Origin of the sequence: Sphaerospermopsis kisseleviana CS-549, assembly GCF_028329225.1 — a bacterium.
Taxonomy (GTDB): Bacteria; Cyanobacteriota; Cyanobacteriia; order Cyanobacteriales; family Nostocaceae; genus Sphaerospermopsis; species Sphaerospermopsis kisseleviana.
In genome coordinates this window covers 1-57,671 of sequence record NZ_JAQMTI010000325.1, presented here as the reverse complement: position 1 = coordinate 57,671, position 57,671 = coordinate 1, and the positions used below count along the sequence as shown (strand labels likewise).

The 57,671-nt window shown below is 35.8% G+C and carries 55 protein-coding genes, 1 other RNA gene and 1 CRISPR repeat array; of the genes, 27 read left to right on the top strand and 29 right to left on the bottom strand.

Going from position 1 to position 57,671, the window contains the following annotated elements; all coding sequences use genetic code 11:
- Positions 1–128: 128 nt before the first annotated feature.
- Positions 129–1,175, bottom strand: coding sequence for a DUF1611 domain-containing protein (locus PN497_RS25385; RefSeq protein ID WP_096569846.1), 1,047 nt, complete (start codon positions 1,173–1,175; stop codon positions 129–131).
- The gene (locus tag PN497_RS25380; RefSeq protein WP_096569844.1) at positions 1,159–2,211 is read right to left on the bottom strand and encodes a dipeptide epimerase; all 1,053 of its coding nucleotides are present in this window, start codon (positions 2,209–2,211) and stop codon (positions 1,159–1,161) included. The genes PN497_RS25385 and PN497_RS25380 overlap by 17 nt, the downstream gene beginning before the upstream one ends.
- Before the next feature lie 246 nt (positions 2,212–2,457).
- Here PN497_RS25380 and PN497_RS25375 point away from each other — a divergent pair, with 246 nt between their 5' ends.
- Positions 2,458–2,652: a hypothetical protein gene (locus PN497_RS25375; protein WP_096569842.1), complete on the top strand. Its 195-nt coding sequence runs from the start codon at positions 2,458–2,460 to the stop codon at positions 2,650–2,652.
- 19 nt (positions 2,653–2,671) lie between these two features.
- Here PN497_RS25375 and cas2 read toward each other — a convergent pair whose 3' ends face one another.
- The 3 genes from cas2 to csx18 form a co-directional block, all read right to left on the bottom strand.
- Positions 2,672–2,950 (bottom strand): CRISPR-associated endonuclease Cas2, encoded by a 279-nt coding sequence (gene cas2 / locus PN497_RS25370; protein WP_096569840.1) that lies wholly within the window; start codon positions 2,948–2,950, stop codon positions 2,672–2,674.
- 7 nt (positions 2,951–2,957) lie between these two features.
- A complete protein-coding gene (gene cas1, locus PN497_RS25365) occupies positions 2,958–3,950 on the bottom strand; it encodes a CRISPR-associated endonuclease Cas1 (RefSeq protein WP_096569838.1) in 993 nt (330 codons plus the stop codon).
- A 73-nt stretch (positions 3,951–4,023) separates the two neighbouring features.
- Positions 4,024–4,281 carry a CRISPR-associated protein Csx18 gene (gene csx18 / locus PN497_RS25360; protein WP_096569836.1) on the bottom strand — a complete coding sequence of 86 codons (258 nt, stop codon included), beginning with the start codon at positions 4,279–4,281 and terminating at the stop codon, positions 4,024–4,026.
- A gap of 284 nt (positions 4,282–4,565) precedes the next feature.
- Positions 4,566–5,210: a CRISPR direct-repeat array (repeat unit 36 nt; unit sequence ACCGCTTCCTTAACAAGAAGTGGAATTAATGGAAAC).
- Positions 5,211–5,370: 160 nt separating this feature from the next.
- On the opposite strand from csx18, the gene PN497_RS25355 reads away from it, so the two are divergent.
- Together PN497_RS25355 and yidD are read left to right on the top strand one after the other, a co-directional pair.
- A complete protein-coding gene (locus PN497_RS25355; protein WP_096569834.1) occupies positions 5,371–5,736 on the top strand; it encodes a hypothetical protein in 366 nt (121 codons plus the stop codon).
- A gap of 245 nt (positions 5,737–5,981) precedes the next feature.
- Complete coding sequence (yidD, locus tag PN497_RS25350) at positions 5,982–6,518, top strand: membrane protein insertion efficiency factor YidD (RefSeq protein WP_199291168.1); 537 nt, start codon at positions 5,982–5,984, stop codon at positions 6,516–6,518.
- Between the two features lie 522 nt (positions 6,519–7,040).
- On the opposite strand, the gene PN497_RS25345 is transcribed toward yidD, so the two are convergent.
- The gene (locus tag PN497_RS25345; protein WP_096569828.1) at positions 7,041–9,110 is read right to left on the bottom strand and encodes a WYL domain-containing protein; all 2,070 of its coding nucleotides are present in this window, start codon (positions 9,108–9,110) and stop codon (positions 7,041–7,043) included.
- A 342-nt stretch (positions 9,111–9,452) separates the two neighbouring features.
- On the opposite strand from PN497_RS25345, the gene PN497_RS25340 reads away from it, so the two are divergent.
- The 8 genes from PN497_RS25340 (at position 9,453) to PN497_RS25305 (ending at position 17,848) form a co-directional block, all read left to right on the top strand.
- The gene (locus PN497_RS25340; RefSeq protein ID WP_096569826.1) at positions 9,453–11,078 is read left to right on the top strand and encodes a Cas10/Cmr2 second palm domain-containing protein; all 1,626 of its coding nucleotides are present in this window, start codon (positions 9,453–9,455) and stop codon (positions 11,076–11,078) included.
- Positions 11,063–12,067, top strand: coding sequence for a CRISPR-associated protein (locus PN497_RS25335; protein WP_096569824.1), 1,005 nt, complete (start codon positions 11,063–11,065; stop codon positions 12,065–12,067). The genes PN497_RS25340 and PN497_RS25335 overlap by 16 nt, the downstream gene beginning before the upstream one ends.
- 1 nt (position 12,068) lies before the next feature.
- On the top strand, positions 12,069–12,908 hold the full coding sequence (cmr4, locus tag PN497_RS25330; protein WP_096569822.1) for a type III-B CRISPR module RAMP protein Cmr4: 840 nt from the start codon (positions 12,069–12,071) through the stop codon (positions 12,906–12,908).
- A 3-nt stretch (positions 12,909–12,911) separates the two neighbouring features.
- A complete protein-coding gene (locus PN497_RS25325) occupies positions 12,912–13,328 on the top strand; it encodes a hypothetical protein (protein ID WP_096569820.1) in 417 nt (138 codons plus the stop codon).
- Complete coding sequence (locus PN497_RS25320) at positions 13,315–14,928, top strand: hypothetical protein (protein ID WP_096569818.1); 1,614 nt, start codon at positions 13,315–13,317, stop codon at positions 14,926–14,928. Before PN497_RS25325 ends, PN497_RS25320 begins: the two co-directional genes overlap by 14 nt.
- Before the next feature lie 121 nt (positions 14,929–15,049).
- A complete protein-coding gene (locus PN497_RS25315) occupies positions 15,050–16,480 on the top strand; it encodes a hypothetical protein (protein WP_096569816.1) in 1,431 nt (476 codons plus the stop codon).
- Between the two features lie 313 nt (positions 16,481–16,793).
- On the top strand, positions 16,794–17,210 hold the full coding sequence (locus tag PN497_RS25310) for a thermonuclease family protein (protein ID WP_096569814.1): 417 nt from the start codon (positions 16,794–16,796) through the stop codon (positions 17,208–17,210).
- A gap of 206 nt (positions 17,211–17,416) precedes the next feature.
- Positions 17,417–17,848: a nucleoside deaminase gene (locus PN497_RS25305; RefSeq protein WP_096569812.1), complete on the top strand. Its 432-nt coding sequence runs from the start codon at positions 17,417–17,419 to the stop codon at positions 17,846–17,848.
- A gap of 183 nt (positions 17,849–18,031) precedes the next feature.
- On the opposite strand, the gene rbsK is transcribed toward PN497_RS25305, so the two are convergent.
- The 3 genes from rbsK to PN497_RS25290 all read right to left on the bottom strand — a co-directional run bounded on the left by rbsK (position 18,032) and on the right by PN497_RS25290 (position 21,376).
- Positions 18,032–18,952 carry a ribokinase gene (gene rbsK, locus PN497_RS25300; RefSeq protein WP_096569810.1) on the bottom strand — a complete coding sequence of 307 codons (921 nt, stop codon included), beginning with the start codon at positions 18,950–18,952 and terminating at the stop codon, positions 18,032–18,034.
- 122 nt (positions 18,953–19,074) lie between these two features.
- Complete coding sequence (locus PN497_RS25295; RefSeq protein WP_096569808.1) at positions 19,075–20,139, bottom strand: aromatic ring-hydroxylating oxygenase subunit alpha; 1,065 nt, start codon at positions 20,137–20,139, stop codon at positions 19,075–19,077.
- A 325-nt stretch (positions 20,140–20,464) separates the two neighbouring features.
- Positions 20,465–21,376 (bottom strand): hypothetical protein, encoded by a 912-nt coding sequence (locus PN497_RS25290; RefSeq protein ID WP_096569806.1) that lies wholly within the window; start codon positions 21,374–21,376, stop codon positions 20,465–20,467.
- A gap of 1,880 nt (positions 21,377–23,256) precedes the next feature.
- On the opposite strand from PN497_RS25290, the gene PN497_RS25285 reads away from it, so the two are divergent.
- The 5 genes from PN497_RS25285 to ilvA all read left to right on the top strand — a co-directional run bounded on the left by PN497_RS25285 (position 23,257) and on the right by ilvA (position 28,199).
- On the top strand, positions 23,257–24,294 hold the full coding sequence (locus PN497_RS25285; RefSeq protein ID WP_096569803.1) for an agmatinase family protein: 1,038 nt from the start codon (positions 23,257–23,259) through the stop codon (positions 24,292–24,294).
- A 55-nt stretch (positions 24,295–24,349) separates the two neighbouring features.
- The gene (locus PN497_RS25280) at positions 24,350–24,736 is read left to right on the top strand and encodes a Uma2 family endonuclease (protein ID WP_096569801.1); all 387 of its coding nucleotides are present in this window, start codon (positions 24,350–24,352) and stop codon (positions 24,734–24,736) included.
- Positions 24,737–24,967: 231 nt separating this feature from the next.
- Positions 24,968–26,110: a DUF262 domain-containing protein gene (locus PN497_RS25275; RefSeq protein WP_199301781.1), complete on the top strand. Its 1,143-nt coding sequence runs from the start codon at positions 24,968–24,970 to the stop codon at positions 26,108–26,110.
- A 6-nt stretch (positions 26,111–26,116) separates the two neighbouring features.
- Complete coding sequence (locus PN497_RS25270) at positions 26,117–26,620, top strand: HEPN domain-containing protein (RefSeq protein WP_272111043.1); 504 nt, start codon at positions 26,117–26,119, stop codon at positions 26,618–26,620.
- A gap of 67 nt (positions 26,621–26,687) precedes the next feature.
- A complete protein-coding gene (ilvA, locus tag PN497_RS25265; protein WP_096569797.1) occupies positions 26,688–28,199 on the top strand; it encodes a threonine ammonia-lyase, biosynthetic in 1,512 nt (503 codons plus the stop codon).
- Between the two features lie 764 nt (positions 28,200–28,963).
- Here ilvA and murD read toward each other — a convergent pair.
- From murD to PN497_RS25245, 4 genes are all read right to left on the bottom strand, one after another.
- Positions 28,964–30,418, bottom strand: coding sequence for a UDP-N-acetylmuramoyl-L-alanine--D-glutamate ligase (gene murD, locus PN497_RS25260; protein ID WP_096569795.1), 1,455 nt, complete (start codon positions 30,416–30,418; stop codon positions 28,964–28,966).
- 83 nt (positions 30,419–30,501) lie between these two features.
- A complete protein-coding gene (glyS, locus tag PN497_RS25255) occupies positions 30,502–32,649 on the bottom strand; it encodes a glycine--tRNA ligase subunit beta (RefSeq protein WP_096569793.1) in 2,148 nt (715 codons plus the stop codon).
- Between the two features lie 216 nt (positions 32,650–32,865).
- Entirely contained in the window at positions 32,866–33,618 is a 753-nt protein-coding gene (locus PN497_RS25250; RefSeq protein ID WP_096569791.1) for a glycoside hydrolase family protein, read from the bottom strand.
- A gap of 122 nt (positions 33,619–33,740) precedes the next feature.
- Positions 33,741–34,280, bottom strand: a complete 540-nt coding sequence (locus PN497_RS25245; protein WP_096569789.1) for a 2'-5' RNA ligase family protein — start codon at positions 34,278–34,280, stop codon at positions 33,741–33,743.
- Between the two features lie 156 nt (positions 34,281–34,436).
- Between PN497_RS25245 and PN497_RS25240 the strand changes: the two genes are divergently transcribed.
- From PN497_RS25240 to queF, 5 genes are all read left to right on the top strand, one after another.
- Positions 34,437–34,703, top strand: a complete 267-nt coding sequence (locus PN497_RS25240; protein ID WP_096569787.1) for a YciI family protein — start codon at positions 34,437–34,439, stop codon at positions 34,701–34,703.
- 37 nt (positions 34,704–34,740) lie between these two features.
- An RNA gene (ffs, locus tag PN497_RS25235) (signal recognition particle sRNA small type) lies at positions 34,741–34,837 on the top strand.
- Between the two features lie 25 nt (positions 34,838–34,862).
- On the top strand, positions 34,863–35,246 hold the full coding sequence (locus tag PN497_RS25230; protein ID WP_096569785.1) for a phasin family protein: 384 nt from the start codon (positions 34,863–34,865) through the stop codon (positions 35,244–35,246).
- A 165-nt stretch (positions 35,247–35,411) separates the two neighbouring features.
- Entirely contained in the window at positions 35,412–35,819 is a 408-nt protein-coding gene (locus PN497_RS25225) for a hypothetical protein (RefSeq protein ID WP_096569783.1), read from the top strand.
- An 86-nt stretch (positions 35,820–35,905) separates the two neighbouring features.
- Positions 35,906–36,322, top strand: coding sequence for a preQ(1) synthase (queF, locus tag PN497_RS25220; protein WP_096569781.1), 417 nt, complete (start codon positions 35,906–35,908; stop codon positions 36,320–36,322).
- Between the two features lie 72 nt (positions 36,323–36,394).
- Here queF and PN497_RS25215 read toward each other — a convergent pair whose 3' ends face one another.
- From PN497_RS25215 to PN497_RS25185, 7 genes are all read right to left on the bottom strand, one after another.
- Positions 36,395–36,616 carry a type II toxin-antitoxin system HicB family antitoxin gene (locus tag PN497_RS25215; RefSeq protein ID WP_096572740.1) on the bottom strand — a complete coding sequence of 74 codons (222 nt, stop codon included), beginning with the start codon at positions 36,614–36,616 and terminating at the stop codon, positions 36,395–36,397.
- 7 nt (positions 36,617–36,623) lie between these two features.
- Positions 36,624–36,839: a type II toxin-antitoxin system HicA family toxin gene (locus PN497_RS25210; RefSeq protein WP_096569779.1), complete on the bottom strand. Its 216-nt coding sequence runs from the start codon at positions 36,837–36,839 to the stop codon at positions 36,624–36,626.
- 11 nt (positions 36,840–36,850) lie between these two features.
- Positions 36,851–37,552, bottom strand: a complete 702-nt coding sequence (locus PN497_RS25205) for a serine/threonine-protein kinase (protein ID WP_096569777.1) — start codon at positions 37,550–37,552, stop codon at positions 36,851–36,853.
- 80 nt (positions 37,553–37,632) lie between these two features.
- On the bottom strand, positions 37,633–39,006 hold the full coding sequence (locus PN497_RS25200; protein ID WP_096569775.1) for a cytochrome c biogenesis protein: 1,374 nt from the start codon (positions 39,004–39,006) through the stop codon (positions 37,633–37,635).
- 67 nt (positions 39,007–39,073) lie between these two features.
- A complete protein-coding gene (locus PN497_RS25195; RefSeq protein WP_096569773.1) occupies positions 39,074–39,814 on the bottom strand; it encodes a cytochrome c biogenesis protein CcdA in 741 nt (246 codons plus the stop codon).
- 525 nt (positions 39,815–40,339) lie between these two features.
- Positions 40,340–40,738, bottom strand: coding sequence for a type II toxin-antitoxin system VapC family toxin (locus PN497_RS25190; protein WP_096569771.1), 399 nt, complete (start codon positions 40,736–40,738; stop codon positions 40,340–40,342).
- Between the two features lie 11 nt (positions 40,739–40,749).
- The gene (locus PN497_RS25185; RefSeq protein WP_096569769.1) at positions 40,750–41,046 is read right to left on the bottom strand and encodes a hypothetical protein; all 297 of its coding nucleotides are present in this window, start codon (positions 41,044–41,046) and stop codon (positions 40,750–40,752) included.
- Positions 41,047–41,555: 509 nt separating this feature from the next.
- Between PN497_RS25185 and nifJ the strand changes: the two genes are divergently transcribed.
- The gene (gene nifJ, locus PN497_RS25180) at positions 41,556–45,134 is read left to right on the top strand and encodes a pyruvate:ferredoxin (flavodoxin) oxidoreductase (RefSeq protein ID WP_096569767.1); all 3,579 of its coding nucleotides are present in this window, start codon (positions 41,556–41,558) and stop codon (positions 45,132–45,134) included.
- Positions 45,135–45,201: 67 nt separating this feature from the next.
- Here nifJ and PN497_RS25175 read toward each other — a convergent pair whose 3' ends face one another.
- The 7 genes from PN497_RS25175 to PN497_RS25145 all read right to left on the bottom strand — a co-directional run bounded on the left by PN497_RS25175 (position 45,202) and on the right by PN497_RS25145 (position 50,255).
- A complete protein-coding gene (locus PN497_RS25175) occupies positions 45,202–45,621 on the bottom strand; it encodes a PIN domain-containing protein (RefSeq protein WP_096569765.1) in 420 nt (139 codons plus the stop codon).
- 17 nt (positions 45,622–45,638) lie between these two features.
- Entirely contained in the window at positions 45,639–45,854 is a 216-nt protein-coding gene (locus PN497_RS25170; protein WP_096569763.1) for a hypothetical protein, read from the bottom strand.
- A 259-nt stretch (positions 45,855–46,113) separates the two neighbouring features.
- Positions 46,114–48,108: a hypothetical protein gene (locus tag PN497_RS25165; protein WP_272111036.1), complete on the bottom strand. Its 1,995-nt coding sequence runs from the start codon at positions 48,106–48,108 to the stop codon at positions 46,114–46,116.
- Positions 48,109–48,388: 280 nt separating this feature from the next.
- Complete coding sequence (locus tag PN497_RS25160; RefSeq protein ID WP_096569759.1) at positions 48,389–48,796, bottom strand: hypothetical protein; 408 nt, start codon at positions 48,794–48,796, stop codon at positions 48,389–48,391.
- Between the two features lie 82 nt (positions 48,797–48,878).
- Positions 48,879–49,529 carry a methyltransferase family protein gene (locus tag PN497_RS25155; protein ID WP_096569757.1) on the bottom strand — a complete coding sequence of 217 codons (651 nt, stop codon included), beginning with the start codon at positions 49,527–49,529 and terminating at the stop codon, positions 48,879–48,881.
- 80 nt (positions 49,530–49,609) lie between these two features.
- On the bottom strand, positions 49,610–49,774 hold the full coding sequence (locus tag PN497_RS25150; RefSeq protein WP_096572739.1) for a YqaE/Pmp3 family membrane protein: 165 nt from the start codon (positions 49,772–49,774) through the stop codon (positions 49,610–49,612).
- 136 nt (positions 49,775–49,910) lie between these two features.
- The gene (locus PN497_RS25145) at positions 49,911–50,255 is read right to left on the bottom strand and encodes a translation initiation factor (protein ID WP_096569755.1); all 345 of its coding nucleotides are present in this window, start codon (positions 50,253–50,255) and stop codon (positions 49,911–49,913) included.
- Positions 50,256–50,852: 597 nt separating this feature from the next.
- Here PN497_RS25145 and PN497_RS25140 point away from each other — a divergent pair.
- Together PN497_RS25140 and PN497_RS25135 are read left to right on the top strand one after the other, a co-directional pair.
- On the top strand, positions 50,853–51,068 hold the full coding sequence (locus PN497_RS25140) for a HupE/UreJ family protein (RefSeq protein WP_409349346.1): 216 nt from the start codon (positions 50,853–50,855) through the stop codon (positions 51,066–51,068).
- A gap of 32 nt (positions 51,069–51,100) precedes the next feature.
- Positions 51,101–51,415, top strand: coding sequence for a hypothetical protein (locus tag PN497_RS25135; RefSeq protein ID WP_096572738.1), 315 nt, complete (start codon positions 51,101–51,103; stop codon positions 51,413–51,415).
- A gap of 45 nt (positions 51,416–51,460) precedes the next feature.
- On the opposite strand, the gene surE is transcribed toward PN497_RS25135, so the two are convergent.
- A complete protein-coding gene (gene surE, locus PN497_RS25130; protein WP_096569753.1) occupies positions 51,461–52,141 on the bottom strand; it encodes a 5'/3'-nucleotidase SurE in 681 nt (226 codons plus the stop codon).
- A gap of 196 nt (positions 52,142–52,337) precedes the next feature.
- Between surE and psb32 the strand changes: the two genes are divergently transcribed.
- Together psb32 and PN497_RS25120 are read left to right on the top strand one after the other, a co-directional pair.
- Positions 52,338–53,075 (top strand): photosystem II repair protein Psb32, encoded by a 738-nt coding sequence (gene psb32 / locus PN497_RS25125; protein ID WP_096569750.1) that lies wholly within the window; start codon positions 52,338–52,340, stop codon positions 53,073–53,075.
- 155 nt (positions 53,076–53,230) lie between these two features.
- Positions 53,231–54,481, top strand: coding sequence for a glycosyltransferase family 4 protein (locus PN497_RS25120; protein WP_096569748.1), 1,251 nt, complete (start codon positions 53,231–53,233; stop codon positions 54,479–54,481).
- A gap of 617 nt (positions 54,482–55,098) precedes the next feature.
- On the opposite strand, the gene PN497_RS25115 is transcribed toward PN497_RS25120, so the two are convergent.
- Positions 55,099–56,538, bottom strand: a complete 1,440-nt coding sequence (locus tag PN497_RS25115) for a TIGR03985 family CRISPR-associated protein (RefSeq protein ID WP_272111031.1) — start codon at positions 56,536–56,538, stop codon at positions 55,099–55,101.
- Between the two features lie 578 nt (positions 56,539–57,116).
- Here PN497_RS25115 and PN497_RS25110 point away from each other — a divergent pair.
- Positions 57,117–57,356: a hypothetical protein gene (locus tag PN497_RS25110; RefSeq protein WP_096569744.1), complete on the top strand. Its 240-nt coding sequence runs from the start codon at positions 57,117–57,119 to the stop codon at positions 57,354–57,356.
- Positions 57,357–57,671 lie beyond the last annotated feature (315 nt).

The following is a 57,671-nucleotide window of genomic DNA, read 5'->3' as shown; positions in this document are numbered from 1 at the left end:
TCCTTAAATCCTGTACTTCGACTTCGCTCAGTAACCAGACATCCTGATTCAGAAAAATATTTAGATCCCTAACTTATTGACTTATTCAAGAAGTCGGGGATCTAAATCATCTCATAATTATCTCTCAACTAACTTCCCATCACTGCATCTAATAACAACTCACCACCAAATCGCACCGGATCTGTACAAGGTAAACCTGTTTGATCTGTAACTTGGGCGATCGCATTTTTAGCAGCAACTTCATCTAAATCTCTAGTATTTAAAGCTATCCCCGCTACCGGAACTTTAGCAAACGCACCCGCACCACTAGCAACAATTTCATACATTTTAATTACCTCCGGTAAAGGAGGAATCGGAACATGAGGATTATTATGATTGTGAGTTTGTCCGGCTCGATGCACTAAAATTAAATGTGTAGGTTGAGAACCCCGAATTAAAGGTAAAGTTGCAGTTGAACCAGGATGTAATAAAGAACCTTGTCCTTCTATTTGCAGAATATCGTAATTTTTACCAAACCGCATCACCAACTGTTCCACCGCACCCGCAGCAAAGTCTACCCGCACTGCATCTAACGCTACTCCATCCCCTTCTAACATTAACCCAGTTTGACCAGTAGCTAAAAATTTCGACTTCCAACCCCGTAATTTTGCAGAACGATGTAATTCTAAACTGGTGGACATTTTACCAATAGCCATATCTGTTCCCACCGTCAACACCCGACGACAGGGAAGAGTCCGCGCTAACCCGGAAGCTATTTCTAAGTTAGGCGGTTCTTTTCGCACATCCCAAATTAACTGACCTGGTTTGAGGAGTGCATTTAATTCTGGTATATTCCCTAAAGGTGTGTGTAGACCATTAACCAAAGACATTCCCCCTTTCAAAGCATCTTTGATATCCGGCCAATAATGATCAGGAATTATCCCACCTTTGGGAGCAATACCAATAACTAAAACTTCTGGTTGATATTGCAAAGCCGCACTCACTGAACCCACAACAGGAACATCACGTTTTATTCCTGTTAACTCTGATACAGATTTACCAACACATTCCCGATCTATCACTGCAACTATCGGTGATTCACTATAGCGTAAAATGGATAAACCGGTTTTTCCCTGAGTTCCACTCAGTCCTTCATGCAATAAAATTGCTATCTTTTTATTAAGTGGCAAACGCACTGTATTGTACTCCTAAACCTGGTAAATTATTAGGTAAAATTCGTCCTTTTTCCACAGATGCACCCACAAAAGGATCATCTATTAAATTTAAATGACTATCTAAATCTAAATAATCTGCTAATGGTGCAAGTTGGGAAGCTGCTGTATTGGCTAATGAACTATCAGAATAACAGCCAAACATCACTTGTAAATTATGTGCTTTGGCTGTATTTACCATTCTCCAAGCTTCACTTAAACCCCCAGATTTCATGAGTTTAATATTAATTCCATCTACATAATCTGCTAAGGGGGGAATATCCACACTGGTAAAGCAACTTTCATCCACAAAGATGGGTAAAGGTGAATGTTCTTTCAGGGTGGCTAATTTATTTTCTTCACCTCTTGGTAATGGCTGTTCTATATATTTTATCCCTAAATCTGCTAACCACAGAGACATAGAAATTGCATCTGCTAAACTCCAACCTCCGTTAGCATCTACAAATAAATCTATTTTTGGTGCTGTTTCTTTCACTGCTAACAACATTTTTCTGTCTGCTTCTATTCCCTCTTTTGCTCCTAATTTCACTTTTAATAATTTCACATCCATATATTCTAACCAGTCTTTGGTTCTGGTTGCTGCACCTTCTGGGGAGTTAATACCTATGGTTACGGATGTGGGTACTATTTTATTGAGATTTAGTCCCCACATTTTCCACAATGGTAAATTTACACTTTTCCCCATCCAATCATACAACGCCATATCTATAGCTGCCTTGGCTGCGGAAGGGATTTGATACTGTGTTAAAATTGTTTCAATTTCCTGTCTTTGCCAAGGATTGTATAATTCTAACACAGGGGTGATTTTTTGCAAGGCATCTGTGATCATTTCGGTGGTTTGACGGTGATTTCCCACACCAAAGGGTGATGCTTCTCCCCATCCTTCAATGTCGTTTTCGATGATTTTGATGCTGATATTTGTTGTTTGTGTTGTTGTTCCTCTACTTATTGTTAAGGGGAATCTTTTGTTAACTGTAAATTGACTGACTTGTATTTTCATTTTAGCAACTTATACTTATCAACTATTTATCAGCCATAATACACTAAATAAACAAGATTATAATTTTATGACTTACGCAAGATGTGACTGAAAACCTTATTCCTGCGTAGGGGTAATTCATGAATTACCCTTACTTTCTTTCCCTTTTGCATAAATCCTGAATTTATTAGCTTCTGCATTGTTTGAAGAAATCCGGTATCCAATACTTTTCGGTTAAACCCAAAAAATAAAATTCTGTAGGTTGGGTTGAGGAACGAAACCCAACATTTATCAGCTTTTGTTGGGTTGCGCTATCGCTTAACCCAACCTACAAAAACTCTTAACCAAACAGTATTGATCCCGTATCTGAATATTATCTATATTTTATTTATCAAGAAATTTAAAGAATTTAAAGAATTTAAAGAATTTAAAGAATTTAAAGAATTTAAAGAATTTAAATAATTTAAATAATTTAAATAATTTAAATAATAATAGAACCTGGAATTTCTGTTACGGGTGGTTCTCCCCAAGTTTCAATTTGGTTAAATGTATGTTTACTTAATGGATAAAATCTGATACTGTCTTCCAGGGAATTGATTTCTTTACCTAATCGTTGTTTTAATTCTGTATATTTCTGTGAATTGAGCAGACATTCAAAAACTGAATATTGAACTCTTTGACCATATCCTTCTAATAATTCTGAGATTTTTTGGCGACGTTTATCGTCAGGAATATCATAAACTATTACATAAAATAACATTTAAAAATTAACGAATTTGATAAGGTTGATAAACTTGACTAGGTTGATAGACAAATTCTTTAAAAATTTTAATTTGTTGAGTCATTAAATCCCATCGGGGTTGATTTTCACCTTTTTGATTTTGTACATCTTCCTCTAATTTCTGGAGAAAGTATTTTATATATTTTTCCCTACCATGATTATTGAGATAACAACCACCATCATGATAGACAAAATCTTGAGTATCATCCATAATTTTACTGTTGATTAACCACAACACCAAAGAATCAATAATTGGAGCGCGAAATTCTTCTATTAAATCAGAAGCTAATGCTGCATGACGTTCTGTTCCTTGATGCAAACAAGCATAATAGGGATCTAATCCTTGGATTTCTATTAATGTTAAAATATGATTCCACAGAATTTGATAACCAAAACTCAACATAGCATTAACGGGGTTTCCTGGGGGGCGACGACTACGGGCTAAAAATATGAAATTAGGATGATTTAAGCATTCTCCAAAAGCAGAAAAATATTGAGCCGCACCAGCACCTTCTAATCCCATTAATCGTTCTGTTGTTTCTGCTTCCCGTGCTTTTTGAATTAATACAGCTAAACTTTTAATAGCCATTTCTGTAGTTGTTGAGGGATTGCGTCGTTGTTGACGTTGTAGAAAAGTCCGGCTATTTTTTAATTTACCTGCGACTATATTTTGAGCTACTATTAATTTATCCGTTGTTGTTAATTGTTGTTGATAACGGGAAAGTTGACGATATCCTCTAGCGATGGGCATTAATCGCCCATAACAATATCCCATTCTCGACAAATAAGCAATAGGAATATCTCGCCATAAACAGCTACGAATTGCTTCAGTAGTCATTTGTGATTTACCGAAAATTAATATTTGTTCTAATAGCGGTAATTGAATTTCTCCATGTATTGTTTCTCCTTGTTTGACTATTAAGGTTTCTGCTTTGAGAGAGATATAACAACCTTGACGGGAAATATATAATGTTCGCATAGTCGGTTAAGGGTAAGATTATTGATTACAAAAATTGATCTTTAGTTTGAGTACAAATTTTTCTCTAATGTTGTTAAGAATGATTAATTATTTTTGATTGTTGAGAAATGATTTCTGCTATCATATTTTTGATGTGAGTTGGTTGTAAAAAAACCACAATTTTATCAGATGCTGTAGCATTTATAAAACTAGCTAAGGTAACTAATAATGTATTGACAATAACTGCTGCTAATCCTAATGGGGCAATTAATAGGATTATGAGTGTAATTGACCCATTAAATATAGCGACTCCTAAATTTCTGACTAAAGCCGCACGATGAGAAATGTACATATTTTTTGTGAGTTGATGACTTTTTTAAAATAGACCTAATTGCCAGGTAATGTAAGGGGGTTTCATGCGAATAAGGAATTTTCTTTGTTAGTAATGGTTTTTTTGCGGCCGGGTAGGGGAGGGGGTGCAAATGTTGATTCTTTCGTTGACCCTGCCGATCCCTTGCTGGGTAAGGGTTTCAGGTGTTTTAACATCATGGTTTATGGTGCTGGTTGACTTTTTTTTAGACCCGGCCGAAAATTGCCTCTAGACAGTAGGCAGGGTAAGGGTTTATAATGGTGGCTACCGCTTCCTTAACAAGAAGTGGAATTAATGGAAACCTGAAATTCTCCGGGATTGTCTTCATAACAATCCCAACCGCTTCCTTAACAAGAAGTGGAATTAATGGAAACACAGTGCCCTTGAAGTTGAAGTTGACACTGAAAAACACCTGGACCGCTTCCTTAACAAGAAGTGGAATTAATGGAAACGCACTCTTCCTGGTCGCAGTAGCACGCGACCAGCTTGTAACCGCTTCCTTAACAAGAAGTGGAATTAATGGAAACAATATGAATCTCCCCAGCAGGGATATGTGGCAGAGCAATCCTCACCGCTTCCTTAACAAGAAGTGGAATTAATGGAAACCTGCCAGGCACTTCATGTACTCTGTAACGCCGGTCATGACCGCTTCCTTAACAAGAAGTGGAATTAATGGAAACCGTTTTTCCTCTTGTGTGTCCAGGTACGATATTATTCCAGCGCAAACCGCTTCCTTAACAAGAAGTGGAATTAATGGAAACTTTCTTTATAGGACTTTATGCCTATAAGGAGGCAAAACCATGACCGCTTCCTTAACAAGAAGTGGAATTAATGGAAACCCAAAACTCCCGTTCACGCTTTTTCTCGTCGTTCTGACCGCTTCCTTAACAAGAAGTGGAATTAATGGAAACCCACTATCAGATCCCGGACTTCTCAAAGAAGTCCGGGATCTACTGCTTAAATGAAGATTTTCCTCATTCGCATGAGAAGCATTGAATCACGAGAAAATTGCGAGTATGTTGTTACAGGAGATGTAAACAAAACTACCGCCAGGGTGAAGGAATATCTGTTATGGGAGAAAATAATGACAATAAAAAACTGTTGCGTCAATCTTTAGATGCAATTAATGAACAAGAAGAACGGAAAAAAGCAGATAAAATTGTGCGGCTTTCTCGTTTAAATATAACCATTGCAGTTTTATTATCTTTATTGATTCCCCTTGCTGGATATTGTTACACACGACGTTGGAAAGCACTGTTGTGGCTGGGTTTGAGTCTTGGTGTAACAGGTGCAATAATTGGATTATCTTCCTCTACAGAAGAAGAAGCAATGGAAAGAGGTTTTGCTATTGGTTCTATTGCTAGTTTAATTGCGCCTATTGATAATGGTTTAGCTATTTCCCGTGCTAAAAAGCAGATCGAAGATATTAATAATTAGGATTTGCTAAAAAAGTATTCTCATGGGAATTGGGAATTGGGAATAGATGAAAGAGTTTAGCAGAGAAAAATGTCCTAATTAGGGTGTCTTGATAACTACATCAATAATCTAGATTAATACATGAATAATTTAGATTATTAATTTAGATTATTAATTTAGATTATTAATTTAGATTATTAATTTAGATTATTAATTTAGATTATTAATATTGATGTCTTCTTTTATTTATTGAGTTAGTCATGGAAATGTTTAATAAATTAATCCGTAAAATATCGGTTTTTGGTATTAACTTTTATCAAAAACATCTCTCACCTTACAAGGGTTATTGTTGCGCTCATCGAATTTTGCATGGTGGTGATTCTTGTTCTGAATATGTCAAAAAAGCTTTTTTAGAACAGGATTTAAATACAGCAATTCAACTTTCCCGTCAACGATTTACAGAGTGTGGACAAGCTGCGGAAAATTTAGCATCTCAAAAACCACGTCAACAGGAAAATTTAAATGTAAGATTAGGATCGGCAAATTTACAGCGCAGAAGTTCTCGTTTATTCAATCGTCGATCATTTTTGTATTTAATCATTCCTGCATTCTTTACTTTTGGTTTAGTAACTCCTGCATTAGCAAGTAAAGGAAAAGCTTATAGTCAATGTTTGAAAATGGCAACAAAATCAAGTGTAAGACAAGATCAAAAAGATGGTAAATGTGGTAATGAACCAGAGTTATATTATGGTTTATGTTGTTTGGGAATTGTGGGTTTAGGTATTGCTAATGACGATAAATAGGGTTTGCTGAAAAAGTTATCTGTGGGAATTAAGAATGTGCTGTAAATGCAAGGTTTTTGATTTCCCATATCATAAAAGCTTGCACTTTTTCAGTTTTTGATTATTTAAAATCTTTGTGGGGAAAATTCATAAATTTTCCTGACATTCATTCATTTTTACCTGATGTTTATTGATTGGCAATCTGCTGAAAACTTTATTCTTGCGTAGGGGTAATTCATGAATTACCCCTACTTTTGTTCCTTTTGGCGTAAGTCCTATGATTCTATTTAGGGTTTGCTGAATAAACCTAAAACCTTGATATATCAAAGGTTAGAGGCTGATAAACACAGAAATTAGTGCAAGGGTTTTGAAGGGTATACCGGAATGTGCATTTTTTGGGATTTCAAGAGATGGCAAAGAAATTTTCCAATCTCCTCCTGACTCCTGACTCCTGACTCCTGACTCCTGACTCCTTGATCTCCTGACTCCTGACTCCTGACTCCTGACTCCTATGCCCTCACGGAAAGACTTTCTCAGCAACTCCTATTTATAGATATTAACAATATCTTCGCCAATTTGTTTGATTTTATTGACTAATAATTCTGGTTTTACTACTTTTACCCCACCTTTAAAACCGAGAATCCAGCGTAGTAATTCTATATCATCTACACACCATTTAGGTAACATAACTTGAAAGCGATGGGGAAATTTAGGATCTCTTGTCTGTTTAAGACAAAAAATAGATTTCGGTAGATTCAATTTTTTAGCTGTAGTGGGTAATGACATTTTCATTTGTGAGGAAGGAAAACGTTTAGTTCCTTCAGCGACAAAGTTAAACATACTATCATTAAACCAAAGTTCAATGGTGATCAAAACCTGAGAACGTTCTTTTTTAGTTCCTTCTAAAAGTGTTTTTTGATCTTGATGATCATATCCTAAAAAAATGCTGGCACACATTTGAGAAAGTTTTTGTAATTTGTTTAATGCTGTTTTCTGTTCTGTTTGGGAACGGTTGATGATTTGATGTTTACCGATAAATAATCTATCTAGTCTTTCAAATCGTAATAAACCTTTTTTGTCTCCACTCATTAATTCATAACCTAAGTACCAAGCAGAATTAAAAAATACAATTTGTAAAGGAAATGCTAAAAAGAATCCTTCTTGATCATGGGCAAATTTACCACTTCCAGGAAAACGGTTTAATTCTAATAGTTTTCCTTGGGCGATCGCCTCTTCTAATTCTTGGATATTTCTGGCTAAAGATTCTTGGGGTAAATAATCTGCATCTATCATACTACGATTGGCGATCGCCCGCACGGGATAAACTTGATTTACACCTAATTTACTTTTTTCCATACGACTAGTAAACTTTTGGTAAATCTCTAAAGCAATAGGATCATTTAAACTTTTAGCTTGAGACTGTAACATATTAAAAATTTGTGTTAACTCTAAACTTGATAAAATTCCAGTTCCTGCAAAATAACCGTCACGCATAGAAAAATCCGGCAGAATTTTATAGGGTTTGAGGACTTTTTCAATATCTTTACGAACTGAATCTATACTATTACCAAAAATTCCTTCATATTTTGGCAATGCTAACAGCAAAGTTTTTAAACTACCTGATCCTGAAGAAAATAAAAATGGATGATGGAGAATTAACCGGATAATAGATAACAATCTTTGAAAAGCTGTTAAATCTGAATAAGGATGAGTTATTAAAACAGTGGCAGATTTAGGAACATAATCACCTACATCAATAGTACCGGGAAGAACTTGAGAAATACTATTGACACCAATAAAACTATTTTTCTGTAACCAAATTAAATCTTGAGCAATAGATTGTTTATCTGCATATACTTTACCATATAACCGACTTACAAAACCAGCTACTTCTGCCAAAGAATTAGCAAATTCAGGAAGATAACCAAAAACATTCAATAATAAATGAGGATGTGTAGATTGTAAATTACCAACTCCTGGATAATTAATAATTACAGAAATCAAATACATCAACCTTTCAAAATCTAAGAATCTACTATAAGCGTGAAAAGTTATGTGACTATTGCGATTACTACGATTAACAAGAGTTCTATCAAGTTGTTGAATCGTATTTACAACTTCTTGAAAATTGAACTTTGGCGAAATGACATCAACTTCCTTAATAATTACCAAACCTTCCCCAGAAACCGGGGGAAAATCTAACAAAGATTGATACATACTATCAATAACTATATCGGGAACTTGACGGTGACGCTGTTGATTCCATTGTTTACAAACTTCCAAAGGAGTTGTTAAATACCAACCGATCCACAACATGGGAAAATCAACCGCCACATTCAACTTTTCTAATAAATCTAATCTCCATATCCGCCTGGCGTTAGTAGCATCATAAATGACACCAACACCTTCAGTAATAGCATTAACTACAGCAGAAATCACCTTTGCTTCAATTTCCTCCCATACACCTTGAATAGAAGCATCACCATATAACTGATGACGAATAGCATCAGTAGAAACAACGCGATAATTACCCAACTTAGCGAGACTAGCAGCAAAGGTTGATTTTCCGCTACCAGGAACACCGATGAGAAAATGACAGATAGGAGTGGACATAATTATTCATATTCAAAACTTATCTTGCATTTTCCCCCCTACCTTGGGGTAAAAGTCTAGTGTTTTCAAGCGAATGAGGAATTTATTACCCTAGTTCCCCCAGTAAATTTCGTCATTCGCATGAGTAGCAGTTTACAACCAAAATTTTACCGCTAAGATAAAGCACAAGGGAGTCAATGTTCACAGATTGCAAAAAACAGCCAAATTTGTTGACACATCTTCATAGATATTGACAATACCTGTTTCATTTTCTTACCAATTATGAAAAACTCTTTTTTTTTCACACAGTATAACTTTTAGCGTGTATTGTGAAAACTAAGCAAACAAGGAGATACAGAACCCGTGACTAAATATACTGCTATCACCTTTGCACCCGTCCAAGGGTTCATAGAAAAATCCCGCAAACTGCGAGACTTATACGGTGGTTCATTAATTCTGTCCTACTTGAGTCAGCAAATAGTTAACTCTGTTAATACGCACAATTTAACATTAATTTCTCCTGCACTTCCTACAGTTCAAAAAGGAATGCCAAACCGCATTTTAATTAAAGGAGAAATGACCAGAGAACAAGCAGAACAAGTCATCCTTTCCCGATGGAAAGAGATGTTAAAAGTTTGCCGAGAATGGATAGAAAAACAATTACCAGAATTTGATTATCAATGGGAAAGAGAATGGAGTTTATGGGGTTCTCACACTTGGGAGATATTTCAAGGATGTGGTCATAGTATCATTGAGGCAATGAATGATTTAGAAACTAAAAAATTATCCCGTGATTGGACGGCGGTAAACTGGATTGGTGAAAGTTCTAGTTTAACAGGTACTGATGGAATTGCGTTTCCTGGGATGGGTGGAAAATCTCGTAATCCTCAAACCATGAACTATAAATTAGAAGATGAGAAAATCAAGGATTTTTATAGTAAATTAGCAGAAATTACCGAAGACCAAAAAGAAGGAAATCCAGAAAATCCAGAAAATCCAGAAGGTAAATTTATTGCCATTAACGAAAAATTGAGTATTCCCGAATTAGTAAAACGTCTCGTTACATGGGAGAAAATTCAACAACAAATAGGTATAGATCCACTGGATAAAGGTTTTACAGAAATTCAACGTAAACCACAACCAGCACAACCAGAAAAAAATCAAGAAAGTGTTCCTGGACAATGGACAGGATGGTTTATGGGAGATGGTGACGAAGTTGGCAAACATTTACAAGAATTAGCGAAAAAAGAAAATGGTGATGAACAAATAAAAAACTTTAGTGATGCTATGCGAACTTGGGGTAAACAATTTGATGAAAGATTTAATTTAAAACAAAAAATAGGTAGAATTGTTTACGCTGGTGGTGATGATTTTTTAGGAATTATTTATAGTAATAATCCTCAAAAACCCATTTCCCCATTAACAGCCTATGAATGGTTATTAACGTTAAATGAGACATGGCAAAAACACCAACAGAAAATAACTGTCAGTGTCGGTTTTGTCTGGGTTGCAGGTAGCGTACCTCAGCGAGATGTTTTACAACATTGTCGGGAAGCGGAAAAAGTAGCCAAATCTCTAGGAAGAGATAGAGTAACTATTCGGGTGGTTTTTAATAGTGGTCAATATATCCAGTGGACTTGTCCCTGGTGTTATTTGGGGATTTTAAAGAAGTATCAAGATAGGGATGGTAAAACATTTGAACAATGGGAAGCTAAAGGAAGAAATAAGGAAGATTTTCCTAACTGGGGTCATGTTTATAGTGATTTAGCTACGTTAAAATCTCGTCATGCAATAAATTTGAAAGAGAAAAACAAGGAAAGTGTGAATGAAATAATAGCATTAGAACTGTTTAATATTTACTTTGACAAACAAAAAGAATATTTAGAAAATCATCAAGAAAAACTTGTTGGCAATTCAGATAATTTAGAACTAATGAAATGGATTGATAGTTTAATTAATGTAGGATGGTATTTATGTTCAACTATCTAATTTGTATCAGTCCGTTAGGATTTATGTATGGTAGTGCTGGTGCATTTTTATCACCAGAAAATTTAGTTGGTCGTTCTGGTGCTAAATTTCCTCCTGAAGCAGCAACATTATCAGGATTGTTTTTTAGTGTTAACCAAGTTCAGAAAATATGGAATCAAGAAAAATTAAGTCATGATTTATATATTGCCGGACCATTTTGGGGAAAAACAGATAATCCAGAATATTTTTATGTACCAATTCCCTGGACTAAAATTATAGCTGAAAACGAGTCTAGCGAATGGGAATTTAAAAATGATAAATGGCATTGTGACAACTCACAACTAACACCTGATTATCAATGGCAAAGAATCAATTCTTGGAACTATGCAGCAGAACACATCCGCGGTAATAGCTATGCTGAAAAAGTCCCGTGGAAGTTTGTTCCTGTCTTACATCCTCATTTAAAAAATGATGAAAGATGTACTTTCAAGATCGATGATAATACTAAAGGTGGATTATTTCTAGAACATTCTGTACATCTAGACTCAGAATATTGCTTAGTTTATTTATCTACTAAAGCTTTACCTGATGGTTGGTATAAATTTGGTGGTGAAAATCATGTTGTAGAAATCAATAGTTTTAAACTACCTGATGATAGTCCCATTTTAGAGCTTTTACGTCAACCAATAGAAGATAAATTTGCATTAATAACACCGGGAGTCTGGGGTTCTAACCGAATCTCTCACCGTCAACCCCAACCAGAGGATCATAGTTTTCCTGAAACTGTGCAGATGCTAACAGATAAACCTGTTCCCTATCGTTTCCGTTCCCAAGGAACATTAGGAAGAGGACGTTATGCTGTTCCTGCGGGTAGTGTTTACGTACTCAAAGAACCTATTAATAAACCTTGGTGGGAATGGGACGAGAAATGGTTTCCTAATGAAGGTTACAGTCTTAAAAAACTCGGTTGTGGTTTGTGTTTACCAGTAGAAATTGAAGGAGTTAACTAAAATGTATACCAAAACCTATGGAATTATCGAAACCTTAGCACCCCTCCATGTTGGTGCAACCGCAGGAGAAGAAAGCGGAAATTTAAACTTGATTTTCCGTGATCAATTTACCCAAACTGGTATCATTCCCGGTAGTTCTATTCGTGGTCGTTTACGTTCAGAAATGCGTAATGATCAAAGTGAAAATGAAGCCAATTATTGGTATGGTAACGGTGCAGACGATGACAAAAATAACGAATCTATCGTTAAATTTGAATATGCTTCTATAGTTTGGATTCCCGTTTTTTGTCCAGGTCAACCTATTGTATGGGTAACTTGTCAGCGATTATTAAAACGTTATCAAAGAATAGCAGGTGATAGCATTGTTAAGGTAAATGGACAAGATCAACACCTCAAAGACATCAAAATTCCTGATGCTTATACAGGTTCAACCAACTTAGTCGCAAAACAAGCAACAGGAGGTAAAAGAACGATTTTCTTTAATTTAGGTTTCTTAGAAATTAACAAAACACAAGACTTATCACCTTGGTTTCCTGACCAGCAACAACAACCATCAGTCGTAGTTGCTGATAGTGATATTGGTATGATTCATGATATGGCATTATATCGCCAAAGTCGTGTCCGTCTCAAACCATATCAAAAAGTAGTCGAAGGTGGGGGGTTTTTCAACACCGAAGCATTGCCAGAAGGAACTATTTTAGTATTTCCTATTGCTATTAGAGATGATAAATCAGGTAAAAAATGGCAACCTTTCACTATTGGCAAAACCGCAGATATTTATTTAGGTGGTTTAGAATCAATTGGTTTAGGTCATTGTGAATTAACTATCAAAGGAGAATAAAAAATGACTTGGCAATCTTATAACTTAGACCAAAAAGCACAAAAATTAGTCCTCATCTACCGGGATAAAAAAGGTGTCATCGGTCAATCCCATAAAATGAGAAGTACCGTAGCTTATGGTTTAGAAAGATTTTGGGGTGAACATTTACGACTCTTACCTAAAGAACCAGACAAAGGTAAATATTGGCGTGACACTTGGACAACTTTTGTGGGAATTATGAAACAAGCAGGAATTAAATTACCTGAAGATCAAGTTGATGGTAGTAATACCCGACAAGTACAAGATTATGCTTCTAGATTATGGAGTTTAGATATTGAAGATCAACGCATTTGTTTAGCAGTATTGACTCAATTTTGTGACAGTTTAGTTTGGTGGACTCAACGTTATAAAAAACCAGGTGATAGTGATGCCGAACAGTAATGAAGTACCCTTAATGTTTCAAGCACAAATTAGCGGTAGGGGACAAATTCAATATATTCAACAACCTAAACAGTCTGAAAGATGGGTTGATGAATGGCTAGAAGCTACCGCTATCAAGCCTCCTAATTTTAGTCATCATGTCAGAACAAAGGAATATAAAATTAGTTGGCGGTTGCTTTCTAATAGTGGTCAAGATGATGATTTTATCCGTCCTGTAATTGCGGCTAATGGGTTTCCCTATTATCCTGGTGCGAGTATGAAAGGTGCATTTTTAAGACATTGTACCCCTGCACAAGCTATTAGATATTGTGGTTATCAAAATAGTAGTGAAACTCTACCGGGAATATTACGTTTTCATGGTGCATTTCCCCAAGATGCAACTTGGAAAGAAGAACCTTTAATTGATGTAGTTCACCCCCAAGAAAATTGGCAAGTAAAAAACAGTGATTCCCATGCTGCATTTTTGCAAATTTCCCTTTATGCACCAACCTTAGTTTTTGGTATTTCTAGCACTATTGAATTAGAGGATAGTGAATGGGAAACTATTTGGAGGATTTGGGATCAAGCCATAGAAAGGGGTATTGGTTCTAGGGTAAGTGCGGGTTATGGTCAACCTATTAATCACCCAGAAACTAAGTTATTTACTGTGAATTTAAAAGGACAGGGTTTAGCCTCACAATTAATAGATAAAACTGGTGAATTTCGCCCCAATATGTTTAAAGCTGCTTTACGGGGTCATACTTTACGGTTATTTAGTGGGGTGACAGATGAAAATACAGCACAAGAATTAACTAAGGAACTGTGGGGAGGTTTTGCAGGTGCTAAAGGTGCAGTAGTGGGAGATTTAGGTATTGCTTTTCATGCTGAAAGTTTAGTCATGGGTGAGTTTACCTATAATCACAATAGAATATCTATGCCTACCTATGATTTAAAAAAAGGTACTTTAACTATTCTCTGTATGAAAAATCATGCAGATGAATATAGAAAGCAATTGAGAATTTTAGCTAAAGCAATTTTGCGATTTTCTCTATTAATAGGTGGTTTTGGTAAATCATCCCGCAGGGTAGATCATAGAATCTTTTTCCCTAAATATTTCGACTATGAAGATAAACCTATGATTGGTTGTCAATGGGGATTTACTCAAGAATCAGAACCATATTATTTTCCTGTGAATAATATTAACCACATCAAAAATATTATTGAGAATGTTCGCAAAGCTGTCAATAATTGGTTGGTTTTTAAAGGTAAATCTCAAAATTATCAACGAAATGCTTGGCGGGAATGTTTTCATCCTGAAAATGTACAAATTTGGGGACGTTTAGCGGTAGATAAAGAAGATAGTTTAGCAGTGGGCTGGTTTCATGGAAATTATAGAGGTACTCAATCAATTAAACGTTCTAAATTGACTGGGGAAATGGGAAAAATTGGCAGAATTTACCATCGAATGTATCCCCATTATAAAATCAGGGAAGATCAGATGGTTCGCCAACGAGGATATGTAGAGTTATTAACCATCTTTCCTGATAAAAGAGATGAAACTACTAAACAGTTTTTAGCTTTTTTACCAACAAGTGGGTTTGAAAAATTGTGGGGTGTGTAATCAAGATCCCGGACTTCTATGATTAATTCAAATAGAAGTCCGACATCTATCTGCAAATTTGATTAAGTAAAAATTTGATTAAGTAAAAATTTGATTAAGTAAATTTTCAGGAGTTGAAAAAATGAGTATTTGGATTGTAACTACTGGCAATAGTGATGTCAAATTAAATCCTAATTATAATGCTAGTAAATGGCAGAAATTTTATAGAATGGTTAGAAGTGAATTATCTAATCATTTGTTTGAACCATCTCGATTAAAAAACGCTCCTGCTAATGAACCTTATACTGTTCCTGCAAGGGTTATGGGTATGGTTTATAGTCCTCAATTAAATGACGAAAGTTTCAATATTTTTGATGATTTATACTTTCCATTGTTAGATACTTTCACTGATTTTTTGAATAAATTAGACAAAAAAGAAAAAACTAAGAAAGTAATAGTAATTACAACAAATCAGGAAAATGCTTTTGACGATCATGATAAGAAAAATAATAAATGTCCTTATTGGCAAGATACTTGTCAACTTATACCTCTCTTGAAGAAGTATTTTCAGCAAAAATTTCCTCAGTTACAAACAGATAAAGATATTCACTTTTTAGAATTAAAAGCTAATTCTAAAACAGAAGGTCTTGATAATTGGGATCAGTGTTTAATTTTAGTTAACAAGTTATTTCAAGAAAATATTACTAACTTGGGAATCAAAGAATATACAAAAATTTTTGTTAGTCATCAAGCAGGTACTCCAGCTATTTCTTCCGCAGTTCAGTTTACAAGTTTAGCCAATTTTGAAAAGCAAGTACAATTTTTAGTTAGCAATGAATATGACCAAGGAAATGCAATTCCTATTCCTAGTTCTAGTTACTTGCAAGGTATGAAATTACAAGAGGCTAAGGAATTATTAGATAGATATGATTACTCAGGAGTTGATAAAATTTTTACAGAGATTTGGAAAAATAAGAAAGAATTTTTAACTGAAAAGGAAAAGAAAATTAAAGATTTACTAGCAATGGCTATCCAGTGGAATAATGCTAATTTTGATGATTTTGCAAAATCCAGAAGTACCATAAATGAAGATGCTAAAAAACGCACTCAACAAAGATGGTGGACTAGTTATGAAGCTGCTTATTTAGCAGTTATAAGGTTTATACAAGGTAACTATGTGGAAGCATTATTTCATAGTTTCCGTGCTGTTGAAGGTTTGCTTAGAGATAAGTATAACAATAAAGATGCACACAAAGGTATTCCTGATTTAGTTGAAATAGTTGTACAGAATTGGCAATTAAGTGATGATATCAAAGTGTTTAAAAACTACACATCCATAGAAAGAAACAATTTATTTCATAATTTGCGGGGATTAGAAAAAGAAGAAGTATTTAAAGCATGGAATACTAAAGATTATAATGGATGGCAAAAAAGAGTTTTGGGCTGTCTTAATTTTATATCTGGGCAAAACTTTACTAAATTAAAAGATGCCAGTCTTATGTCCTCTGTACATGAGGAACTAAAAACAGCAATCAATAATTATCAATTGCCAGCAATAGTAATTATCAGTTAGGTCAAACAATATAAATACTGTAAGGTAAATAGACATCTGGTGGTAATTAATTGTCTAACCTGAAACTATTGTATGAAACTATTGTCAGGACAATTTATGAATTGTCCCTAGATCATTTTCACCAGATATCTGTTATGTCAGTTTTCTCGGTTTTGTCATTAACACTCATAAAATACCTCTAGACACCACAGGGGAAAAGAGACTAAAATAGAGCGATCGCTTCCTCCATAGGGAATAAAAATAGAGTAGATTCCAGATCAATAAGATACAGAATCTAAATCGAAACCTCAAGCAACTTAGGATTACCTTAGCAATGACAGACAGAGATCCATACATTTATAGAATCAAATCAGTTCAAAAAATCGTAGATGGCGACACTATTGATGCTGATATTGACCTTGGTTTTGATATCTCCCTGACTAAGCGCATTCGTCTTGATGGTATTGATACCCCAGAAACGAGAACAACGAATACTGATGAAAAAAAACTTGGTCTTGAAGCTAAAGAATGGCTAAAAAAACAACTAGACAGTAAACATCAAATTCTGGTTAAAACAAAACTTCCAGACAGCACAGAAAAATATGGGAGAATACTGGGCAGGTTATACGTTGACGATGTATGTCTTAATGATCTGATGATTGCCGAAGGATATGCTTGGAAATATGATGGTGGCACAAAAAACAAAGACTTTGAACAACTCAAACAAATTCGTAGATTAAAAGGAAATTAACAAAGTAATCAATAACCCGATCCCCGACTTCTATTTTTAATTATCCCTTGCATGATAAAACTTATATCAGAAATCGGGGATATTTCTGCAATGATATCGCGGACTTTTACACCAGTTTCCGAAGATATCGAGTACCCATTTAGCAGGCAAGACTTGTACTAATCTTGTCGAAGTATGCCTGTTTTTTCATATCAGGAGTTTATCAAATGGATGAGTTTATGCAAGCTGCAATTAGCGAAGCCAAACAAGGCAGAAATGAGGGCGGAATCCCCATTGGGTCTGTTTTGGTCAAAGATGGGAAAATCCTTGGTAGAGGTCATAATAAACGGGTTCAAGATGGTGATCCTGTCACCCATGCGGAAATTGATTGTTTAAGAAATGCAGGGAGAATTGGTAATTATAAAGGTACAACTTTATATTCTACATTAATGCCATGTTATTTGTGTGCCGGTGCTGTGGTGCAGTTTGGGATTAAAAAAGTAATTGTAGGAGAGTCCAGAACTTTTCCTGGTGCAAAAGAATTTATGGTTTCTCATGGTGTGGAAATTATAGATTTAAACCTGGATGAATGTGAACAAATGATGAGTCAATTTATAGCAGAAAAACCTGAATTATGGAATGAAGATATAGGAGTTTAAAGGAGTCAGGAGTCAGGAGTCAGGAGTCAAAATTTAATTTTGGATTTCCCTCGTTCCCAGTCTCTGACTGGGAATGCTATCATAGAGTCTCTGACTCTAATTTAACTAAAGGTAAAGCCTTTAATAATTCATTCCCATACTCTGTATGGGAACGAGTAAAACGAGTAAATTACGAATTACAAATTACGAATTACAAATTACGAATTTCTCCAAAGTAATTCTATCAGGTAAAGAACTCTGCGCCCCTAATTTTGTAGTTGCTAAAGCCCCTGCTGCTGCACCCCAAACTACTGCTTCTTTTAAAGGTTTTTCCTGAAAAAGTGCTGCTGCTAAACCACCATTAAAAGCATCACCAGCAGCAACGGTATCTACTGCATTAACTGAAAATGCAGGAATATAAAAACTCTCTTCTTTAGTTGCACAATAAACACCTTTTGCACCTAGTTTAATAATTGCACATTTCACGCCTTTTTGTAATAAAGTATCTGCTGCTTTTGCTGCTGTTTCTTGTTCATTAACTGCAAAACCTACTAATTGACTAGCTTCGGTTTCGTTGGGTGTAATAATATCAATTAATGGGTAAATTTCATCTGGTAAATTATTTGGTGCTGGTGCAGGATCGAGAATAACTTTTATATTTGCTTCTTTGGCTTTTTGGGCTGCTAAAATTCCTATTTCTAAAGGAATTTCTAGTTGTAAAAGTAGGAATTTTGCATCTATGAATAAATTAGATAATCTATTGATATCATCTTGATTAACTTTACCATTTGCACCGGGAATAACTATGATATTATTTTCCCCTTGCTGATCTACAGTAATAACTGCAACCCCAGAACTGACGGTTTCATCAATTAAGATATTTTCAGTTTTAACACCACAATTTTGCAAATTTTTAATGAGTTCTGCACCAAAATTATCAGCACCTACACGCCCGATCATTTGCGTGGGTATTCCTAATTTTGCTAATGCAACTGCTTGGTTTGCACCTTTACCCCCAGGGGTGGTAAAAAAGCTTTCGCCTAGCAATGTTTCCCCAGGAATAGGTAAGCGGGGTGTGGTTGCTACTAGGTCTATATTTATGCTGCCAAAAACGATAATTTTCATATTCAGGAGTTATTAAATACAGCAGATTTAAGATTTTAAGGGCGGGCAGGATGCCCACCCCACAAGATTTAAAATGTTTGAATGTGTAATCTTTTCATGTGTAATTAATGATGACTAAAATATTAAGCACGCCATCGCAATAATACACTTTTTACAGGATTGATAAATTCTCGTTTTTCAGATGTAGCACGGGCAAATTCACGTTTTAATTGATAATACCATTGTGCTTGCATATCTGAATCTTTAATCAGTCGCAATACAGGATTGTATTTGAGTCCAATTTGCTGTTTTTCTACTACTGTGCGGTCTTGATCTAAAAATTTTCTGGCTAAGATATGAATTAAAGGTGTGAATATTCTTAACCAATTTGGTATACCATAAAGGACAAAATTTACTTCTGTTTCGGTTTCAGAAATTGGTGTGACTGCGGTTAAATTACAAACTCGATGTTTGCCAAATGTAATTTCTTCTATTCTCACTCCTGGTAAACGAAAAGAAATTTCTACTTCGGGTATTCCTCCACCGACTAACCAATATAATCGGCTCATATTTTCCATATTATCTGACAATTGATGTCGTCTGACTGTAAACCCATAATGTGAAGGATCAAATTGTTTGACTTCTTCATGTATTTCTCCACTTCTCCACCACCAAACTCTATGTACATAGGGAGAATGTGCAGGGTCCATTAAACCTGTCACCGCATGATCTACAAAGCAAGGAAACCGCATTACTTCTACTAAATGAGGTTGTTGTTCAGGAAAACCAGGAACTATGGGAACATCTTTTTGATCAGCGTTGACTTGAGATTTTTCGCTATCGGCCATGTAGATCCAAATGTTGCCTTGAGTCTCATAAATAGGATATGATTGCACATCAAAACGACTCAAATCTATGTTTTGTTCTGGTAATAATGATGGAATTTCTACACATTTTCCCCCAGGGTTGAAGCGCCAACCATGATAACAACATTCTACTTCTTGACCATTGAATCTACCACAACTTAAAGGTACTGCACGATGAGGACAAATATCACGCACTGCAAAAACTTGACCTTCTTTATTTCTCATCAGCAGTACAGGTTCTCCCAAAAAAATCCGGGATACCATCTTACCTGGTTTGAGAAGATGACTAGGTAGTGCGTAGTACCAAAGATTACGTAATAAGATGTGATTGTTATCTATCATGTATGGCTAAGATATGACTAGGAAAAATATACAAAAATAATCATAGACAACAAGTGTCATTTTAAACAGCTTTATTTTTGTTGATTGCTATTCGTAGGTTGGGATTCGCGTTAGTGCTACAAAGCAAGGGAAGTTAGATGCAAAGCAGCTTACCGCAGAGTCAACTAACATTAGACCTCTCCAGAAAAGAAATTATGGAACTTATTTATGGGGGCAGGGCGAAGCTTATGGGATATCTAGATGTCTGATTTTTCCGTTAAATTATCGCCCAAATGCTTCGCCCCTACAACTTATGACAAATTAATACATTCTATTGTGGAGATGTCTATTCTACATTTACCCAAAAGTCTGCGGTTTTGATTTTACCATTGCGGTCAAATTGCATCCACATTTTATAAGTTCCTGACTGGGGAAATTTGGTATGAAATTTCACTTGTCCATCAGGAGTATTTTTCATTGCATGGGCGTGAAGATAGTCAGATTTTGAAAGAGTTGATGAACTTTTAATAATTACTAAATGTCCTTTTTCTCCTAAGTATGGTTTCAGGTCTTTTACTGGTTGATTGTTGTTATCTTTGATATCAAATGTTAAACTTACTTCTTCACCTACTTTGATTTTTTCTTCAGAAATATTCAGGTTTACTTTTGTATCGGATATAGTTTTAGTTTTTTCATATTTAGCTAAACTTTTGGGTAGGGAAACTGTACCGGGAATGGTGATATTTGTGGATGATATATACTCTGCTTGTCCTGCTGGTTTATAATCACTAAAAAGTGTGTATTCTCCTGGGTTGGGAAAATTGACGCTGACTTGAAAACTACCATTTTCTTTATATTCAGGGTGCAAATGATCAAAATGTTCTAAGTCATTGCTGACAACTATTAAGTGCATAATTTTTTCTTGGAAAACATCAAATTTATTGACTGGTTTTCCTGTTTCATCCTGAATATCAATAGCTAGGTTAATCGGTTGGTTAGTTGTTAAATTTTTGGGTGTTGTTAATTTCGCTTGGGTTGTGATAGCTGTTTTGGGTTTTTCTTCATGCTGTGAGTGATCCATTTTTTGCTTTTCTGAATGTGCTTGATGTTCACTCATGGGTTTTGATTTTTGTTTTTCGGTTTGAGGAGTAGTTTCACTATTAGAAATCTTTGCTTCACCAGATTTAATTATTGATGAACAACCAGACGATGATAATAATGTTGTAGCTACAAAAAAACCTACTAAAATACGTTGCATCTTGATATATTTCCTGAATGAGAATCTAGGGTTTAAATGAAAATCTACTTTTGACTTTTTCACCTTTAATATCAGAGAAGATAACTACCTGATATTTACCTGCGGCTGTTTGAAGTAACTTAGGCTAATCTAATTGACTTCTCCAGAAAAGAAATTATGGAACTTATTTATGCGGTCAGGTCGAAGCTTATGGGATATCTAGATGTCTGATTTTTCCGTCAAATTATCGCCCATAAGCTTCGCCCCTACAACTTAGACAAATTAATACATTCTATTTTGGAGAGGTCTAATTGACTTGATGAATTTAACTTCTTTACTCACTGTAACATCAACCATTAACTATTTTTACACACAAAAATGAAATCAGAATGAAATTAATAGAAAATAATAGAAAAATATTTTCTCTCAAGACAAAGTTATAATTAATACACTATTAGTTAGAAGTGAACGCCATTGTTATGCTAATTGATGTGTAACATTTTTGCCAATTTCTTTAATAAACGGGACTTACGCAAAACAGAATAAAAGTAGGGGTAATTCATGAATTACCCCTAGTAAAGACAGTTTTTGCTGAGAGTCTCAGTGATCATCATTTTTTTAGTAATTAATCAGTGATTAAATTGTTTAAAAAGCTAAAAATTTTGATTTTAATCTATCTTTTGATAGTAGATTAATCAACTTTTTTAAACATCGTAATTCCATATCATATATCTAATTATTTGGACACATCCTATAGGAAGATGACTATAAATAGGAGTAGAATTAAATTAATCTTGGTGTGTCGAATAACTGCTTTCTATGGAGGTTTAGCCGAGCTAAACCTTTTTTTATGATGAAACAAATTAGCAAAGAATATTAATTTTCTCAAAAATCATCTTTCCTAGAGACTGATTAATTTACCCCATAAAGTATCTATAGAAATATAATCTACTTCTACCTAAGGCTTGTTCTGTGATCAAGCCTTTCTTTTTTAATCATCATTCTTGACATTGACACTTGCGATTATTCTCAATTATTGTCGGTTGAATAATGTCAACTCTAGGAAGAAAGAATAATTTTTTGACAGGTATATTAAATTCAGTTATTAACAGGTAAACTCATATTTGTACACATCCTCTAGGTAGATGATATAAAATCTAAGTAAGCTTAAATTAACTAGATATGGTAAACACTTGGTATATATCTGGGCTTGGCGAAAAACCAAGCCTTTTTTGTGGTAGATAAATAGCAACGCTTGGATTTTCCCACAACTATTCCCATAAGTAAATTATTACTCACACACAATATAAAAATCTATTTTAATTACTCTTTAGGTAGTAGAAATAGCGATTTACAGAGACTATTATTTAGTGTATTAATGCCTGAAAAACGTGTATTAACCCTGGTCAATATTCCAGGGTCTTTTTTTATGCAAATTGATGTTTAATTTTCAGTGGTATCTATTAGCGGGTTTTATGAATTTTGTACTCACCTGATAGAGAGATGAATTAGCAGAAAACAGAGTTTAAATTAACTATATATGGTAAACACCTGGTATATACAAAGGCTTGGCTTGAGTCCAAGCCTTTTTCATACTTTAGATAGATACTTAAAGAATTTAATACTGCTAAATATAACCATATTTAAAATTTTAACCAAGTAATGCTTTATCAGTTTTTGGAATATTTTGACACATCCTCTAGGAAGATGATCTGTAAGCAGACAAGAACTAAATTAATTTAGTACGTTGTTAAGCACAGCAATTTTTGAGGTTTGGTTCACAGCCAAACCTTTTTCTTTAAATGTTGTAATTTTATTTTTCTGTGATTTTCATGGTCTATTCTGCTACAATAATAATGTCCTCTCAACAGTGTTTTATCTGCATATCCAAAAAATAAACTATGAGTAATTACATCCCAGACTACGATCCTAGCGGTATAGCAGAAATTAATGGTAATCTCTTAGGCTTACCTTATGATTATAACACTGCTAATTTAATTATCTTTGCTGTTCCTTGGGAAGTTACTGTTTCTTATGGTGCGGGAACAGCGAATGCACCACAGCGAATTTTAGATGCTTCCTATCAAATAGATTTGTTTGATTTTGATCATCCTGATGGTTGGAAACAAGGAATTTATTTAGTTGAAATTTCTCAAGATATCTTAGATAAAAATAATTATTATCGTCAACAAGCTGCTAAAATAATTGCCAGACAATCTGAAGGTAAAGCATTAACAAACACACCGGATTTAACACCTATCCTCACAGAAATTAATCAAGCGGGTGCACAGGTAAATCAATGGTTATTTAGCCAATGTCAGCAAGCAATGAATTTAGGTAAAAAAGTTGCTGTCATCGGTGGTGATCACAGTTCACCTTTGGGTTATTTCCAAGCTTTGGCAAATCAATATCCTGATTTTGGAATTTTACATATTGATGCACACGCAGATTTAAGAGATGCTTACGAAGGGTTTGAATTTTCCCATGCGTCAATTATGTTTAATGCGTTGAAAATTCCGCAAATTTCTAAATTAGTGCAGGTGGGTTTGCGGGATATTTGTATTGATGAAGTGGAAATAATTAATAATTCAAATAATCGGGTTGTTGCTTATTATGATTCAGCGATCAAACAACAACAATATGCTGGTAAAACTTGGATTGATTTATGTCAGGAAATAGTAGGGAATTTACCTGAGAATGTCCATATTAGTTTTGATGTTGATGGTTTAGATCCTAAACTTTGTCCTAATACGGGAACTCCCGTTCCTGGGGGTTTGGAATTAGAGCAAGTTTATTGTTTATTTAGGGAAGTTGTCAAGAGTGGAAGAAAGATTATTGGGTTTGATGTGAATGAAGTTGGTGATGCGGAATGGGATGGAAATGTAGGTGCGCGAATAGTTTATAAGTTGGCGAATTTGTTGGATTTATCACAGAAATAAAAACCAGTAAAGAGGGTGGTGTTATAGAATAAGACAAAGCATATTAACTAAGACTATGAAGACACTTGTTAAATGGTCTGTTGAAGATTATCATCGGATAATTGCCGCAGGGATTTTGAGCGATCGCCCTGTAGAATTACTAGCAGGGGAAATAGTCGAAATGTCTCCAGAAACACCCATTCATTACAACACCGCTAGACGTGGTACTAAATACCTGGAAGAGTTACTAGCAGGTAAAGCTGAGGTTCGTTTTAATGGTCCAGTTACATTATCTTCCTCTGAACCAGAACCAGATATAGCTATTGTCCGTTTACCAGAGTCAGCTTATAATGAACGCCACCGAGAACCACAAGATATTTTTTGGATTATCGAAGTTGCTAATACCAGTTTACAGAAAGATGTAGATATTAAAGCCATTAAGAAATCTCCGCTATATTTTTAATAAGGAAAATTGTGGTAAGCTTTACTTAGGCTATTTCCAAAGTAAGTATATTGTAGTATGCTAATACAAGAGATAGCCATACTGGCATATTATGATAAATATTTACATCTGCTGTACCAGTTAATTGAGTAAAATAGGGGTATATGTCAAGTTATTTTCAGATATTCAACTGAATCTTGATATTTAAAGACAACTTGAAATTTATAAAAAAATATTTAAATTTTGCGAAATATGATTGAATTAAACTTGGAAAATAAAATGAACAGTAAAATTCAAGAAGCTGAAAACAACATTTTTAAACAAATTGAAGAAGCTGAAGAAACTATTTTTTATGAGGATGATTCAGATCACGTACCACCTGATGATTTAATCGCCTATAACGAACTGCGTTCCTGTGCTGATCTTTACAGAATGTACAAGCAAGGAATTCTTGTGATTCAACCAGAATTTCAGAGAGAAGAGGTTTGGAGAAAAACAGATCAAACTCGATTTATTGATTCACTAATCAAGCAGTTACCAATACCAAGTATGTGTTTTAGTGTTGATTATAAAACACAGAAGTGGCAAGTTATTGATGGATTACAGAGAATGTCGGCTATTATTCGCTTCTTTGAGGAAGAAAACTGGAAACTATCTAATCTACCAGATATTGATCCAAAAATATCTGGTAAGCACGTTAAAGATTTTCTTAATCCCGCTTCTGAACTTTATCTTTACTATACAAGAATAGAAAATTTAACATTACCAATTACTGTTTTAAGATGTGATTATTCTAAAAAAAATCATACAAATTATTTATTTACTATTTTTCATAGATTAAACACTGGGGGTATCAAATTAAATAATCAGGAAATTAGAAATTGTATATACAATGGTAGTTTTAATCAGAGATTGAAACAAATGGATGAATATCCAGCTTGGATTAATTTAAATAAAGAACAAGGCAGAAAAAAACACCGCTTTATTACTATAGAGATTATTCTCAGATTTTTTGCATTTTACGATGAACATACAAAATATAATGGTAAATTAACAGATTTCCTGAACAACTATATGGGTAAACATAGAAATTTAGATGAAAGTAAGCTGGATGAAAAAGAAAAAATATTTAAACAAACAGTTGATATAATAAACGAAAATATAACAGAATTAAGCAAACGCAAAAGCATAGCTGTTCTTGAATCTGTAATGTTTGGTATTGCATCTAACCTCAGTAAAATTAAATCAATGAAACGCGAAGAAATTAGTAGTTTATTCAATAAACTACTACACCATAGCAGCTTATCTCCTGAAGTTCTTAAAGAGGATCTTGCATCCAAGGATAAAGTATTAGCGCGACTTAATGCTGCTAGAAAAGTTTTTTCTGGATTGTGATCTTGTATGGCAATAGTAAAGACTAAAATCCAGAAAACTCTCAATGATATGGATAAATTTTATAATCAAACTACAGATCCTAATTTACAAAAGTATTATTCCAAACTTGCTCTTTTAGAACTATGTGGATGGATCGAACAAGCTATAGATGATATTGTATTAAGATGTGCGAAAAGATGCCTTACAAATAATAATCATATTAAATTAGTTCAACAAGAAGTCAAGAATACTTCTCAATTCGATTATGAAAATAACTTCCGAAAGTTACTTGTTCTCACTATAGGTTTGATGAATTTTGAAAAACTTGAAAAATCTGTAAATCCAGTTTCTTTAGCTATACTTAAACCAAAACTAGATAGTCTCAAACCTTTGAGAAATAGTCATGCACATACACATATTGAAAACTGTACACAAATTTTAAATTCTCCATCAGTCACCAAAAGAGATTTTACTGATATTTTTAACGCTCTTAAAGATTATGAACAAACTCTTAAAAGACTGGGATTATAGATGTCATCACCAACTACCCAACAAGCGGTAAAATTAACAATCCAACCCAACATTGCATCTATAGCCTATGTATTGCGACTACCTGGTACAAATCCTTACTGCCCGCGTTTACGATGTAGCCCAAGAAACACCACTGGAATATGCCCCCAACCTCTCCCACCGCATTAACAACAAACTGCTACTCAAGCGGGAAGATATGCAGTCTGTCTTCTCCTTTAAATTGCGGGGTGCCTATAACAAAATGGCTAACCTGCCCCCAGACTTACTGAAACAAGGTGTAATTGCTGCATCTGCGGGAAACCACGCCCAAGGTGTAGCCTTATCTGCCAGTCGCTTGGGAACAAAAGCTATTATTGTTATGCCCGTAACCACTCCCCAAGTAAAAATTAACGCCGTCAAAGCACGGGGGGGAGAGGTGGTTTTATATGGAAATACCTATGATGACGCTTACGCCTACGCCCGTCAATTAGAAGCGGAAAAAGGGTTAACTTTTATACATCCCTTTGATGATCCTGATGTCATCGCTGGCCAGGGAACTATTGGCATGGAAATTTTACGCCAATATCAACAACCTATTCACGCGATTTTTGTCGCTATTGGTGGAGGTGGTTTAATTGCTGGTATCGGTGCTTACGTCAAACGCCTGCGCCCAGAAATCAAAATTATCGGTGTCGAACCTGTAGACGCTGATGCTATGTCTCAATCTCTCACAGCCGGTTATCGGGTACGCTTATCTCAGGTGGGTTTGTTTGCTGATGGGGTAGCAGTGCGGGAAGTGGGAGAGGAAACCTTCCGCTTGTGTCAGGAATATGTAGATGAAATTATTTTGGTGGATACCGATGCTACCTGTGCAGCGATAAAAGATGTTTTTGAAGATACCCGTTCTATTTTAGAACCTGCGGGAGCATTAGCTGTAGCTGCTGCTAAAGTCTATGCAGAACGAGAACAAATACAAGGAAAAAACTTAGTTGCCGTCGCTTGCGGTGCTAACATGAACTTTGACCGCTTGCGGTTTGTGGCAGAAAGGGCAGAATTTGGAGAACGTCGAGAAGCGATTTTTGCGGTGAATATTCCTGAAAAACCGGGAAGTCTGCGTAAATTTTGTGAATGTCTGGGCGACAGAAACCTAACAGAATTTAATTATCGCATTGCCGATACCAAAGAAGCGCATATTTTTGTCGGTGTGCAAATTGAAAACCGCGCCGATGCTGCGAAAATTGTAGAAAAGTTTGAAAATAACGGTTTAAAAACAATTGATTTAACCGATGATGAATTAACAAAATTGCATTTACGGCACATGGTAGGGGGACATTCTCAACTTGCTGATCATGAATTATTATATCGGTTTGAATTTCCTGAACGTCCTGGGGCGTTGATGAAATTTGTGGGTTCTATGTCTCCTGATTGGAATATTAGCTTATTTCATTATCGCAATAATGGGGCAGATTATGGACGAATTGTGGTAGGAATGCAAGTTCCACCCCATGAAATGAATCAATGGCAGGAGTTTCTTGATTCTTTGGGTTATCGTTATTGGGATGAAAGTCAAAATCCTGCTTATCAGTTGTTTTTGGGTTAGTTTATTTTATATCTCACGCAAAGACGCAAAGACGCAAAGGAAGAAAGGAAGTAATAAGAAAAGTCTTGTGGGGTGGGCATCTTGCCCGCCATTTTTTACTTTTTATTTACCTGAATTAACAATTTTAATTTTAACCATCCTACAGCAGTTTTCATGTCTTTAGACCACAGTAAGGGCGAAGCATTCGGATGATAGTCTTAGGTAAAAACCGATAATTAATTGTCCGAATGCTGATGCTTCCAGCACGCTTCGCGAACGCCTCTACATTGTTAACGCGAAACCTAAATCAAAATGTGGTTTATTTACCTGAAAATAGCTGTAAAACAATAAAAGTGAGTAAACGAATAGTTTTCAGATTTTGCACAAATACTTAAAATTTTAATGAAACAATTGTCAATTATCAATTATCAATTATCAATTATCAATTATCAATTATCAATTATCAATTGATAAAAAAGGCTTGGTTTTTTTACCAAACCTTGTTTTACAGAAGTGAAAGACTCTATTGAATTTAAGCATTTATGAACTTTATAGTTTATCTATCCTCAGAGTTAATTTATATTTTTTATCCATAGATGAATGGGGATGATCCTAAATGTGTACATTTATTTTTATTTTAACCGCAAAGGACGCAAAGTACGCAAAGGTAAGACTTTTTTAGAGAGTTTTTCGTTTTGTTACGGTGATGTTTTATCAATTGGGATTTTTGGTATAAACGCAGATATTTTAAATTTTTTCTTTCATTTGCGTCTATCTGCGCTAAATTATCCCTGCATTTTATCCACCCAATTTAAACACAACTCCCGGAAATGTTCACCCCTAACTTCAAAATTAGGATATTGATCAAAACTGGCACAGGCTGGAGATAATAACACTACTGACGCTTGGTATTTTTTCGCTAATTCTGCGGATCTGGGAATAGCTTTATCCATTGTTTCCACAATTTCAAAGTTATTATATCCCACTTCTTGTAATCTTTGAGCAAAGGCATTTGCAGCACTACCAATGAGTAAAACAGCAGCAGCTTTATCTTGTATTTTCTTTAACCAAGCTGTATCATCTCCGTCTTTTGCTTCACCACCAGCTATTAAAATCACTGGACTTTTTACCGATGCTAAACCTACTTCTGCTGCATCATAATTTGTAGCTTTACTATCATTAATAAATTCAATTCCTGACCATGTACAAATATGTTCTAAACGATGGGGAACACCAGGAAATTCACTCACAGCGCGACAAATTGCTGCAATTTCTATTCCTGCTAATCTCGCTGCACCAACGGACATTAATAGATTTTGTTGGTTGTGTTCTCCTACCATTCGCAAAGCAGAAACTTCAACAATTTTCTGAGGTTCAGAAGTTGCAGATAATTTTTCTATTACCCAGCCATTTTCTATATAAAAACCTTTTTCACCTATTAAAAATTCTGCCCCTTTAACACTTGTCCAATAAGCATCAGACCACTGATTTAAACTTGCTTTGTTTAAATAAACATCGTCTCCGTTAAATATTTGTAACTGGGAATTATTTAACAGTTTGGCTTTAATATTGTAGTAATTTTCTAAGGTTTTATGACGGGCTAAATGATCCGGTGTGAAGGTTGTCCAAATACCAATTTTCGGTGCAAGCGTCACAGAAGATTCTATTTGATAACTACTTAATTCACCTATAATCCAATCTACAGAATTTTGGATTTTACTTTCTGTTCCCTGTTCCCTGCGATGCACTGAGCTTGTCGAAGTGTTCCCTGTTCCTTTTAAAGCTACTTCACAAGCAGCATAACCGATGTTACCACAAGCAGGGGCGTTAAAACCGGCAGCTTGAAAAATGGCAGCAGTTAACGCGGTGGTTGTGGTTTTCCCATTTGTACCAGTTATTGCTACCCAGGGAATATTTTGCAAATGTCTCCATGCGAGTTCCATTTCCCCAATGGTTTCTATTCCTAACTCTCGCGCTTTTAACAAGATCGGAATATCCCAAGGTACACCAGGACTCACTACTATTAATTTAGGCGATGTGTTGGCTAAATTTAAACTTTCAAAATCTGGGGTGTGTCCTAATTTGACGGTAATTTGTTCTTGAGCAAGTTGTTGTTGTTGTTCCAGGAGGTTTGGGGAGGTATTGCGATCGCAAAGTTCCACCTCCCATCCTTCCTGTTTCAACAATCTTGCCGCAGCAATACCGGACTTTCCCAATCCTATCACAATAGCTTCTGGCATAGACTGTTTAGCATCATCCCTGGTTAAGCTATCCTATACTAGCGTTAATTGGCAAAAATTACACCTCTTTTTGTTGATTTTTGCTACAAATTTTTCACAATCGCGCCAAAATCAGCTAATACACGGCTATGATTTCGCAATAAACCCAGCAAATTTAACCGATTTCTCTTAATATTTACATCTGGGTCCATGACTAACACGCTATCTTCACCATCAAAGAATTTACTCACGGTGGGAGCAATTTTTTCTAATGCTGCTATTAACAGTTGATAGTTGCGTGTTTGCTGTGCGGTTTGGGTTTGGGGTACTAATTCTACTAGGGCGTTGTAGAATGCTGATTCAGATGATTTTTGGAATAATTGGGGATTAATTAATGTTTTTGGTTCTAACTGCTGAAAATCTAAATCACCTTGTGCAGCGAGTCTAGTAGAACGGTTAATGGTTTCATAGATTTTTTCTAATGTACCATCTTTGCGGATTTGTTGTAAGTAAATTGCGCGATCGCGTACATCCAATAAATCTTGTAATGCTCGTTCTGTATATTCTTGATCATCTCCCAATACCGCATTTACCAAGTCATAATCTATCTGTTTTTCTTCTTGTAATAAAGTCCGAATCCTTTGTAGGAAAAATTCCCGTAATGTGGATATTAAAGATTTGGCATCTTTATTAAATGTAGATGCAAAATTTGTCGCTATCTGTTCTAATAGCTTCTCTAAATTTATCTGCAAATTAGAAAACCACGTAATATTAATGATCGCATTTGCAGCGCGACGTAATGCAAAGGGATCGGATGAACCTGAAGGAATTAAACCCAAACCAAAGATACTAATTAATGTATCTAGTCTATCAGCTATTCCTACTATTTGCCCGGTTAATGTTTCCGGTAGAATGTCATCAGCATTTCTGGGTAAATAATGTTCAAAAATTGCTTTTCCTACTTCTGCATCTTCACCACTAGCTAAGGCGTATTTTTCCCCCATAATACCTTGTAGTTCAGGAAATTCATACACCATTTGGGTGACTAAATCCGCTTTACATAATAAAGCTGCCCTTTGAATTTTCTGACTTTGATTTTCTGCTAATTGCAATTGTTGAGAAATGAGATTTGCTATGTTTACAACTCTCTCAACTTTGCCCCTAACTGAACCTAAATCTTCTTGAAATGTAACTGTTTCTAATTGCGGTAAAAAGCTTTCTAAAGGTTTCGCTAAATCAGCTTCATAGAAAAATCTCCCATCTGCTAAACGCGCCCTAATTACTCTTTCATTACCAACAGCAATGATATCTGATTTTACAGGATCGCCGTTAGAAACGGTGACGAATTTAGGTAATAATTCCTGATTTTCCGCTGTCTTAAATACCGGAAAATAACGCTGGTGCGTTACCATGACTGTGGTAGAAACTTCTGTAGGTAATTTGAGAAATTCATCCTCAAATTTACCAACTACCGCACTCGGATATTCTACTAAATTCGTCGTTTCTTCTAATAAGTCTGGGTAAATTTCTGTAAAACCGCCTAATTTTTGCACTGCAGTTTTGACTTGTTCAACAATGATTTTTTCCCGTTCTTCTGGGGAAACAATCACATAACCAGAACGCAAGGTATTTACATATTCTGTTGCGTGGGAAATGCTGACAGGTTCGGGATGTAAAACGCGATGGGTTGGAGAAATGCGATCGCTTTTAACTATCTTCTCACCGTTCTGCAATTCTAAGGGTAAAATATCCCCATCTAATAAAGCAACTAACCAGCGAATAGGACGGGAAAACCTACCGTCACCGCTTCCCCACCGCATTAACCGCTTTCCTTCCAAATTCCAAACCCATTGGGGAACGAGTTCTGTTAATATTTCTGCTACTGGTCGTCCTGCTGTCTTTTTATTAACAAAGACAAAATCACCTTTATCCGTAGAACGCACTTCTAAAGCTGACAGTTCCACACCTTGTTTTTTAGCGAAACCTTCTGCTGCTTTTGTGGGTTGACCATCTTTAAATGCGGCTTGTGCAGGTGGTCCTTTAATTTCTTCTTCTTTGTCTGGTTGTTGGGATGGTAAACCGGTGATGAGAACTGCTAACCGTCGGGGAGTTCCAAAAACTTCCACCGTTTCCGCTTTGAGACTATTAGCTTCTAGAGTTTGAGGAATACGCGATCGCCATTGTGCGATCGCACCACTCAGAAAGCTTGCGGGTAGTTCTTCTGTACCAACTTCTAATAAAAACGCAGTCATAAGGTCACTAATGTTGATCAGTCAATTCCATCAGTTTACCCTGTGATCAGGCTGTGGTGAACAAGATGTGTAACTTCTCTGAGCAGATAATCAATGCAACCTCCTCTAAGATACAAGGTTGGGTTAAGGGATAGCGTAATCCAACAAAATTCCGTAAGTTTTGGTTTGTAAATGTTGGGTTTCGTTCCTCAATCCAACCTACATGATTTAATTTTTTTAACTTACTGGAGTCAAAAACAATTTAGCCTCTGCTAATCTCCTCCTTCTTAACCCTGCTTCCACTGAACTACCAGGGTTTCTATATTTAACAAAAGTCTCTTCAATTTCATCCCATTGTTGATTCTTTAAAACTCTGGTTATACTCTCAAAATTCTTTGCACCATAGAAATTAGCACCTAAATTATAACCAAAACTCAATAAAGCACCCTGTTGGTTAACATTCAACACATCCCATACAGGAATTTTCTCTAAAGTTGGCAGATAGCTATTTTCTAACTGCAACATTAACAACTCTTCCGCTTCTGCTTTAGTAATTGTTTCACCTAATTTCCACTCACCACCATTTTTCTTGCGAGTCGTTCCCCAACCAATAGTAATTGGTTTACCACCAGTTAAAGGATCAGGATAAGCCTTCAAATACAAACCTTCAAATTCTTTAATCAGCGCCACCCCTGGTAAAGGTAGTTTACCAGTTGCACCACCATAAAGAACTAAACTCGCCTTCTCTAAATCATTTAAAGCATTGTTTAAAACCGTCTGAGTGCCTATTCCCACCACCCCATCAGCTTCAAGTTTTTTTGCTGTTTGAAACTGTTTCACTGCTACTACAGTCTTATTCCCAAAATTACCATCTATAATGCCAGGATCAAAGTTGAGAATTTTTAATATTTGTTGCAACTGCTCAACTTTTGCCCCTTCAGATCCTAATTTAAGGATTTCATTAGAATTGAGAATTAATTTGGTTGTCATAACGTTATACTGATATACTGGTATACTGGGAGATAGTTGGAAAATCAACTTACTATTCCCTCATTATCCACCAAAGGATAGATTTTTATGGTTAAAAAAAGGTAAATCTTTTTAAAGATTCATTACTGAAAAGAAAACTCTGATTTTACGTTCCACTGTCTGCCGTCATGGAGTAGCAAGGTCAGATGAGATGCGGTAAATTCAAAATATATCTGACGTTCTTTAAAGTCATTCCAAGCAGGAGGAAAATGATGTTTTTTTAAATCTCTTCTGGCTACGGTAAGATGGGGTGTAAAAGAGTGATTTTTCCCATCTTTACCGATGATTCCCAAACTACTTTCTATATCATTCATTAAATCTAATTGTAACTTTAAAAGTGCTTGACTTTTTACTACATTCATGTATATAACACGAGGAGGAAAAGCCGCAAAACCATCAAGTGTAATGGGTAAGTAATTCTGCTTTTTGGCGAAAGTTTCCATAAAGGTTTCTAAAATTGATATTTCCTTTTTTTCCCACATAAAAGGAGGCTGTAGAGTGATATGTGGAGGGGAATTTTGAGCGCCGCGACTACCATAATCATTAACAAAATGTTGTTTAATTTCGTTAGCGTAATCTTGAATATGTTGGGGTGGAAGTATAGCAATAAAAAAGCGATTCATAATTTTAGAAGTCAGGAGTCAGGAGGAAGTTAATAACCCAATTACCCATTATCAATTATCAATTATCAATTATCAATTATCAATTATCAATTATCAATTATCAATTACCAATCACCAATATGATAATTTAAGAAAAATCTAAACTACCTAATTATTATGCCTTGGTTTGTCAAAATTGAAGCAGGTTTAGTGGATAAGCCCACCTTTGATCAATATGTACCAGCCCATACAGCTTACGTCAAAGCATTGATGGATAAAGGACATAAAGCTAAAACGGGATATTGGGCGCAAAGGGGAGGGGGGATGATGTTATTTGAGGCGGCTTCAATGGATGAAGCGCAGGCCATCGTGGCTGCTGATCCCTTAGTAGTCAACGGTTGTGTGAGTTATCAGCTTTACGAATGGAAAATTGTTGTGGAATGATGCACATTTTTAGAAATTTGATGTTATGATGATTTCAGACCTGGATCTATGCGATCTCAACGCCCAAACTTTGTCAGGACCGGAAGGTAGCAGCAATACGGGATGCTTGCGATAGGCGTAGTCTCCGGGTCGCCCCATTTTTAGGAGTGCTTTGCAGCAATGCCTGGTTTTGGAGATATTGTACAAAAAGCTTTTTACCTGGGTGTAGGCTTGGCTTCTTACGCAGGCGAAAAAGCAGGGGGGAAATTAGCGGAACTGCGATCGCAAGTCCAAAAACTGGCTGACGAGATGGTAGCCAAGGGTGAAATGAACACAGAAGAAGCTCGTCGTTTCGTAGAAGATATGATGAGACAAGCCCAACAACCCCAGACACCTGGTGAAACCACAGAAAAAACAGAAGCTTCTGAACCCCGTCGCATCGAAATAATAGGGGAAGATGAAGAACCGACTGTTAAACAAACTCCCAAAGAAAACGTGGATCACCTGCGTCAACAAGTGCTAGACCTGAAAAAACAATTAGAACAGCTTAAACGCGATCAGTAAAAACTAATTTTTCACCCTGAACATCAGTAAAAATGGTAATTTGGGGGATGGCGCTAAATCTAACACTGGTTTGATTTGCATTGATGGCTATATTCTAGTTATTATCGCACTTACAACCGAGAACCCGGAAGCGTCCTGTTTGTAGCCAGTAACACAGTTAAGCTTATGGAACCGTGGCAAAAAGACTTAGTTGATATCATCGAAACTGTGACTGATGAAGTCGAAAACTTCTTCCAAGGAATTAATGACATGGTAGATGCTTTTTTTGAGCTAACGGAAGAAATTACCTTCGAGGTGCAGAATAACATTGCTGCGGAAATTGACCAGTATTTACAGGAATTAGCAGAACCGCTGATGGAAGTATACTGGGAACTGGAAGACGTGGTAGCAGATGTAGATCCAGGTTTTCCATATCAAGTGGAAGCGACAGCGGAAAAAAATCCTGCTTGTATAGGTTGCAGCAATTATCATGGTCAAGCTTATGGTGGTAATTTGTTAGTTTGTGCTATGCACCCTCATGGTTGGGATGACGAAAATTGCCCAGACTGGGAAAAGAGCAGCAGTGAATTTTAAGCGTGAAACAGGTGTTGTCAATGTTAAATTATTATTAGTATTCATGAATCTCTGCATTTTTCTAGAATAATTTCCAGAATCATTTTATGAGTAATTCCTTGTCTGAGACTGTACCCCCAAGCAAACCAGAAATGAAATATGGTGAACGTGAGATTGAAGAAGGAAAACTAATTACCTTTCCCAATCCGCGTATAGGTAGAGAATATAATATTGATATTACTTTGCCTGAATTTACCTGTAAATGTCCCTTTTCCGGTTATCCTGACTTTGCGACTATTTACATTTCCTACGTACCGGATGAAAAGGTAGTAGAATTAAAAGCTTTAAAACTGTATATTAACAGTTACCGCGATCGCTATATTTCCCACGAAGAAACAGCAAATCAAATTTTAGATGATGTAGTTGCAGCTTGTGATCCTTTGAAAATGACAGTCAAAGCTGATTTTACTCCCCGTGGAAATGTGCATACAGTTGTGGAAGTAAAGCATAAAAAACGCAAATAACCAGTTATGTAATGAGGTATGTAGTGAGGACTTCAGTCCTCATCACATAATGTTTTGGAGATTTTTTTATCACTAACCAGCCATTTTATAAATATTAGGTTCAGGTAAAGATTCACCATCAGCTTCATAAGAAATTATTAAAGATTCTAGAGCTTCTTTACCATTAGCAACAGCTTCTTCATAAGTTTCTCCATGAGTGCGCCATTTTTGTCCAGGAAAATCAGGTAAACTAACTAAAAAACAATCATCTTCCTCTGACCATTGAATGATCATTTGATATCTTAATTTATCCATTGTCCCATTAATTTTGTTCATTTTCTTTGGCGTTAATAATTTCTATTGCTTCTAGAATTTCACTTTCTTGATATGGTTTAGCATCTTTACTATCCTTACCTGATATTGTAATTCTTCCAGGATATAATGGATGAGTCCAGTTAGTGTGACTTCCTTTACTTGGACGTTCTGTGAAACCTGCTTTTTTGAGCATTTTCTTTAATTCCCTAATTTTCTTAGGCATAATTAACCTGATTAATTTTTGAGAGACTTCTTACCCATTAACTTATTAATAAATGCCAAAATATGACCAGAAATAGACCTAATAAAACGGTAAATTTTACGGACTTTATTTAACAAAGGATGAGGAACTCGTAACCGCAAAGGATAAAAAATAGGTAGATATATCAAATAATAAGCTCTTTTTAAATCATCCCATTTTGAGCATTTTTCCTGTTGCAGAAAATCAGAAATATCCACCACCAAACCCCTACCCTCAAACATCATCACATTTTTACCATGTACATCATGGGGGTAAAGTCCGCGAGTGCGAGCATAGTCCAAAGCATAATCAATATCTTTAATTACCTTGGGAGGAATACGCAAACCCCGGTGTAAACAGTCATAAAGAGTAACACCAAATAATCTTTTCAAAACCAACAAACCATCATGAGCATAAAAACACTCAGAAAAAGCAGGATGAGAACCAAGACGCTGGTAGACCTCCAATTCTTCCTCAAACCCAGGACGACCAGGTGCGTACATTTTCACCACCACATCAGGATATTCAGGATGAACAACCACCGCTGCATAGTTTCCTGTACCCAACAACTCCCAGGGAGAGGGGATAGCGCGTACTTCTATCGGGTTGTGGGGATGGACACTTTCAATCACGAAATTGGGAATAAGTTCTTGGTGGATAATAGCAATTAGTGACTGTATTTTTGATTTATCCATAGGATATACGCACCTTAATTAGCGGTATCATACCTATAAAATACACCACTTAATTGCTATTGTTGCCCAAATCAAAAAAATTATTTTGTAGCTGGTTGAGTCAGTTGCTCTAAAATTCCCAAAACCTCTCTTTCAAAGGTTACTTGAGCGCGGTTAGTTTTACCACCAATATACAAAACATCATCTTTTTGCAAAGCCCAAATTTGGGAATGGGAAAAATAACTCATGACCACACCCAACATCAACAAAGCAAAACCGCTATAAACAATCGGAATACCCGGATCATACTTAATTTGTAAACCCGTGCTACCTACCACATCAACAACTTTCAAATTTACCCCATTTACAGGAATAGACATTCCTGAACGCACAGTATTTACTAATTTTCCTTGACCATCATAGATTAAAACCATGCCTTGTAAATCTTTAGCTAACAGAGAAACACCTTCACTTAAATCTGGTTTTGTAGGTATCCAAGTACCCCACAGTCTACCTTTACCTTTAGTATCTAACAACGCCATTGGTAATTGGAAAATGGGACTATTATTGAGTTTAATTCTAACGCTAGAAATACCCCAATCTGTTTGATAAAAAACCACACCATGATAACGCAAAGGTTTATTCACATAAATTTTTTCATGATCTATTTCTTTACCTTCATTATCTAACACAGATAAATCAGAATAAAATTGATCAATACCTCCTTTGGGAGTATAATCAATCCAAAATCTATTAACTTTTACTGACCAATCTTTTAATACATCTTGAGCAGACCAAGCACCCGCATCAATGATATTTTTTACCTGGAAAGTATCACCAGAAGCAATCATTTCTTGAGCCATAAAACCCGTCATTGCTCCCCAAATACCACCCAGTAAAATCATCACAATACCGATATGTACAATAATCGGTCCAATGCGTCCGACTATACCTTTGCGAGCATAAAGAATATCATTTTTTTCTGATGATTGAAAGATTTTATAACGGTTTTTTGTTAAAATTGGAGTGATAGAATTTAGAACAACATCATTTAATTCTGCACTCAAAGCTAACTTTTTAAACTTCTTCGGATCATCATAATATTGCCATTTTTGGGCAGCTTTTAAAGCTGGTAATTGACGGGTAAAAGTACAAGCAGTTAAACTCGTACCAAATAACACTAATAAAGCCAAAAACCACCAAGTGCGATAAACATGATCCAAACCCACAACTTGAATCACTTTCCAAGTCAAAAAACCGAATAAAGCGGGATGTTCTGGATAATTAGCCTGGTAAAAAGCTGGTGTTTGTCCCTGTTCAATTACTGTACCACTGATACTAAAAAGAGCAATTATTAATAACAGAATAATTGCTAACCTTAAATCTGTCAGCACAGGTAAAACTTCCCGTTTCAAGAAACGAACCGGAACAGAAAACAAATTAACTTCTGGGGATGTTGAATTATCTACAGTCATGGTTTACAAAGGTAATAAATTCTTGCTCTCTTCTTTGTGTACTTTGCGTACTTTGCGGTTTATCACTTTAGAAACTACCAAGAGGAAGACGGGAAAGTAAAGAAAACACACCAAAACCTACTAACAAAGCACCGCTAACGGGGTTTATCCAACCAGACCAACGACGCAATTCTAGCAGTTTTTTAATTGTTGCAGTAAACGTACCTGCTAAAATTAAAGGTGTCACATATCCCGCAGTATAAGCAAGTAGTAAAACCGCACCTAAAAGCAAATCTTGAGTATTAGCAACCCAACCTAATAAACTGGCTAAAACTGGTGTGCTACAAGGAGAAGCAACTAAACCAAATGTTAAACCAATAGAGTATGAACGAATACCAGGAGGTAAATCATTAGATATCCAATTTGTTTCACCTAAAGATGGGAATTGTAAAGGTAAAGCTTCTAATAAATTCAACCCCATAATAATAGCAAGAATACTCACAATAATTGGTAGACCAATTCCTACTTGACCGTAGACTTTTCCTACCAAACCTGCTATAATTCCTAAACTTGCTAATGTAGTAGCTAATCCTAATGCAAACCAGGTTGATTGTGCAGCAGCTTGTAATCTACTTTTTGCTTCATAACCGCCAATATAACCAATAGTAATCGGCAGCATTGATAGCATACACGGTGTTAAACTGGTCAACAAACCAGCAGCGAAAATAATTGCGATACTGACAACGCTGAGGTGAGTGAGTTGGTTAGTAACCAGGGTGTTGGCGAATTGTTCGATTTGATAAATTTGGGTTTGCAGGTTCTCCAGCATGGGTATGTTTTAAATTACAAAGGCTGACTCTGTTTGTATTCTAGCTTATTCGGTTTTTTGTTTCTTGCTGATTTTGAATGTGGGAAAAAATAGCTTTAATTTAGTGTTTTGCTGAATGATAATTTTTTTTAATCTATTTTTTGGGAAAAAAGTTGATGATGTGACTTTTTCGCAATAGCTAGGGGTTTATTGAGAATACTATTGAGAATGGTGTCAATAACTCACGAATTTTATAGGGTTTGGGGATTGATTATTTTGTTGTTCTGTGTTTATAATAATTTTATGTATAATCCAAGGGTCTTTTATAAGTTGTTTTAGACGTAGAACCTCTGGGTTGACTTCCCCAGTCTGGAGTCTGGGAAAAAGTAAAAACGAGTAAAAATTTTTGTTTGAGAGAAAATAAAGGAACCGCAGAGACGCGGAGAAGACAGAGTTAGAGTTTTTAAGTTGATAGGTTGTTTTTGAGGTAGAACCTCTGGGTTTGCATTCCCAGTCTGGAGACTGGGAACGATTAATTACTGATTTCTATAACCAATTTTCTAATTTTAATCCTGTGATTCTTGATAAATCGGAATCATGGGAAACTAAGGTTAAATCGTGAATTATTGCGGTAGCTGCTATAAATATATCTGCATCTTGTATTGGTAAACCTCTTTGTTTTAAGTCAGCATAAATTTCTGATGCTTTTTTAAAAATCGCCATATCATCTAATAGCAATACTTGGTATTTTTTCACCCAGTTTTCAAAGTCTGATAATTTTCTCACGGCTTTAACAGCTAAAAGTCCTCGCTCAATTTCATAGTAAGTCATCGCACTAATAAAAACTTGCTCATTTTGGCGATTTAACATTTTTAACCGATTATTTGCTTTTGGATTTTCTTTGAGAATTGCTGAAACAATATTTGTATCTAGTAGATATCCCATGTTTTTGTTATTTATTTCCGTTTTACTGCTTCATCAAATATTGCCATTTCTTCTGGTGTTAAATCATTCAATAAACCACTTATTGCTTCTAAAGCTAAAATTTTACTAATTCTTGCTGTTAAGTCATCATCAGCTATGGTTTCTACATCGTCTCCTAAATTTGGTCGAGTAAACAGTTCATACATTTTTTCAATCATCTGTTCTCTTTCTAACCTTTCTTGATATACACTGTTATTAGCAATCAAATTTTCCACAATTGCAGAAATTCGTTTATAGGTTGTTTGTTCTTGAATAGATGTGTTGCTCATATTCTTTACCTCTTTTTTTAGGATAGATAATATTTTAGCATAGAAAATAAAATATATGTCGATATTCCTAATAAACATCTAGGGTTCAATTTCTGGATCTGGAAAATTCATAATTTACCTGGAATATGTAAAAACACAGAAAAATATAATTTAATTATACCCACAAAAACCCAACAGCGTCAAACTGATTTTACCAAAAACCCGCACCCCCACCCCTTGAAAATCAGTCAACTTTAACAAATCAAACATTTCCCATCTTGAGTACATCATTAATATACAAATAGCCTCATTTTTCACCATCTGCTACAATAATTAATAATTCGTAATTACAGCAAATTTCATATATTTTTAAAAAACTCCTCCTTTGCGCCTCTGCGCCTCTGCGTGAGCTTTAAAAAAGTAGAAAATATAACAAAATTACTTCCTGAGTTTAGCAAGTTTCAAATCTTATATTTTAGGATGATCTGCGTAAATTTGAAATAACCACAAAAGACACAGGAAGAAAAATCATGGCTAAATTAGCTAAATCTTATGCCGCAATTGATGGTAATGAAGCGGTTGCGCGTGTTGCTTACAAATTAAATGAAGTAATTGCAATTTATCCGATCACACCATCATCAAATATGGGTGAATGGGCTGATGCTTGGATGGCAGAAAATAAACCTAATTTATGGGGTACAATTCCCAATGTCACCCAAATGCAAAGTGAAGGTGGTGCTGCTGCTGCGGTACATGGTGCATTACAAACAGGTGCTTTAAGTACAACTTTCACCGCTTCCCAAGGTTTGTTATTAATGATTCCCAATTTGTTTAAAATTGCGGGAGAATTAACCAGTTTTGTCCTTCATGTTTCGGCACGTTCTTTAGCTACCCACGCTTTATCTATTTTCGGTGATCACAGTGATGTGATGGCTGCTAGAAGTACAGGTTTTGCATTTTTATGTTCTGCTTCTGTACAAGAAAGTCATGATTTTGCACTTATTTCTCAAGCTGCAACTTTAGAAACCAGAGTTCCTTTTTTACACTTTTTTGATGGGTTTAGAACTTCCCATGAAGTGCAAAAAATTGAGTTATTATCTGACGAAGTTTTACGGGAATTAGTACCTTTAGAATTAGTTTCTGCACATCGTCAACGCTGTTTAACTCCTGATAAACCAGTGTTAAGAGGAACAGCACAAAACCCCGATGTTTATTTTCAATCTCGTGAAGGTGCAAACCCTTATTATAATGCTTGTCCTGATATTGTTCAAAGGATTATGGACAAGTTTGGAGAACAAACAGGACGATATTATAAATTATATGAATATCATGGACATCCCAAAGCAGACCGGGTAATTATTCTCATGGGTTCTGGTTGTGAAACTGTCCATGAAACTGTAGATTATCTGAATAACCAAGGTGAAAAAGTGGGAGTGATCAAAGTTCGACTTTTTCAACCTTTTGATGTGGGAAGATTTATCGAAGCTTTACCTAATAGTGTCAAATCTATTGCGGTTTTGGATAGAACTAAAGAACCAGGAAGCGCAGGTGAACCTTTATATTTAGAAGTAGTTACAGCTATCCATGAAGGATGGAAAAAAACCACCTTCCCGAAAATTGTCGGGGGTAGATATGGGTTATCTTCTAAAGAGTTTACCCCTGCAATGGTAAAAGCGGTTTTTGATCATCTCCGTCAATCAAAACCCAAGAATCATTTTACTATTGGGATTAATGATGATGTCACTTTTACTTCTGTAAATTTTGATCCTGGGTTTTCTACTGAACCAGATAGCGTTGTGCGTGCAATGTTCTATGGTTTGGGTTCTGATGGTACGGTAGGTGCAAATAAGAACTCAATTAAAATTATTGGGGAAGGTACAGAAAATAATGCTCAAGGTTATTTTGTGTATGATTCTAAAAAGTCTGGTTCAATGACGGTTTCTCATTTGCGGTTTGGTGCTGAGAAAATTCGCTCAACGTATCTCATCAACCAAGCTAATTTTATCGGTTGTCATCATTGGGGTTTCATTGAAACAATTGATATCTTAAAAAATGCTGCCACCGGAGCGACATTTTTATTAAATAGTCCCTATCCTGCGAAGGAAGTTTGGAAAAATTTACCTGTAAAAGTGCAACAGCAAATTATTGATAAAAACCTGAAAGTTTATGCTATTGATGCTAGTCAGGTGGCGAAAAATAGCGGGATGGGTAGAAGAATTAACACGATTATGCAGGTGTGTTTCTTTAAATTAGCGGGGGTATTGCCAGAAAAAGAAGCGATCGCTAAAATTAAACAAGCGATTGAAAAGACCTATGGTAAAAAAGGTGCAGATGTTGTCAACATGAATTTAAAAGCTGTTGATAACACTTTAGAAAATCTCCACGCAATCAAAATTCCTGCTACAACAAGTAGTAAGAAAAATCAGCAATCACCAATTACCAATTACCAATTACCAATCACCAAACCAGAATTTGTGGATCAAGTTTTGGGTAAAATTATGGTGTGGGAAGGTGATGACTTACCTGTAAGTGCTTTACCCGCAGATGGAACTTTCCCCACTGCAACCGCAAAATGGGAAAAACGCAACGTTGCAGAAGAAATTCCGGTTTGGGATGAGGATATCTGCGTTCAATGCGGTAAATGTGTGATGGTTTGTCCCCACGCTGCTATCCGTGCGAAAGCTTATGAAGCGGATAAATTAGTCAATGCACCTGCAAGTTTTAAGTCAGCAAATGCAAAAGATAAAAGTTTTGCTGGTCAGAAATTTACTATCCAAGTTGCACCAGAAGACTGTACAGGTTGCAGTATTTGTGTGGATGTTTGTCCTGCGAAAAATAAAGCAGAACCCAGCAAAAAAGCTATCAACATGAGTCCGCAGTTACCTTTGAGAGAACAGGAACGGGAAAACTGGGATTTCTTTTTAAGTTTACCAAATCCCGATCGCAGAAAGTTGAAATTAAATCAAATTCGTCAACAACAACTGCAAGAACCATTGTTTGAATTTTCTGGTGCTTGTGCAGGATGTGGAGAAACGCCATATCTTAAATTATTAACACAATTATTTGGCGATCGCTCACTCATTGCTAACGCTACCGGTTGTTCTTCTATTTATGGTGGAAACCTCCCCACAACTCCCTGGACTCAAAACGCAGAAGGAAGGGGTCCAGCATGGTCCAATAGTTTATTTGAAGATAACGCCGAATTTGGTTTTGGTTATCGTTTATCTATTGATAAACAAGCGGAATTTGCAGCCGAATTATTGCAACAATTAAATAGTGAAGTTGGGGATAATTTGGTAAATGATATCCTCAAAAATGCCCAAAAAACCGAAGCAGATATTTGGGAACAACGGGAAAATGTTGGAGTTCTCAAACAAAAACTAGATGAAATTTCAGCATCTCAAAATGACCAAAATCTCAAATCTAAAATCCAAAATCTCACATCTCTTGCTGATTATTTAGTCAAGAAAAGTGTGTGGATAGTAGGTGGTGATGGATGGGCTTATGACATTGACTTTCATGGAATTGATCACGTTTTAGCCAGTGGTAAAAATGTCAATATCTTGGTTATGGATACAGAAGTTTATTCTAACACAGGTGGTCAATCTTCCAAAGCAACTCCTACCGCAGCAGTCGCTAAATTTGCCGCCAGTGGTAAACCCGCAGCGAAGAAAGATTTAGGTTTAATGGCCATGACTTACGGTAATGTTTATGTGGCCAGCGTCGCTTTAGGTGCAAAAGATGAACACACATTAAAAGCATTCTTAGAAGCGGAAGCTTTTGATGGTCCATCCTTAATTATTGCCTATAGTCATTGTATTGCTCACGGCATTGATATGACCACTGGTTTACAACAACAAAAAGCCTTAGTTGACTCTGGTAGATGGTTGTTATATCGTTATAATCCTGCATTGCAAAATGAAGGTAAAAATCCCCTACAATTGGATATGAAAGCACCTTCTGAGTCAGTGGAAAAATCCATGTATCAGGAGAACCGGTTTAAGATGTTGATTAAGAGTAAACCGGAAATTGCTAAACAATTGTTAGCACAAGCGCAAGCGGAAGTTGATGCACGTTGGGAGATGTATCAATATTTGGCTAATAGGTAATAGGTAATAGGTAATTGGTAATGGGTTTTTACCTGTTACCTATTATCGAATTATTAATTAGAATTGTTTATTTACGCCAATTATCTATTACTAAAGGATAACCTAATGCTTGAATTTTCAGATAATGCTTAGTGTTACCTGTAACTAAAATTAAATTGTTTTGGATAGCGATAGAAGCTATTAATACATCTGCTAATCCTATAGGTTGTCCACTGCTTTCTAAATCAGCATGAATCAATCCTGAAAGTTCTGCACTTTTTTGGTCTAAATGTAGGATTTCCATTTCAGGTAAATCCGCTAAAAATTCTTGAATGCGATCATTACGATTTAGTTTTCTCCAACCCTTGATAATTTCGGAAACAGTAATCACAGAAATTGTATAATGTTTCCATATTGCTCTGTATGCAATAGCATTGGCGTTTATTTTAGAATTTTTACCTTTACGAATTTCCGAGGTTATATCTGTATCAATTAAAGATTTTCTCACAACTCAATTATTTTGTATTAACTTCTATGTTGTAAAATATCTTCAACCATTTTATCTACTAAGTCAGCATCATTAGACCATTCACCAATAAATGAATTATTGATTATTTCCGGTTTAGTTAGTTGCTCAATCATGGCTTTGATTAAATCTGAAACTTGACAATGATGAGTTTGTGTCAATTGTTCTATTTTGTCGTAAGTTGCTTGATCAAGTTCAATTTCTATTTTTTTCATAGTTTTGTGATGTTGATTTTATGTGGGTATATTATAACATATTTTTTTTAATAAACTTCCAATGATGAAAAAGAAGCCTTTTATAAATTCTTTCAGTTATTTGAGGAATTTTTTCACGGAAACACACATGAATGATGCAAGTTTGGAAGTTTACTTAGCAAGTTGAATCACTGTCAATAACTAATCAAAAGTGGGCATTTTGCCCACACTACATTATATTTTTGGTAAATTTACAAAAACTAGATTTACAACCTAGATTTTAAAGATTACTGTAATTTTTACCTATTTTTTGTGCGAGTTGATAAAAATATGTATTTTCTTCATCTGTAGCAAGTTGTGGTAATTTTCGATATTCAGATATTGCATAAAAAGCAATAAATTCAGGTTCTGACCATCCATTTTTCCAAATTAGTTTTTTGTTAGTTAAAATAATACCTTCCTTCCCATCATTCCAAAAACCAGTATTTTTCATTGCTAATATTTTTTCATCAGCTTCAAGTAGTGAATCTGCATAGCTAGATATAGCATTGGATAGCTTATCTATAGGAATATTAGGAGCAATTAAAAATCCTTTTATATGAGAATCTTGATTTAATTCCTTGTCAAGAAACCCTATAAAATCTTTTAGCTCAGGATCAGCTGGAATTTCCGTTAAAGTATACAATCTTGATTCCAGTTGATGTAGTATATTTGCATCTCGATGTTTTTGTCCTTTGAGAAATGACCACACTACAAAACCTGCACCAAATGCTATTAAAGATGCACCTCCTGTAATAACACTTAGTCCTCCTAAAGCTGAAATAATTGTAGTAATAGCAGCTGCTCCTGATAACGTACCTGCTACCTCCAACATAGAAGCAGCAGTCCAAGCAATGAGAACCGCACCTGCACCAGTTAAAGTTCCTGTTGTTGTAGCAATTCCTAAATTCTTATAATCTTCTGCATCCATTTGAGACACAAGTGCAACAGATAATAGTCCAGCTGCACCTATTAAAGCTGCTCCCCCAGTAACTACTGCTAAACCTCCTAGCATTCCCAAACCACCAGCAGCTACAGAACCTCCTCCTAAGTATACTAAAGTTGCTGTGGTAGATGCTCCTCCACTCAAACTACTAATAGCTACACCTGTCGCTGTTTGTGCTCCTAAAACATTGAGAACTCCCTGACCTATAGGTACAATATTGCTACCTGCTTTAGTAACGAAATTAGCTACACTTTTAACTCCACCAAAGTTTTTGTTGGCAGATTCGGCATCCTTTTCCGCAAAGATATTCTGTGCCATTAAATAAACTACTTTGCTACTATATGAAATATTAGAACCTAAAATAAATAAATTTAGAAGTTGCAAAGTATTTTGATCAGATATTTTTTGACCAGCCCGAATTTCTTTGTAAGTTCGTAAATAGGTTTCTTTATTTTGCAAACTTAAGTATTGATTATCTTGAATTAATTTAACAATAATTACATCTACAGTAAAAGCTCTCGATTTAGCACTTGCAAGTGAATAGATATTTTTAATGGACATAGGAATATCTGAACCAGCAATAATAGCTTCTAAATCTTCTAGATAACTAAAATCAGGCACTGGTTCTGAAGCTCTCACATATTGATATGTACCTCTAATTCTTTTCTTTCCATCTTCAGAGAGTTGAGATTTAGCTAGTGCTGTTTCAATCGCTTTTTCAATGATATTTAATAGACAAGTTTGATGAGCTATTTCATACCTTTGTCGAATTTGTTCATCTAAGTTAGATGAAGCTACCAAATATTGCAATAAATCCAGAGAAATAGTATCTTTTATATATTCACTATCTTCAACTAATTCATAAATTTCCTTTACTTGGGATTTGGTGGCATCTTTACGAATAAAATCAGCATTGTCTATTTCTTTATAAATCTTATCAGCTATTCTCACATCGGGATCATATAAACTATGAAAAATGAAAGTAACATCATTACCTTGCAACCCAATTTTAGGAATAGAAATGGTGTTATTTTCAATAATTCTTGGGGGGATTGTTAACTTATAAGAATCTCCAGACCTCAAAGTAACGTTTTGAATACCACCCCTTCTAGCAATATCATAAGGAACAAAAACATGATATTTTTCCTGGAAACTATCATCATTCGCACTCGCAATTTCTGGAAAAATTACATCTTTAGTTAAATAAACTCCAACACTAGAAACCAGCAGATTTAAAAACATCCGACGGTTAAGACTAAACAAGTCAGATGAATTATTGATCCTCTTCATACCTAAATACCTTCAAATTCAAAACGGTAGTATTTTTAAATGATTAAATTGTTTTCGTTGTCAACTTAACACAAAACCTATCATCTTGTCAAATTATTAACTTGTTTAGATATAACCCACATCAGTAAGTATAATGATATGGGTTTAAAATGTATATACTCATTAATTGAGTATTTATGTATATTTAAATATAATTAATAACAGTGATTTTTATTAACACCAATAAAAACAGGTAATTAGTTCTCACCAATTACCCAATATCATCAAACCCAAACTTAATCTATGGAGAGATCGCATCATCATAGTTAATAGCCTGAAGTATGCGATTTAAAATCACCTTCCCACCAGGATTAACCACCTCTAACCGAATAAAATTAGGATCACTAGGTCGCCAAGTTACTCGATATTTCATACCATTATTATTCCCAGTATAAACTTGCCGATCATTAGTACCTGAAGTTACAGCACCAGATAGATTAATGTTGGAATTACGATTACGGCGATTTTCTCCATAATAGTAATAGACATTATTATCAAAAGACAAACTTACTTCCCAGTCTTTATCAGCAAAATGTCCCTTGGGATAATTAAATTTTTGTGCCAGCGCAGGTTGAGGCATTGCTACATCTATAATTGCAGGTGTAGAAATCCCCAAAATTGCCGCTAATGTTATTGCTTTATAATTCATAAAACTCTCCCCCTGGAAAACAGGTAAAAAGTCTATATTTGTCTATATTTATGGATTCACTCTATAGCAAATCAATTTCGCTTTAAGCTGTTGTTTCTTCTTTATTGAGATTCCTGGAAATAAATAGTTTAGGAAACAGCAAACCAGAACTTTCTTTATATTCTTCAAACTCAGGATATCGAGACAAAGATTGATCTTTTTTCCGCATATTGGGAACAAATATCATGGCTATAAATAACCCCAGAATTAAAAAAGGTAGCCAATGCTGTGCTAACATGGCAAATGCTAGATAAATCAAGACTTCTCCCAAGTAATTAGTATTACGACATCTAGCAAAGAAACCTTCTGTAATTAGTCCAGTTTTGTATTTGAGTGTATAGTATTTTTGAGCATCACTAGCAAAGTGTAAAAACACTCCCACAATATTTAAAGAAATAGCCGCAGTTACTAACGGTAAAGGTGGAACAGTACCACTGCTAATAAGAATAAATGGTGCTACCCAATATAAGCCAAGTAGTATAAAGGTAATAATTCCCATCAAATTGGGAATTTCTTGTTCCCATTGTTTATCTGGGAAAATACGATCTTTTAGTAACCAAAGAAAACCATAAGTACCATGAAGGGCAAGATAAACCCAAGCTCCAATAGTAAAGTTATGGTAGAAAAACATTAGTCCTAACACTATAAAAAAAGTTAGACCTTTGTGAAAATTAATAGGATATTTTACCTTCATATTCTGGCTTTTTGTGAGAATTTTTCAAGTGTTTAAATAAATAGAGAGATAGGAAAATATCGCCTATCCCTCTGCCATAATTACTTCTTCGCAATTACCCAAACTGCGTGAACAATACCCAAAATGTAAAAACCAAAAATTGTTAACAGTAAATTAATCCAAAAATCTTTGCCAAAACCAACTTGTAAAAATACTCCCAAAGGTGGTAAAAAGATTGCTATTACGATTCTAATTAAGTCATTCATAATACTCTCCTGTTCATTGTCCACATCTCTATTATTAACATCACTTTCTCTAACTCGCATTCCTGAAAAGATACAGTAACCCGAACTAACACCCAGAATTAACACCCAGAAGTAACACCCAGAAGTAACACCTACATTAACCACCGCTGATTTTAGCTTTGTAACCTAACTTAACTAAAATCTCTAAAATCTTCTGTTTATGATCTCCTTGAATTTCAATTTCGTTCTCTTTCACAGTTCCCCCTGTACCGCATTGGGTTTTTAACTGTTTCAATAAAGCGGTTAAGGTTTCTGCTTTGGTTTGAAACCCGGTAATAACCGTGACTGTTTTTCCTTTCCTCCCTGCGCGGGTTGCTTGTACCCTTACATTTTGTTGGTTTGGGGGTAGTTCTTGTACTGGACGTTCTAAAGCAGGTGAGTTATCATTACCAAATTCTTGGTAAATTATAAGTTTGTCAGATTTTGATTTAGAGGAAGACATACAATTTAATTCTTAATTCAATCCAGCAATAATCTCAAGTAGACTCAAATTTTTTCCTACTGCTATTTTAACCAATTACTGTTCACTAATTACTGACTAATATAGGACTTAGGCAATATTGGACTAAAAACCTGGTTCTGATGTAGGGGTAATTCATGAATTACCCCTACTTTCGTTCTGTTTTGCGTAAGTCCTGTAGTATTTAGAAGATTCTCATACAGCATTCTCTAAGTAAAATATTCTCACTCCTAACTCCTGACTCCTGACTCTTGTACGGGTGTTCGCGAAGCGTGCTGGAAGCATCAGCTTTCTGGCGACTAATGATAAATTTTTATCCAAGGTTATTTCTGGAATGCTCCTAAATTATGATATTTTTTGTCAAGATTGGGGTAATATAAACAACCAATAAGAATAATCTGATCTATCATCACTATGTTCAAAACTAGATTATATGTATCTGATGGTACTAATTACGTACCTACTTCTAAACCGTATCGTCTCATAGGTGCGATCGCTGCTTTAATTCTTATCAGTCTGATCACTTCATCCGGAGGATCACTTATGAAGCACACTATTTCTAACTGTTGAGAAGGTTTTATTTGGGGTATCGCTGATCTAGTGATTGAGTTGGATCAATTAGCTAGTATTGTTGCTGTTGGTTTACTTTCTGCTAGGTTTGTAGGTGGTGCTTGGATCGGTTTAGCTTTTGTATTTGCTGCTTTATTTGAACAAATAATACATTTAGCTTCATTAAATCTACCAAGTATAGCCCCAGGTATAGAAATAGCGATCGCCTTGTTCTCTATTATCTGATAATGATTTTTCAAAATTGGGGTGCTCTAGAAATGATATACGCAGAAATAGAAACTAAAACAAACCGCTTAGAATCTTTAGAATCTATTGTTGAGCAAATCGGTGAAGCTGTGCTTTCTACTACCAATACTATTGAGCGTTTAGCTCAAAGAGTAGATGCTTTGATCGTACAAGTAGAATCACAGGGAAAACAATTACAGCAGCAAGGATATCAAATTTTTGCCTTGTGTGATGCTGTACAAAGTCTCGCTGAAACACAAAAAGATTCATTACAAGAAATCAATCAACTGACAAAATCTGTAGATAACATTGTGTTTTTGCTGCAAAGTGTAGATGAAGAAATATGAACTACCCCAGCTTATTCCCAAATCCAAAATCCAAAATTGGCATGATCAAACCTTTAATTGAGTAATTGCAATATTGCCAGCAAAACATACATCTACATCACTACCAGGAGTGCGATCGCGTTTACCATATTCACCAACATAATAAAAATTATCACCCTCTACTCGATAATTTACAGGTAAAGGTTTGGTACAGGGTAGACAAAAAACAACTTGAGGATCACCATCTCCCGGTAGTAGATGGGGTAAATTCACATTCCAAAAGCTACCAGGTGCTAAAGGCTTTTTCAGTAAATCTGCTAATATTACTGATGTCCATTTAGCAGCTAAATCCCAATTATAATTGAGTTTAGCTTTGCGATAATGAGAAATCGCCACACCAGGAATACCGTGCATTGCAGCTTCTCTCACCGCAGCAACAGTTCCAGAAATGTACGCATCCACTCCCAAATTACCACCAGCATTAATTCCTGAAAGCACAAACTTGACATCTTGACGAATTTGTGTTATGGCAATTCTCACACAATCAGCAGGAGTACCAGCAATAGCATATTCAAAATCAGAACGACGTTCTAATTTAATCGGTTCAGTTGTCGTCACCTGATGTCCACAACCAGACTGATGTGTTGCTGGTGCAGCGATAATTACATCTTTGTCATTTACCGCTTTCAGCAAAGCTTGAATACCTGGTGCGTCGATACCGTCGTCGTTAGTTAAGATGATTGTCATGAGATTTTAGAGTTTAGATTTTAGAGTTTAGATTGATTCGACCAATAAATCCTGAAATAAATCCTGAAATAAATCCTGAAATAAATCCTGAAATAAATCCTGGTAATTTTACCATCCAGGAATTATCCTCAAATCAGATGCTTTTGACCTAGATTATGTAGTATTTTGATTGCAAGAGTATTTTAGGATTCATTTCATGAAACAGCTACTCAAGCAATTATTTAGTGGTCATTCATACCTTACCCGTCTCATTGTACCTGTATTGGTGATGATGATGGCTATTTCTGTTTTTGTGACACCTGCTTTTGCTACTGGAGTATATCAAATACCCAACCTGACAGCAGATACCTGGATTGTAGATGAAGGTGATGTTCTTAGCCGTTTTAATGAAGGTCAAATCAGCGGTGCTTTTAAAGACTTGGCTAAAGCAACAGGTAATGAGGTGAGAATTGTTACCATTCACCGTTTCGACTATGGGGAAACACCGGAAAGTTTTGCGAAAGGACTATTTACAAAATGGTTTCCTACACCAGAAGCACAAGCTAACCAAGCGATTGTGATCGTTGATACTCTAACCAATGGTGCAACTATTGTCAGCGGGGATCAAGTGAAAACTCTCTTGACTGATGAGATCGCTAATAGTGTCACAGAAGAAACACTAGGGTCAGCATTACGGGATGGTAATAAATATAATCAAGGATTTTTGGATGTGCGCGATCGCCTAGTAGCAGTCCTTTCTGGTAAACCTGATCCTGGTCCACCAGCAGAAAAAGAAACTGTACAGGTAGAAAGCACATTTAGCAATGCGGAAGAAACCGACAAAAACAAAGGTAATGCTACTGCTTGGGTAGTAGGATTGTTAATTGCAGCTACTGTCATTCCCATGGCAACTTATTATTTATACCAAATCAATCAGCCTTCCAATCAGGGGTAAATAATGAGGGAATAGGTAGAATTTTTGTAAGGAGTCAGGAGATCAAGGAGTCAGGAGTCAGGAGTCAGGAGTCAGAATATTTGTTTGTAGCAACTGTATTCTGTATCCTGAATCCTTACGAATTTTTTACTTTACGATTTTGTACACAGTTGACCATGAAAAATACTTCTCAACATCCCAAACGTATTTTATTTTTACATCCTAATTTTCCCGGCCAATTTCGTCATCTGGCCACAACTTTAGCCAAAGATGATAAATATCAAGTAGTATTTGGTACAAATCGTCAGGAAGGATCAATACCAGGAGTATTGAAAGCTATTTATGAACCTTCCCGCACAGCAGCACCCCAAACTCATCATTATATCCGCAATTTAGAAAATGCAATTCTCACCGGACAAGCTGTATATCGCATTGCAGAACAATTAAAAACACAGGGTTTTATTCCCGATATAATTTACGGTCATTCTGGCTGGGGTCCGACATTATTTATGAAAGAAATTTTCCCGAAAGCAGAATTATTATGTTTCTTTGAATGGTTTTATCATGCTCGCGGTTCTGATGCCGATTTTGATCCCAGTGATCCATTAAATGCCGATGATTTGTGTCGTATTAAAGTCAAAAATTCACCGATTTTACTAGATTTATACCATTGCGATCGCGGACTTTCTCCTACTAATTGGCAACGTCAACAATTTCCCCTAGAATATCATCAAAAAATCACTGTTTGTCACGATGGAATTGATACTAATTTCTTTCAACCCAAGCCAGATACTAAATTAGTTTTACCCCGAATTAATCTTGATCTTTCCCATGTTTCAGAATTAATTACTTATGTAGCCAGAGGAATGGAACCTTATCGCGGTTTTCCTCAGTTTATGGAAGCAGTAGCATTAATTCAACAACAACGCCCAAACTGTCATATTGTAGTTGTGGGAGAAGATAGAGTAGCCTATGGAAAAAATCTTCCTGATGGGAAAACTTATAAACAATTAATGTTAGAAAAATTAGATTTAGATTTAACCAGATTACACTTTACTGGTTTACTTCCTTATACTGAATATTTGCAAGTTTTACAAGCATCCTCAGCCCATATTTATTTAACTTTTCCTTTTGTTTTATCCTGGTCAATGTTAGAAGCAATGTCCGCAGGATGTTTGTTAATAGCTTCTGATACTCCACCAGTTAAGGAAGTAATTAAAGATGGTAAAAATGGACTGTTGGTAAATTTCTTTTCTCCCCAACAAATTGCCGAAAAGGTGAATACAGCTTTAGATAATTCTCCAGATATGATTTCTATTCGTACCGCTGCACGCAAGACAATAGTTAATAATTATGATCTACAAACATTATTACCACAACATTTAGATTGGATGTTAGGTAAGACAGGTTTCGCGTCAACAATGTAGGGGCGAAGCATTCGGATGATAGTCTTAGGTAAAAACCGATAATTAATTGTCCGAATGCTTCGCCCTTAGAGGATGTTTGAAAGGTTTTTAATGTATATAGGACTAATATTTGATTTTTGAACAGAACTCCGTACATGGTTCGGCTTCGCTCACCATAAATACTGACAGCCTTCTTTCCCGTTCCCTGTTCCCTGCCTCTACGAAAAATTCATGAATCAAATCGGATCACTATAGGACTTACGCAAGATAAGCTGTTACACAGCTAAATTGTATAATCCTAATATTCTGAACTCTTGTTTAACAGGCAAGATGCCTGTTCCACTTATACAAATTAAATGCACAACAGCTTATGACTAAAAACCTTATTCTTGCGTAGGGGTAATTCATGAATTACCCCTACTTTCGTTCCCTTTTGCGTAATTCCTGGTATAAATAAACCCCTCTCCAAACCTCTCCCCGACGCGGGGAGAGGCTTTGAAACCCCCATTCCCTTGTAGGGAAGGGGGGAAGGGGGGTTAGGTTTCTAGAGATTATCGGTTTTATCTAATACTTTTCAAACAACCTCTTACGGTGGTCTAAAGACATGAAAACTGCTGTAAGCGGACTTGATATAATAATTAATAATTAGCTAATTCTTTGATCGCTTCTTCTTTGAGTCGTTGACGAATAGACAAAGGTGCTATTACTTCTCCATTTGGCCGCCAGTCTCGTAACCGCATCAAAACATTAATATCCCCAGTACGTATCCAAGCTTGATAATAAATATCTTGTTTATTTCTGTGTTTGATAATATCTAATATTTGCTGCTGCTGGGTTTCAGGAATGTCTGCTGTAATTAAATTTGCTAATTTTTCATAGGCAATACGCTGGAAAGAATGATGGCGAAATGTGTTATCTACATACCATTGGGCAAATGCTGGGGGAAAACGAATGATCAATAATTCCCGTTGTAGGTAAAAGTTGAAACCCCAAGCTTTTTCTAATTCTGTCTCTACATATTCTGGGGTGGGTAAGTTGCCACTGTGCCACATTTCTTTTAATTCTTTGGGTATACCCGGATCTCCCCAGGGAAGAATTTGCAATTTTTCTGAGGCGATGCGGTCCAGTCGGTAGTTGTGCCATGTTATATTTCCTTGGGGATCTATACCATAGGCGCTGAGATATTTGGCACGTCGGAGATAATGCAAACACACAGGATAAACGGTTATTTGTACTTTGCTTGCTGTAGCTGCGATCCAATATTCAAACTGCACTACTCCAGCGGCAGGTATACGCCATAGTTGTTCTAACTGTTCTTGATAGTTGTCTACTTGGTCCTGCATTTCTGGGGAGAGTATATAGTCTAAATGCAGAAATATCCGTTGTTGTGGTTCTTGGATGGTGGGGGATGTATGGGTATGATCTACTATTTGTTCCCACAAGTTTTGAATGATGATATCTAGGTTTGGCTGCACAAAGGATATGGACTCTAAGACGTGCAGTAGTTCCCAGGTTTGGGGTAGGGACAGTTGGGTAAAGGTTGTTTGTGCTGTTGCAGAAATTGTTGGTGCTGGGAGTTCGGTTTTGGTGAGAGTTTGATATTCTCCTTTGACTACTGTTTGCAGCCATCCTAAACGAGTTAGCTGTTTGAGATCATCTCTGAGGGAACGATGAACTGTGGCAAAGGGGGGTTGTTGTAGTTGTTGGTGCAGTTGTTGGGAACTGATGCCGGTGAGTTGTTGTATTTCTTGTTGCCATTGGGTTTGGCAAATGTGGCTATTGGCAGTTTGAATAATTTGCCATCCGCTTTGATGACAGATGCAGGTGGGGTCCTGACATTTGGTGGTTATTTGTTCGGCGTTGAGTTTTTCGCTTTTGGGGTGATAGTAGGAAAATAGGCGATCGCGTAATTGTGCGTAGGTAAATTTTTTTGCTAAGTCCGTTGTCCAGTTTTCTTCCCCATACAGTTTATTTAATATTACCCATAGTCTAATTGAACGCTGCAAACGGTTGGCTAGTTGTCCTGCTGCTAACCAATGTAATATTTGCGGTGTGGGTGGATAGGGGAAGCTGTTCAAATTGATAATTGATAATTGATAATTGACAATTGTTTAAGAGGGTGTTTAAAATCTCTTGTTTCCAGGAGACAAAAAAACCAATTGCAGTAAGTATAATTTCCAATTGTACATTGTTTATTAGACATCTCCACAATAGAATGTATTAATTTGTCATAAGTTGTGGGGGCGAAGTAGGGGCGAAGCATTCGAGCGATTAATGATCGGTATTCACCAAAGGATATTTTCCAAATGCTTCGCCCTTACAGGGCGATAATTTATCGAAAAAATCAGACATCTAGATATCCCATAAGCTTCGCCCTGCCCCCATAAATAAGTTCCAGAATTTCTTTTCTGGAGATGTCTATTGTTTATTGTCTATTTTGGCAAGTTCAATTTTTTGTATTGGCACTGCAAAAGCTGATTAAATTACGCAGGACTTACGCAACAGGGAACGAAAGTAGGGGTAATTCATGAATTACCCCTACGCAAGAATAAGGTTTTCAGTCACATCTTGCGTAAGTCCTAATTTATTACAACTAAGCGATCGCATTTTTTAGTAATTCTATCTTTTTTTATCCCCAAGTTTTGTTTCCATCCCCTTGCGGGAAATTGATGGTGAAAAACAAACTAGATCACCTCATCGCGGCAAAAAATTTCGCCGGAGAGTTTCCATCCCCTTGCGGGGAATTGGTTATGAAAAACCGTATTTTCTAGTCGCAAAAAATTTCGCCGCAATCGTTTCCATCCCCTTGCGGGGAATTGGTTATGAAAAACAAGAAGATGTAGAAACAACTGTAGCTGGAAAGGGTTTCCATCCCCTTGCGGGGAATTGGTTATGAAAAACCCTACACTCATGGAGACCTTGTTACAAATAGCTTTCAAGGGGCGTTTGCGCCAAGCTACGGAAACAATTAAATCTCTACTTTGATTTTGACACATTTGCAATATACAGCAGCTTTCAGCTATCAAGCTATTTTCAGGTAAATAAACCACATTTTGATTTAGGTTTCGCGTCAACAATGTAGGGGCGAAGCATTCGGACAATTAATTATCGGTTTTTACCTAAGGCTATCATCCGAATGCTTCGCCCTTACTGTGGTCTTCGGTTTTTACCTAAGGCTATCATCCGAATGCTTCGCCCTTACTGTGGTCTT

Bases quoted from the DNA above. Each gene is read 5' to 3' on its own strand.
- PN497_RS25380 (WP_096569844.1), bottom strand. From the start codon at position 2,211: ATGAAAATACAAGTCAGTCAATTTACAGTTAACAAAAGATTCCCCTTA.
- cas2 (WP_096569840.1), bottom strand. From the start codon at position 2,950: ATGTTATTTTATGTAATAGTTTATGATATTCCTGACGATAAACGTCGC.
- cas1 (WP_096569838.1), bottom strand. From the start codon at position 3,950: ATGCGAACATTATATATTTCCCGTCAAGGTTGTTATATCTCTCTCAAA.
- csx18 (WP_096569836.1), bottom strand. From the start codon at position 4,281: ATGTACATTTCTCATCGTGCGGCTTTAGTCAGAAATTTAGGAGTCGCT.
- PN497_RS25355 (WP_096569834.1), top strand. From the start codon at position 5,371: ATGGGAGAAAATAATGACAATAAAAAACTGTTGCGTCAATCTTTAGAT.
- yidD (WP_199291168.1), top strand. From the start codon at position 5,982: ATGTTTAATAAATTAATCCGTAAAATATCGGTTTTTGGTATTAACTTT.
- PN497_RS25345 (WP_096569828.1), bottom strand. From the start codon at position 9,110: ATGTCCACTCCTATCTGTCATTTTCTCATCGGTGTTCCTGGTAGCGGA.
- PN497_RS25335 (WP_096569824.1), top strand. From the start codon at position 11,063: ATGTTCAACTATCTAATTTGTATCAGTCCGTTAGGATTTATGTATGGT.
- cmr4 (WP_096569822.1), top strand. From the start codon at position 12,069: ATGTATACCAAAACCTATGGAATTATCGAAACCTTAGCACCCCTCCAT.
- PN497_RS25325 (WP_096569820.1), top strand. From the start codon at position 12,912: ATGACTTGGCAATCTTATAACTTAGACCAAAAAGCACAAAAATTAGTC.
- PN497_RS25320 (WP_096569818.1), top strand. From the start codon at position 13,315: ATGCCGAACAGTAATGAAGTACCCTTAATGTTTCAAGCACAAATTAGC.
- PN497_RS25315 (WP_096569816.1), top strand. From the start codon at position 15,050: ATGAGTATTTGGATTGTAACTACTGGCAATAGTGATGTCAAATTAAAT.
- PN497_RS25310 (WP_096569814.1), top strand. From the start codon at position 16,794: ATGACAGACAGAGATCCATACATTTATAGAATCAAATCAGTTCAAAAA.
- PN497_RS25305 (WP_096569812.1), top strand. From the start codon at position 17,417: ATGGATGAGTTTATGCAAGCTGCAATTAGCGAAGCCAAACAAGGCAGA.
- rbsK (WP_096569810.1), bottom strand. From the start codon at position 18,952: ATGAAAATTATCGTTTTTGGCAGCATAAATATAGACCTAGTAGCAACC.
- PN497_RS25295 (WP_096569808.1), bottom strand. From the start codon at position 20,139: ATGATAGATAACAATCACATCTTATTACGTAATCTTTGGTACTACGCA.
- PN497_RS25290 (WP_096569806.1), bottom strand. From the start codon at position 21,376: ATGCAACGTATTTTAGTAGGTTTTTTTGTAGCTACAACATTATTATCA.
- PN497_RS25285 (WP_096569803.1), top strand. From the start codon at position 23,257: ATGAGTAATTACATCCCAGACTACGATCCTAGCGGTATAGCAGAAATT.
- PN497_RS25280 (WP_096569801.1), top strand. From the start codon at position 24,350: ATGAAGACACTTGTTAAATGGTCTGTTGAAGATTATCATCGGATAATT.
- PN497_RS25275 (WP_199301781.1), top strand. From the start codon at position 24,968: ATGATTGAATTAAACTTGGAAAATAAAATGAACAGTAAAATTCAAGAA.
- PN497_RS25270 (WP_272111043.1), top strand. From the start codon at position 26,117: ATGGCAATAGTAAAGACTAAAATCCAGAAAACTCTCAATGATATGGAT.
- ilvA (WP_096569797.1), top strand. From the start codon at position 26,688: ATGTATTGCGACTACCTGGTACAAATCCTTACTGCCCGCGTTTACGAT.
- murD (WP_096569795.1), bottom strand. From the start codon at position 30,418: ATGCCAGAAGCTATTGTGATAGGATTGGGAAAGTCCGGTATTGCTGCG.
- glyS (WP_096569793.1), bottom strand. From the start codon at position 32,649: ATGACTGCGTTTTTATTAGAAGTTGGTACAGAAGAACTACCCGCAAGC.
- PN497_RS25250 (WP_096569791.1), bottom strand. From the start codon at position 33,618: ATGACAACCAAATTAATTCTCAATTCTAATGAAATCCTTAAATTAGGA.
- PN497_RS25245 (WP_096569789.1), bottom strand. From the start codon at position 34,280: ATGAATCGCTTTTTTATTGCTATACTTCCACCCCAACATATTCAAGAT.
- PN497_RS25240 (WP_096569787.1), top strand. From the start codon at position 34,437: ATGCCTTGGTTTGTCAAAATTGAAGCAGGTTTAGTGGATAAGCCCACC.
- PN497_RS25230 (WP_096569785.1), top strand. From the start codon at position 34,863: ATGCCTGGTTTTGGAGATATTGTACAAAAAGCTTTTTACCTGGGTGTA.
- PN497_RS25225 (WP_096569783.1), top strand. From the start codon at position 35,412: ATGGAACCGTGGCAAAAAGACTTAGTTGATATCATCGAAACTGTGACT.
- queF (WP_096569781.1), top strand. From the start codon at position 35,906: ATGAGTAATTCCTTGTCTGAGACTGTACCCCCAAGCAAACCAGAAATG.
- PN497_RS25215 (WP_096572740.1), bottom strand. From the start codon at position 36,616: ATGGATAAATTAAGATATCAAATGATCATTCAATGGTCAGAGGAAGAT.
- PN497_RS25210 (WP_096569779.1), bottom strand. From the start codon at position 36,839: ATGCCTAAGAAAATTAGGGAATTAAAGAAAATGCTCAAAAAAGCAGGT.
- PN497_RS25205 (WP_096569777.1), bottom strand. From the start codon at position 37,552: ATGGATAAATCAAAAATACAGTCACTAATTGCTATTATCCACCAAGAA.
- PN497_RS25200 (WP_096569775.1), bottom strand. From the start codon at position 39,006: ATGACTGTAGATAATTCAACATCCCCAGAAGTTAATTTGTTTTCTGTT.
- PN497_RS25195 (WP_096569773.1), bottom strand. From the start codon at position 39,814: ATGCTGGAGAACCTGCAAACCCAAATTTATCAAATCGAACAATTCGCC.
- PN497_RS25190 (WP_096569771.1), bottom strand. From the start codon at position 40,738: ATGGGATATCTACTAGATACAAATATTGTTTCAGCAATTCTCAAAGAA.
- PN497_RS25185 (WP_096569769.1), bottom strand. From the start codon at position 41,046: ATGAGCAACACATCTATTCAAGAACAAACAACCTATAAACGAATTTCT.
- nifJ (WP_096569767.1), top strand. From the start codon at position 41,556: ATGGCTAAATTAGCTAAATCTTATGCCGCAATTGATGGTAATGAAGCG.
- PN497_RS25170 (WP_096569763.1), bottom strand. From the start codon at position 45,854: ATGAAAAAAATAGAAATTGAACTTGATCAAGCAACTTACGACAAAATA.
- PN497_RS25165 (WP_272111036.1), bottom strand. From the start codon at position 48,108: ATGAAGAGGATCAATAATTCATCTGACTTGTTTAGTCTTAACCGTCGG.
- PN497_RS25160 (WP_096569759.1), bottom strand. From the start codon at position 48,796: ATGAATTATAAAGCAATAACATTAGCGGCAATTTTGGGGATTTCTACA.
- PN497_RS25155 (WP_096569757.1), bottom strand. From the start codon at position 49,529: ATGAAGGTAAAATATCCTATTAATTTTCACAAAGGTCTAACTTTTTTT.
- PN497_RS25150 (WP_096572739.1), bottom strand. From the start codon at position 49,774: ATGAATGACTTAATTAGAATCGTAATAGCAATCTTTTTACCACCTTTG.
- PN497_RS25145 (WP_096569755.1), bottom strand. From the start codon at position 50,255: ATGTCTTCCTCTAAATCAAAATCTGACAAACTTATAATTTACCAAGAA.
- PN497_RS25135 (WP_096572738.1), top strand. From the start codon at position 51,101: ATGATATACGCAGAAATAGAAACTAAAACAAACCGCTTAGAATCTTTA.
- surE (WP_096569753.1), bottom strand. From the start codon at position 52,141: ATGACAATCATCTTAACTAACGACGACGGTATCGACGCACCAGGTATT.
- psb32 (WP_096569750.1), top strand. From the start codon at position 52,338: ATGAAACAGCTACTCAAGCAATTATTTAGTGGTCATTCATACCTTACC.
- PN497_RS25120 (WP_096569748.1), top strand. From the start codon at position 53,231: ATGAAAAATACTTCTCAACATCCCAAACGTATTTTATTTTTACATCCT.